At 60.4% G+C, this 57,671-nt stretch carries 47 protein-coding genes, 1 pseudogene and 1 riboswitch (1 of these 49 running past the window's edge); of the genes and pseudogenes, 9 read left to right on the top strand and 39 right to left on the bottom strand.

Annotated features, from left to right (window positions below; translation table 11 throughout):
* The 12 genes from AAAV44_RS07815 to AAAV44_RS07760 form a co-directional block, all read right to left on the bottom strand.
* On the bottom strand, positions 1-1,130 hold the 5' portion of the coding sequence (locus AAAV44_RS07815) for an aminotransferase class III-fold pyridoxal phosphate-dependent enzyme (RefSeq protein WP_349115262.1). It extends 154 nt beyond the left edge of the window; the window shows 1,130 of its 1,284 coding nt (coding positions 1-1,130); the start codon lies at positions 1,128-1,130; the stop codon falls past the left edge of the window.
* Between the two features lie 68 nt (positions 1,131-1,198).
* The gene (argB, locus tag AAAV44_RS07810) at positions 1,199-2,179 is read right to left on the bottom strand and encodes an acetylglutamate kinase (RefSeq protein WP_117583122.1); all 981 of its coding nucleotides are present in this window, start codon (positions 2,177-2,179) and stop codon (positions 1,199-1,201) included.
* A gap of 81 nt (positions 2,180-2,260) precedes the next feature.
* Positions 2,261-3,529 (bottom strand): bifunctional glutamate N-acetyltransferase/amino-acid acetyltransferase ArgJ, encoded by a 1,269-nt coding sequence (argJ, locus tag AAAV44_RS07805; RefSeq protein WP_349115261.1) that lies wholly within the window; start codon positions 3,527-3,529, stop codon positions 2,261-2,263.
* A 134-nt stretch (positions 3,530-3,663) separates the two neighbouring features.
* Positions 3,664-4,734, bottom strand: coding sequence for an N-acetyl-gamma-glutamyl-phosphate reductase (gene argC / locus AAAV44_RS07800; RefSeq protein WP_349115260.1), 1,071 nt, complete (start codon positions 4,732-4,734; stop codon positions 3,664-3,666).
* 240 nt (positions 4,735-4,974) lie between these two features.
* On the bottom strand, positions 4,975-5,403 hold the full coding sequence (locus tag AAAV44_RS07795; protein ID WP_349115259.1) for a pyridoxamine 5'-phosphate oxidase family protein: 429 nt from the start codon (positions 5,401-5,403) through the stop codon (positions 4,975-4,977).
* Between the two features lie 44 nt (positions 5,404-5,447).
* Positions 5,448-5,894 (bottom strand): pyridoxamine 5'-phosphate oxidase family protein, encoded by a 447-nt coding sequence (locus AAAV44_RS07790; protein ID WP_055309439.1) that lies wholly within the window; start codon positions 5,892-5,894, stop codon positions 5,448-5,450.
* 30 nt (positions 5,895-5,924) lie between these two features.
* A complete protein-coding gene (locus tag AAAV44_RS07785; RefSeq protein WP_349115258.1) occupies positions 5,925-6,725 on the bottom strand; it encodes an energy-coupling factor transporter transmembrane component T in 801 nt (266 codons plus the stop codon).
* On the bottom strand, positions 6,725-8,629 hold the full coding sequence (locus AAAV44_RS07780; RefSeq protein WP_349105773.1) for an energy-coupling factor transporter ATPase: 1,905 nt from the start codon (positions 8,627-8,629) through the stop codon (positions 6,725-6,727). Before AAAV44_RS07780 ends, AAAV44_RS07785 begins: the two co-directional genes overlap by 1 nt.
* The gene (locus AAAV44_RS07775; protein ID WP_349105772.1) at positions 8,626-9,216 is read right to left on the bottom strand and encodes an ECF transporter S component; all 591 of its coding nucleotides are present in this window, start codon (positions 9,214-9,216) and stop codon (positions 8,626-8,628) included. Before AAAV44_RS07775 ends, AAAV44_RS07780 begins: the two co-directional genes overlap by 4 nt.
* Before the next feature lie 5 nt (positions 9,217-9,221).
* A riboswitch (FMN riboswitch) is annotated at positions 9,222-9,414 on the bottom strand.
* 371 nt (positions 9,415-9,785) lie between these two features.
* Positions 9,786-11,423: a chaperonin GroEL gene (gene groL / locus AAAV44_RS07770; protein WP_022094352.1), complete on the bottom strand. Its 1,638-nt coding sequence runs from the start codon at positions 11,421-11,423 to the stop codon at positions 9,786-9,788.
* A gap of 96 nt (positions 11,424-11,519) precedes the next feature.
* On the bottom strand, positions 11,520-11,813 hold the full coding sequence (gene groES, locus AAAV44_RS07765; RefSeq protein ID WP_022094351.1) for a co-chaperone GroES: 294 nt from the start codon (positions 11,811-11,813) through the stop codon (positions 11,520-11,522).
* Positions 11,814-12,719: 906 nt separating this feature from the next.
* Positions 12,720-14,363: an amidohydrolase gene (locus AAAV44_RS07760; protein ID WP_349115257.1), complete on the bottom strand. Its 1,644-nt coding sequence runs from the start codon at positions 14,361-14,363 to the stop codon at positions 12,720-12,722.
* A gap of 162 nt (positions 14,364-14,525) precedes the next feature.
* Here AAAV44_RS07760 and AAAV44_RS07755 point away from each other — a divergent pair, with 162 nt between their 5' ends.
* Complete coding sequence (locus tag AAAV44_RS07755) at positions 14,526-15,989, top strand: M20 family metallopeptidase (RefSeq protein WP_006234935.1); 1,464 nt, start codon at positions 14,526-14,528, stop codon at positions 15,987-15,989.
* A 133-nt stretch (positions 15,990-16,122) separates the two neighbouring features.
* Here the strand turns inward: AAAV44_RS07755 and AAAV44_RS07750 are convergent, their stop codons facing one another.
* From AAAV44_RS07750 to AAAV44_RS07700, 11 genes are all read right to left on the bottom strand, one after another.
* Positions 16,123-17,418, bottom strand: a complete 1,296-nt coding sequence (locus AAAV44_RS07750; protein ID WP_349115256.1) for a zinc-ribbon domain-containing protein — start codon at positions 17,416-17,418, stop codon at positions 16,123-16,125.
* 150 nt (positions 17,419-17,568) lie between these two features.
* The gene (locus AAAV44_RS07745) at positions 17,569-18,591 is read right to left on the bottom strand and encodes a YitT family protein (protein ID WP_349115255.1); all 1,023 of its coding nucleotides are present in this window, start codon (positions 18,589-18,591) and stop codon (positions 17,569-17,571) included.
* A gap of 206 nt (positions 18,592-18,797) precedes the next feature.
* Positions 18,798-19,319, bottom strand: coding sequence for an Asp23/Gls24 family envelope stress response protein (locus tag AAAV44_RS07740; protein ID WP_349115254.1), 522 nt, complete (start codon positions 19,317-19,319; stop codon positions 18,798-18,800).
* 44 nt (positions 19,320-19,363) lie between these two features.
* A complete protein-coding gene (locus tag AAAV44_RS07735) occupies positions 19,364-19,741 on the bottom strand; it encodes a DUF2273 domain-containing protein (protein ID WP_055309447.1) in 378 nt (125 codons plus the stop codon).
* Positions 19,734-20,279 (bottom strand): hypothetical protein, encoded by a 546-nt coding sequence (locus tag AAAV44_RS07730; protein ID WP_349115253.1) that lies wholly within the window; start codon positions 20,277-20,279, stop codon positions 19,734-19,736. The genes AAAV44_RS07735 and AAAV44_RS07730 overlap by 8 nt, the downstream gene beginning before the upstream one ends.
* A 165-nt stretch (positions 20,280-20,444) precedes the next feature.
* Positions 20,445-21,251, bottom strand: coding sequence for a YebC/PmpR family DNA-binding transcriptional regulator (locus AAAV44_RS07725; protein ID WP_055309449.1), 807 nt, complete (start codon positions 21,249-21,251; stop codon positions 20,445-20,447).
* Between the two features lie 165 nt (positions 21,252-21,416).
* On the bottom strand, positions 21,417-23,600 hold the full coding sequence (locus AAAV44_RS07720; RefSeq protein WP_349115252.1) for a DUF6020 family protein: 2,184 nt from the start codon (positions 23,598-23,600) through the stop codon (positions 21,417-21,419).
* Between the two features lie 80 nt (positions 23,601-23,680).
* Positions 23,681-24,502, bottom strand: coding sequence for a prolipoprotein diacylglyceryl transferase (gene lgt, locus AAAV44_RS07715; protein WP_346964179.1), 822 nt, complete (start codon positions 24,500-24,502; stop codon positions 23,681-23,683).
* A gap of 109 nt (positions 24,503-24,611) precedes the next feature.
* A complete protein-coding gene (locus AAAV44_RS07710; protein ID WP_035137589.1) occupies positions 24,612-24,890 on the bottom strand; it encodes a NifU family protein in 279 nt (92 codons plus the stop codon).
* A gap of 171 nt (positions 24,891-25,061) precedes the next feature.
* The gene (locus tag AAAV44_RS07705; protein WP_089572276.1) at positions 25,062-25,586 is read right to left on the bottom strand and encodes a dCMP deaminase family protein; all 525 of its coding nucleotides are present in this window, start codon (positions 25,584-25,586) and stop codon (positions 25,062-25,064) included.
* 83 nt (positions 25,587-25,669) lie between these two features.
* On the bottom strand, positions 25,670-26,521 hold the full coding sequence (locus AAAV44_RS07700; protein WP_349115251.1) for a type III pantothenate kinase: 852 nt from the start codon (positions 26,519-26,521) through the stop codon (positions 25,670-25,672).
* Positions 26,522-26,713: 192 nt separating this feature from the next.
* Between AAAV44_RS07700 and AAAV44_RS07695 the strand changes: the two genes are divergently transcribed.
* Positions 26,714-28,417 (top strand): OPT/YSL family transporter, encoded by a 1,704-nt coding sequence (locus AAAV44_RS07695; RefSeq protein WP_349115250.1) that lies wholly within the window; start codon positions 26,714-26,716, stop codon positions 28,415-28,417.
* Positions 28,418-28,617: 200 nt separating this feature from the next.
* Here the strand turns inward: AAAV44_RS07695 and AAAV44_RS07690 are convergent, their stop codons facing one another.
* Both AAAV44_RS07690 and AAAV44_RS07685 read right to left on the bottom strand, forming a co-directional pair.
* The gene (locus AAAV44_RS07690) at positions 28,618-31,698 is read right to left on the bottom strand and encodes a CAP domain-containing protein (RefSeq protein WP_349115249.1); all 3,081 of its coding nucleotides are present in this window, start codon (positions 31,696-31,698) and stop codon (positions 28,618-28,620) included.
* A gap of 187 nt (positions 31,699-31,885) precedes the next feature.
* Positions 31,886-32,068 carry a hypothetical protein gene (locus tag AAAV44_RS07685; protein ID WP_316364962.1) on the bottom strand — a complete coding sequence of 61 codons (183 nt, stop codon included), beginning with the start codon at positions 32,066-32,068 and terminating at the stop codon, positions 31,886-31,888.
* A gap of 307 nt (positions 32,069-32,375) precedes the next feature.
* On the opposite strand from AAAV44_RS07685, the gene AAAV44_RS07680 reads away from it, so the two are divergent.
* The gene (locus AAAV44_RS07680) at positions 32,376-33,515 is read left to right on the top strand and encodes a DUF389 domain-containing protein (protein ID WP_349115248.1); all 1,140 of its coding nucleotides are present in this window, start codon (positions 32,376-32,378) and stop codon (positions 33,513-33,515) included.
* 69 nt (positions 33,516-33,584) lie between these two features.
* On the opposite strand, the pseudogene AAAV44_RS07675 reads toward AAAV44_RS07680, so the two are convergent.
* The 12 genes and pseudogenes from AAAV44_RS07675 to AAAV44_RS07620 form a co-directional block, all read right to left on the bottom strand.
* Positions 33,585-34,046: pseudogene (locus tag AAAV44_RS07675) on the bottom strand (aryl-sulfate sulfotransferase); the annotation flags it as partial.
* A 96-nt stretch (positions 34,047-34,142) separates the two neighbouring features.
* Positions 34,143-35,102 carry a 3-hydroxyacyl-CoA dehydrogenase gene (locus tag AAAV44_RS07670; RefSeq protein WP_349115247.1) on the bottom strand — a complete coding sequence of 320 codons (960 nt, stop codon included), beginning with the start codon at positions 35,100-35,102 and terminating at the stop codon, positions 34,143-34,145.
* Positions 35,103-35,517: 415 nt separating this feature from the next.
* Positions 35,518-40,299, bottom strand: coding sequence for an acyl-CoA dehydratase activase-related protein (locus AAAV44_RS07665; RefSeq protein ID WP_349115246.1), 4,782 nt, complete (start codon positions 40,297-40,299; stop codon positions 35,518-35,520).
* Positions 40,300-40,310: 11 nt separating this feature from the next.
* Positions 40,311-41,021: a TetR-like C-terminal domain-containing protein gene (locus AAAV44_RS07660; RefSeq protein WP_349115245.1), complete on the bottom strand. Its 711-nt coding sequence runs from the start codon at positions 41,019-41,021 to the stop codon at positions 40,311-40,313.
* 274 nt (positions 41,022-41,295) lie between these two features.
* Positions 41,296-41,421 carry a hypothetical protein gene (locus tag AAAV44_RS07655; RefSeq protein ID WP_260699404.1) on the bottom strand — a complete coding sequence of 42 codons (126 nt, stop codon included), beginning with the start codon at positions 41,419-41,421 and terminating at the stop codon, positions 41,296-41,298.
* Between the two features lie 156 nt (positions 41,422-41,577).
* Positions 41,578-42,435, bottom strand: coding sequence for an HAD family hydrolase (locus AAAV44_RS07650; protein WP_148331933.1), 858 nt, complete (start codon positions 42,433-42,435; stop codon positions 41,578-41,580).
* A 115-nt stretch (positions 42,436-42,550) separates the two neighbouring features.
* The gene (locus tag AAAV44_RS07645; RefSeq protein WP_349115244.1) at positions 42,551-43,783 is read right to left on the bottom strand and encodes an MFS transporter; all 1,233 of its coding nucleotides are present in this window, start codon (positions 43,781-43,783) and stop codon (positions 42,551-42,553) included.
* A 130-nt stretch (positions 43,784-43,913) separates the two neighbouring features.
* Positions 43,914-44,576: a helix-turn-helix domain-containing protein gene (locus AAAV44_RS07640; protein ID WP_349115243.1), complete on the bottom strand. Its 663-nt coding sequence runs from the start codon at positions 44,574-44,576 to the stop codon at positions 43,914-43,916.
* A 74-nt stretch (positions 44,577-44,650) separates the two neighbouring features.
* The gene (locus AAAV44_RS07635) at positions 44,651-44,989 is read right to left on the bottom strand and encodes a P-II family nitrogen regulator (RefSeq protein WP_099432138.1); all 339 of its coding nucleotides are present in this window, start codon (positions 44,987-44,989) and stop codon (positions 44,651-44,653) included.
* Positions 44,990-45,180: 191 nt separating this feature from the next.
* Positions 45,181-46,458 carry an ammonium transporter gene (locus AAAV44_RS07630; RefSeq protein WP_349115242.1) on the bottom strand — a complete coding sequence of 426 codons (1,278 nt, stop codon included), beginning with the start codon at positions 46,456-46,458 and terminating at the stop codon, positions 45,181-45,183.
* 198 nt (positions 46,459-46,656) lie between these two features.
* Positions 46,657-47,676: a putative ABC transporter permease gene (locus AAAV44_RS07625; protein WP_349115241.1), complete on the bottom strand. Its 1,020-nt coding sequence runs from the start codon at positions 47,674-47,676 to the stop codon at positions 46,657-46,659.
* Positions 47,677-47,679: 3 nt separating this feature from the next.
* A complete protein-coding gene (locus AAAV44_RS07620; protein ID WP_349115240.1) occupies positions 47,680-48,237 on the bottom strand; it encodes an HD domain-containing protein in 558 nt (185 codons plus the stop codon).
* A gap of 227 nt (positions 48,238-48,464) precedes the next feature.
* Here AAAV44_RS07620 and AAAV44_RS07615 point away from each other — a divergent pair, with 227 nt between their 5' ends.
* The 6 genes from AAAV44_RS07615 (at position 48,465) to AAAV44_RS07590 (ending at position 54,945) form a co-directional block, all read left to right on the top strand.
* Positions 48,465-50,246: a 1-deoxy-D-xylulose-5-phosphate synthase gene (locus AAAV44_RS07615; RefSeq protein ID WP_349115239.1), complete on the top strand. Its 1,782-nt coding sequence runs from the start codon at positions 48,465-48,467 to the stop codon at positions 50,244-50,246.
* Positions 50,247-50,623: 377 nt separating this feature from the next.
* Positions 50,624-51,619, top strand: coding sequence for a glutamate ABC transporter substrate-binding protein (locus AAAV44_RS07610; RefSeq protein WP_271749032.1), 996 nt, complete (start codon positions 50,624-50,626; stop codon positions 51,617-51,619).
* Positions 51,620-51,757: 138 nt separating this feature from the next.
* Entirely contained in the window at positions 51,758-52,417 is a 660-nt protein-coding gene (locus AAAV44_RS07605) for an amino acid ABC transporter permease (protein WP_006234894.1), read from the top strand.
* A complete protein-coding gene (locus AAAV44_RS07600) occupies positions 52,414-53,247 on the top strand; it encodes an amino acid ABC transporter permease (protein WP_349115238.1) in 834 nt (277 codons plus the stop codon). The genes AAAV44_RS07605 and AAAV44_RS07600 overlap by 4 nt, the downstream gene beginning before the upstream one ends.
* A gap of 36 nt (positions 53,248-53,283) precedes the next feature.
* Entirely contained in the window at positions 53,284-54,048 is a 765-nt protein-coding gene (locus tag AAAV44_RS07595) for an amino acid ABC transporter ATP-binding protein (protein ID WP_117802879.1), read from the top strand.
* An 87-nt stretch (positions 54,049-54,135) separates the two neighbouring features.
* On the top strand, positions 54,136-54,945 hold the full coding sequence (locus AAAV44_RS07590; protein ID WP_349115237.1) for a gamma-glutamyl-gamma-aminobutyrate hydrolase family protein: 810 nt from the start codon (positions 54,136-54,138) through the stop codon (positions 54,943-54,945).
* 916 nt (positions 54,946-55,861) lie between these two features.
* Here the strand turns inward: AAAV44_RS07590 and AAAV44_RS07585 are convergent.
* Both AAAV44_RS07585 and AAAV44_RS07580 read right to left on the bottom strand, forming a co-directional pair.
* Complete coding sequence (locus AAAV44_RS07585; protein WP_349115236.1) at positions 55,862-56,686, bottom strand: hypothetical protein; 825 nt, start codon at positions 56,684-56,686, stop codon at positions 55,862-55,864.
* On the bottom strand, positions 56,683-57,444 hold the full coding sequence (locus AAAV44_RS07580; protein ID WP_349115235.1) for an ABC transporter ATP-binding protein: 762 nt from the start codon (positions 57,442-57,444) through the stop codon (positions 56,683-56,685). Before AAAV44_RS07580 ends, AAAV44_RS07585 begins: the two co-directional genes overlap by 4 nt.
* Positions 57,445-57,671: the final 227 nt, after the last annotated feature.

Raw genomic sequence — 57,671 nt, 5'->3', positions numbered from 1 at the left:
GCGGCATCATCCAAATCGCAGCCGAGCATCAGGCCGCGACCACGCACCTCTACCACATGCGGAAGCTTAGCCAGCGCCTGCTCCATATAGGCGCCAACTTTGGCAGCATGCTCGGCATAATCGCCGTGCACAAGCGCGGAGAGCGTCGCGGCACACGCCGCGATGGCCAAGCAGCTGCCACCGAAGGTCGAACCATGATCGCCGGGCTTAAAGACGTCGGCGATTTCCTTCTTTGCCACCACGGCACCCATAGGCACACCGTCGGCAATGCCCTTGGCAAGGCTCATGATGTCGGGCTCCACGCCATAGGTCTGGAACGCAAACGGCTTACCCGTACGAAAGATTCCGCACTGGACCTCGTCGGCAATAAGCACGGCACCCACCTCGTGCGCCAAGTCGCGCGCCGTAGCCATAAACTCCTCGGTCATGGGGTGCACACCGCTCTCGCCCTGAATCGGCTCGAGCATCACGGCGCAAATTTCACTGCCCAACTGCTTAAAAATTGCACGCAGTTCATCTACATCGTTGGGTGCGCAGGCCACAAAGCCACCCGGCAGCGGGCGGAAACTGTCCTGCAGCCAATCCTGCATGGTCGCGGCAATGGTCTCGAGCGTACGACCGTGAAAGCCGCCACGCATGCACACGATGGTGTTGCCAGCGTTGCCGGCACGCTTGGCGTACAGACGCGCGAGCTTCATAGAGCCCTCGTTGGCCTCGGCACCGGAATTGGCAAAGAACGTCTCCCACACCTGCTCGCCCGCAGCCGGAGCGCCAAGCGCCGCCGCCGTGGTCTCGTCGCCGGCGGCAATCGCGTCGGCAAGCACGCGTGCACCGTCCGCATCATCGTTAGCGAGCTTGGACAGCAGCGCCGCAACCTGGCCGCGCTGCTCGATGTAGAAATAGTTGGAGACATGCAGGAGCCTCTTGGCCTGAGCCTCGAGCGCCGACAGCACTGCCGGATTGCCGTGGCCCAGGCTGCACACGCCGATACCGGCAAGAAAATCGAGGTATTCGCGACCATCGTCGCCGGTGAGTTTCATGCCGTGGCCTTCGACGAACTCGACCGGCGAGCGACCAAAGGTGTGCATGACGTAGTGGGATTCGAGCGATTGTTGTGCTGCAAGTGACATGAGATACCTTTCGTTAAGCGCCAGGTAGCGCGGACTGTGGGCGTAATGGCGTAGCAATTTCGAGCCGGCTAGACCGTCTGGAGCTTCTCGACCTCGTCGAGGTTCTCGGTCAGGCGCGCCGCAAAGGTCGAAAGCGGGTGCGGGTGCGTATCGAACTCGTAGGCCGTCTCGGTGGAATGGATCACGGTACCGACGCCGGCATCGGTCAGCAGCTCAAGCAGCAGCGAATGCGGCGTGGTACCGTTAATGATGTGGGCGCGAAATACGCCGCCGGCAAGCGCATCGACGGCCGCGCGCAGCTTGGGAATCATGCCCTTATCGACCTCCCCGCCATAGAGCATCTCGTTAACCTCGTCGAGCGTTAGGTTGGAGATAAGCGAGTCCTTGTCGCTAAAGTCCTTGTACAGACCGTCGACGTCAGTCAAAAAGATCGCCTTATGCGCGTGGAGCGCCGCGGCAACGGCACCGGCGGCGGTGTCGGCGTTGATGTTGAAGAAGCCGCCGTCCTCCCCTGCCGCGACGGTAGCGATGACGGGGATGTACTCGCTATCGAGCAAGCGCTCGATATAGTCGGTGTTGACGTGCGTCACTTTGCCCACGCGACCGAGCTCGGGGTCGAGCGGCTCGGCGATGAGCGTGCCGGCATCGCTGCCCGACACGCCTACGGCCAGGTTGCCGTGGTGGTTGATGGCAGCAACCAGCTCCTGGTTAACCTTGCCGCCCAGCACCTCGCGCACGATATCCATAGTCGCCGGCGTGGTCACGCGCTGGCCGTTCTTAAACTCGACGGGAATATCGTAATGGCTCAGCGCCTCGTTGATAGCCTTGCCGCCGCCGTGCACGATGACGGGGCGCATACCGATGATCTTGAGCAAAACGATGTCGCTCATCACGTCGCGGCGCAGCTGCTCATCAACCATGGCGGCTCCGCCATATTTGATAACAACCGTCTTGCCGGTCAGGTTCTTAATCCACGGCAGTGCTTCGAACAGCAGCTGCGCGGTTGCTTCGTTGGATTCGCTCGAACGACAATCGCGTGCGAATTTCATAATCTGCCTCGTCTTTCGTATCGTTATCGCGCCGTGCTCCGCTGTCCGCAATCGCGGCAAGATGCGCAGCGTGCCCGGAATCTAGGAACGGTAGTCGCCGTTGATGGAGATGTACTCATGCGTGAGGTCGCAGGTCCACACGGTCGTTGCCGCGTCGCCTGCGCCCAGGTCGGCCGAGATCACGATCTCGGGCGCCTCGAAACGTCGTAGAGCCTCGTCCTCGTCAAAGGGAACAGTCAGACCGTCGCGACAGACAGGCATGCCCATCATGTCGATGGAAACGTCTTCCTGATTAAACTTCACGCCGCACTTGCCAAGCGCCATAGCAACACGGCCCCAGTTGCAGTCGTGACCGGCGATGCAGGTCTTAACGAGCGGCGAGTTGGCAACGGCACGGGCGGCGATATCGGCCTCCTCGTCGTTCACGGCGCCGGTAACGTTGACCGTAACAAGCTTGGATGAGCCCTCACCATCGGCGGCGATATTGCGCGCCAGGCTCTCGCACACCTCGTGCACGGCAAATGCCAACTCGTCGAAGGCATCGGAGCCCTCGACGATAGGCTCGGCATCTGCGGCAGCGACGCCGGAAGCAAGCATGATGCAGGTGTCGTTGGTCGAGGTGTCGGAATCGACCGTTACCTTGTTAAAGGTCTGCTTGACGGTCAAGAGCAGCAGGGCATGAAGTGCCGCAGGCTCGACGGGGGCATCGGTGGTGATAACTGCAATCATGGTGGCCATGTTGGGCATGATCATGCCCGAGCCCTTGCACATTCCGCCTACCGTATAGACATTGCTCGCATGACCCGCAGCCTCACTGACGTAGGACACGGCGTACTCCTTGGAGTGCGTGTCGGTCGTCATGATGGCGCGAGCGGCATCGGCGCCACCGTGGGCAGAGAGCGCCTCGTAGGCAGCAGGAATGGCAGTCTCAAACGTGTCGATCGGCAGAATCTGGCCAATCACACCCGTGGAGGCAACCAGAATCTGCTGGGGCTCGCAGCCGATGACCTGCGATGCGATGTTGCACGTCTCGCGCGCGCATGCAAGGCCGGTCTCACCCGTGGCGGCGTTGGCATTGCCAGAGTTGACCGAAACGCCGGCGATGATACCGTAGCCCTTGTCGGCACCGCCCAGGTTGGCGCGGCTCACCTGCACGGGCGCCGCGCAAAAGCGATTGGTGGTAAACACTCCAGCGCCGGGACAGGGTTTATCGGGCACGACGAGCGCGTAATCCAGACGCTCGGGGTTCTTGCGGAACCCAGCGTGGATGCCTGCAGCTTTAAAACCAGCCGCAGCCGTAACGCCACCCTCAACGGCGCGAATCTTGATATCAAACAGCTCGGTATTCATCGTCTTTATGACTCCTTATGTCAAACAAAAAACGGACATCGGTTGGTGCGCCATGCCAGTCGTGATCATGAGACCAGCTTAAGAGTGGCGCCCCACTCGATGCCCGACTACCAAATCGTTAACAATCGAATGTGCTACACCGGGCACGCCACTGTGGGCAAGCCTCGTCGCTCGTCAAAGCCAAAGACGATATTGGCGCACTGGACCGCTTGGCCCGCAGCGCCCTTGCACAGATTGTCGATGGCGCCCGTCGCCACCAGCACGCTCGCGCGCTTGTTGAACGCAAGGCCAATCTGGGCGGCGTTGGTGCCGACGACCGAAGCCGTCTTGGGCTGCTGGCCGGCATCGAGCACGCGCACAAAGGTGCGTCCAGCGTAAAACTGCTTGTAATAGTCGACGACATCCTCAAGAGCCAGGGAGTCGATGGCCTGCGGCGTGAGCGGCAGCGTCACCGTGGAGAGCAGGCCGCGCTTGAGCGGTGCCAGATGCGGGGTGAAGACGACGCGATCGGTCAGGCCAAGGATTTGCTCAATCTCGGGCGTGTGGCGATGCTTGCCCACGCCGTAGGCCTCCAAGTTCTCGTCAGCGCTGCAAAAATGCGTACGAGCGTTGCAGGACTTGCCGGCACCCGTCACACCGCTGATGGCATCAACGATCACGGGGCCGCTCTGGGCAACCCAGCCAGCGCGCACGGCGGGCGCGGCGGCAAGGCTCGTTGCGGTGGGATAGCAACCGGCGCAGGCGACCAGCACGGGTTTGCCGTCGGCATGGTCGGATGCGGCGGTCTCCAAGTCCCGGCAGAATAGCTCGGGCAGGCCAAAGGCACGGGTCTTGAGCAGCTCGGGGCTCGTATGCTCGGCGGCATACCACGTCTCAAAGACGGACGCGTCGTTCAGGCGGTAGTCGGCCGAAAGATCAAAGCAGGAGACGCCCGATGCAAGCAGCGCGGGCACCTGTGCCATGGCAGCCGTGTGCGGCACGGCAAGAAAAACCGCATCGCAGCTCTTAAGCTCGGGGGCGTCATGCGTGGTGAAAACCAGATCGCTCACGCCAGCAAAGCTCGGATACACCGCGGACAGCGGCTGGCCGGCATCGGCGTTGGACGTAATGGCAACAAGTTCAAACTCGGGATGGCCGAGCACGAGGCGAATGAGCTCGGCTCCGGCATATCCAGCCGCGCCGACGATTCCAACCTTCAATGACATATCAGACTCCTTGTCTGCGATTTATGCACCGATGCGCATTTCGCAGTGGTCGTTATGAAGTGGGTTGAAACTTTAGCACCAAAAGATGCATGAACACGTAAATGGCTTGCATATTCATGCATTGAAACAATCCCGACACATTCGCTTGAAGGAATTGACAAAATGGAGCGGGCCCCGTATTGACCGGCGCTCCTAACGGCACCGGGCAATACGGGGCCCGCCCATGCGAAAACCAAGTTGTTAGGATGAGCCAGCCGGCTGGAGCTCGACCGGCACCCATTCGTCGTGATTGCAGATAAAAGCCTCGGGATCCTCGACGCTAAAGAAGACGAGCGTGGGGTCGTTAGGCCCCTCATAGTGCTCGCCCAGGTGCTCTAGATGCTTCCACCCGGCTTCGCGCATTTCGTCTAAAGCCCGGTCATCCAAGCCGGCACGCCCGCGCAAGATGAGCCAGCCATGGCCCGGCCACCAACTCGTGGCCTCAAAGCGCTGGTTTTGCAGCAGCTCTTGCCACACATCTTTGGTGCGCGCTGTTACAAACCACAGCTTGCCATCCTGGATCTGCGCAAACGAGAACGGACGCACATGAGGCTGTCCGTCAACGCTCGTCGCCAAATACCATGCCGGCACCGACGTCAGATACTCCAACACCGTATTCAATCCGTCCACGTTTCCTCCTGTACTAGTTAGTTTGGGAACCTGGTTTGTGCGAGCTAGAGCTCCAGGCGCTCCTCGCTGCCGTCGATATCACAGAAGCGCGCGGCAATATTGCGGACCGAAAAGAAAGCAAGGCGGCCGTCGTTGGCACTCTCGTGTTCCTCGCCAATGCCCACCATGTGCTTAAAGCCCGCTTGACGCACCTTGTCGCTCGCAACTGCGTCGTCCTCAAGTGCGGCTTCGCCGGTCAATACGATCCAACATTCCCCCGGCTTCCAGCCCGATACCTCAAACTTGGGATTCGCACTCAGCTCCGCCCACACGTCCTTGTCGCGCGACGTGCAAAACCACAACTTACCGTCATCGACCATGGCAAACGAAAACGGCCTCACGCGAGGCTGATGCCCGTCACTTGCATCGGTCGTGGCCAGATACCACGCCGGAATGCGCCTGAGATACGAACAGGCGCGCTCAAGCTGAGCCGTGCGGTCGTTGTCGGTCATAGGGACCCCTTTCTTGCGCTCGAATCGCGCCTAAACAAGTTGAAGATTGATGACGATGACGCAGATGAGCAGCAACGCCGTCACCACCGCCGCCAACGCATCGCCACGGCCAAATGCAAGCGCATGCAGACGTGTGCGGCCCTGCTCGCCATGATAGCAACGGGCATCCATGGCGGCAGACAGCGTCTCGGCATGGCGGAACACGCCCGTGAACAGCGGAATCGCCACACTGCCGAGCATACGCACGCCGCCGAGCGGGCCTCCCGTCACGCGCGCGCCGCGGCTTGCCTGTGCATCGGCCGTCTGTTTCATCTCAGTGGCAAACTGCGGCATAAAGCGTAGCGCGATACCCATGATCATGCCGAGCTCGTGCGCAGGAAGTCCCACACGCGCAAACGGTGCGAGCAGGCGCTCAAAGCCCGCGGTGAGGTCGAGCGTCGGCGTGGTGAGCGTGATAGCGCTCATACCGGCCATCATCAAGGTCAGGCGGCACGCCATAAAGGCGGCGGAATGCAGCGAGCCCTCGCTTATCTGCAAAAAGCCGAGCTGCCACAGAATGCGCCCGCTCTGGTCGGTAAACAAGTTGAGCACCGCGACCACGACGACGATTGCCAGCAGCGGCGCCATCGACGACAGAACGCGACGAACCGGCACCTGAGACACGGCATAGATCAGCACAACGAAAATTGCGACCGGGGCCAGTCCGCGGAAGCTGCTGACTGTGAGCGTCGTGATCAGAAACACAAAGCCCAAGAGCAACTTAGTTCGCGGGTCCAGGCGGTGGATCGCACTATCGCCGGGATAGTAGCTGCCAAACGAAAACGCCTCCATTAGCAGCCCTCCTCTCGCGCGACCGTCTTGGAATTAGCAGTGTCCGCGACGTTAGAAGGACCGCCCGAGCGACCGATTAGCAGGTCCATCAACTCGTCTGCCAGCGACTCAACCGTATAGAGGCCGTCAAAGCGCAGCGGCACGCCCGCCTCCGTAAGCGCCAGCGCCATACGCTGGGCGGCGGGAACGCCCAGGCCGATCGACTTGAGCTCATCGGCTTGCGCAAACACCTGCACGGGGGCTCCCTCGGCAAACACCGCGCCTTCGTTCATTACGACGATGCGGTCACAGCAATTGGCCAGGTCATCCATACTATGCGAAACCATGACAACGGTCAGGCCATCGCGGTGAAGTCGACCGATGAGCCCTAGGAAATCCTTGCGCGCAGCCGGATCGAGCCCCGCCATGGGCTCATCGAGCACCAGGACCTCGGGCTCCATGGCGAGCACGCCGGCGAATGCCACGCGCCGTTGCTGACCGCCCGAAAGCTCAAAGGGGCTCTTGTCGCCGACCGTGGAAAGGTCGAGGCCCACGCGTGAGAGCGATGACTCGACACGACGGTCGACTTCATCTTGCGGCAAGCCAAGGTTATGCGGACCAAACGCCACGTCCTGCGCCACGGTTTCGGCAAACAGCTGACGCTCAGGATATTGAAACACCACGCCGACCTTGGCCTTAACCGCAGCGGCGTCTTTCTTGTTTGACAGATCGAGCTCCAGCGCGCGAACGGATCCCTCCTGGGGGCGAATCAAACCGTTGAGATGCTGGACCAGCGTCGACTTACCCGAACCGGTATGACCTGCCAAGCCCAGGAACTCGCCGCGACGCACCGTCAGCGATACATCGCGCAGCGCCCACGGGCTGCTGGGGTCGTTTCCCCAGAGAGCCTGTTTGCTCGATTTGCCCGCAGTGGCCGAGCGCTTATGCCAGCGGCGGCGCTCGCGCGGACTGAGCGAATAACTGTACGAAACATGGGATAGTTCGATGACGGGCTCCGACGCGTTGCCCTCGTTGTCTACCGGAACAGTGCCGTCAGCGATTTCCAACTGGGATACGAAAGACTGCCCCGCGATGCCTGCTCCACTTCGCTCGGCATAAGCCTGCACAATCTCAGCGACCATATCCACCTCGCGCACCTGCGCATGAACAGGCACGCCCTTCGCACGAAGCGCCATGCCCAAACGGCACGACTCTGGCATGTCAAGGTTGAGCTGAGCGAGTTCATTCGCCCGCGTCAGAATCTCCTCGGGCGTGCCCAGCATGGCAACTCGTCCCGTCTGAAACACGGCGACACGATCGGCCTCGGCGGCCTCCTCCATAAAGTGCGTAATCATCACGATAGTCATGCCGCGATCGTGAAGCGCATGACAGGCCTTCATAAGGCCCTTGCGTCCGCGCGGATCGAGCATCGAGGAGGCCTCGTCCAAGATAAGCACGCGCGGCTCCATGGCAAGTACGCCGGCAAGCGCCACGCGCTGCTTTTGTCCGCCCGAGAGCGCATGGGTCTCGTGGCGCTCAAAGCCCACCAGGCCCACGCCCTTCAGCGCCTCGCGTACGCGCTGCGCAATTTGCGCCGATGGCACGCCAAGGTTTTCGGGACCGAACGCAACGTCATCTTCGACAAGCGTTGCCACCAGCTGGTCGTCGGGATTCTGGAACACCATGCCCGCGGTCGAACGAATGTCGTAGACCAGCTCGGGGTCGGACGTATCCATGCCGTTGATACGTACCGTGCCCGCATCGGGTTGCAACAGCGCATTCAGATGCTTGGCAAACGTCGACTTGCCCGACCCATTACCACCGAGGATGCAGAAAAACTCGCCGTCCTCGATGTTTAGATCGACGCCGTCGAGCGCCGGTACGGCACCGTCATAGCTAAAGGAAACGCCCCGACACTCAATCATGCGCAGCCTTTGACCTGGTCCTTTTTAGGCGTGATGAGGTTGGAGACCGCCTTGTACACCGCAAGCGTCAATACCGAATTAAGCACGGTCTTGATAAGGTTGAACGGCAGCACGGCAGGAATCATGAGCGGGGCGATCACATCGACCGAGCCATACCAGAACCAAACGCCAATGGTAAGGTTCGCGACCATGGACAGCACCGTAGCGGCAATGACGCCGAGCACCAGACCAATCACGGCACCCTTATAGGTGTGCATCTTCTGGTAGACGATAGCCGCGGGCAGAATGTAGCCCAGCGTGGCAACCAGGTTCATAAGCGCGCCGACCCAGTCACCCGTGGTGAGCGCATGGATAACGATTGCCATAGCGGCAACAGCAGTGCCGGCGCCAGGACCATACGCAAACCCGCACACCATCGCCGGCACCAGCGACGGGTCATACGTCAAAAACGGCGCCGAAGGAAGGATAGGCAGCTGCACGTACATAAACAGGGCACCCAAGGCACACATCAGCGCCATGGTAACGAGCTGTTTGGTGCTCCACCTATTCGTGTTCTCAAAATGGATATGCTGCGACTGTTCAGACATAAGATCACCTGCCTCTTTCATCCGGACTCTAACCGTTGGTACTGGGATCTCACCAGTTCAGCCGGCATGCGAACCAACGCACACACGGGTCGCGGACTCATCGGCTCGGTCGCAGACGCCTCGCCTGCTCCGCGGCACCCCTTTGGCACCGCCCGATTTACCGCCAGTGGGGAATTCCACCCCGCCCTGAAACAGCAATTGCAAGTGTAGCACGAGCAATCGCTCGCGCAAGTATGCCGAGGGTAATTTGTGGCGGGGATCAGCTGCCGCAACAACCACGTTCCCCACCCATCCCAAAGTAACGCGCTTTTCGCGGCAAAGCCGCGAAACAGCGAAAGGGACACGTATCCCCATCAACCACATTCTCCGCCCACGCCGACCTCAAGGCCGTAAACGCAGGGGATCCGGGGGCGTGACGGGGGTTTCTCTCCGGAACATTCCGCAGGACGCAAAGAGGCTCCGCAGCGCGAAGCGCGATGCGGAGCCTCTTTGCATGTCCGAGGACGTTCCGGAGAGAAACCCCCGTCACGCCCCCGGATTCCCGGTGGGAGTTCTAGACCTTGTCGGCCTTAGTACATACCGCCGCCCTGCTGACCAGCGGTGGCAGCAGCGATAGCGTCCTCAAGCTGAGTGTTTTTGGGCACATCGGAGACGGTGGCCTCGGTGATGAGGATCAGGCTGGCGACGGAAGCAGCGTTCTGCAGGGTGACGCGGCTGACCTTGACGGGGTCGAGGACGCCCATCTCGATCATGTCGCCCCACTCGCCGTTGGCAGAGTTGAGACCCTGGCCGGCAGGCAGCTCGGCAACCTTGTCGACCACGACAGCGCCCTCAAAACCAGCGTTCTTGGCGATGGTAGCGACCGGAGCGGTCAGAGCCTTCTTGACGATGTCGACACCGATCTTCTCCTCGGGGTCGTCGAGTTCAACGGCGTCGAGCGCAGGAGCAGCGTCCATGAAGGCGACGCCGCCACCGGCGACAATGCCCTCCTCAACAGCAGCGCGGGTTGCCTGCAGGGCGTCCTCGACGCGGTGCTTGATCTCCTTGAGCTCAGACTCGGTAGCAGCGCCGACCTTGATGACGGCAACGCCACCGGAGAGCTTGGCCAGGCGCTCCTGGAGCTTCTCACGGTCGAAGTCAGAGGTGGTGTTCTCCATCTCACCCTTGATCTGAGCGATACGAGCGTCGATGGCCTCCTTGGAGCCAGCGCCGCCGACGACGACGGTGTTGTCCTTGGAGATGGTGACGGACTTAGCGGTACCGAGCATATCGGCGGTGATGTCAGCGACCTTCACGCCCAGCTCGTCCAGAGCGGCCTGGCCACCGGTGAGGACGGCGATGTCTTCGAGGATGCGCTTGCGGCGATCGCCGTAGCCCGGAGCCTTGACGGCGCAGACGTTGAGGGCGCCACGGATCTTGTTGAGGACCAGGGTAGGCAGAGCCTCACCGTCGATGTCCTCAGCGATGATGAGCAGGCCACGGCCAGCGCGCTGGACAGCCTCGAGAACGGGCATGATGTCCTGAACGCTGGAGATCTTCTGGTCGGTGATGAGGATGTACGGATCCTTCATCACGGCCTCCATACGGTCGTTGTCCGTGACGAAGTAAGCGGAGACATAGCCCTTGTCGAACTGCATGCCCTCGACGGTGTCGATGGTGATGTCGAACGTCTGGGAATCCTCGACGGTGATGACGCCGTCCTTGCCCACGACCTCCATGGCCTCGGCGATCTTCTCGCCGACCTCGGGGTCACCGGCGGAGATGGTACCGACGGAAGCGATCTGCTCCTTGGTCTCGACCGGCTTGGCCTGCTTCTTCATCTCGGCGACGGCGGCGTTGACGGCCTTGTCGATGCCGCGACGGATGGCCAGCGGGTTGGCGCCAGCGGCGACATTGCGCAGACCGTCGTTGACGATGGCCTGGGCGAGCAGGGTTGCGGTGGTGGTGCCGTCACCCACGGTGTCGTTGGTCTTGGTGGCGACCTCCTTCACCAGCTGAGCGCCCATGTTCTCGATGTTGTCCTCGAGCTCGATCTCCTTGGCGACGGAAACGCCGTCGTTGGTGATGGTCGGAGCACCGAACGTGCGCTGCAGCGCAACGTAGCGGCCCTTGGGGCCCATGGTGACGGTAACGGCGTCGGCCAGAGTGTTGACGCCCTTGGCAAGCTTAGCGCGGGCATCGGTGTTGAACGTAATGTTCTTTGCCATGGTAGGTAATCCTCCAAAAGAAACGTGACTCGCGTCGCCGCTTCCGAGTCCTATGCGGCGGGCGCGTTCAAAGACGAATCAGAGATTCCGACGAGACTAGGCCTCGACGACGGCGTAGATGTCGTCGGCGCGCATCAGCAGATACTTCTCGCCGTCGACCTTGACCTCGTTGCCACCGAACTTACCGTAGATGACAACGTCGCCAACCTTGACGTCCATGGGGATGCGCTCACCCTTGTCGTTGACCTTGCCGGCGCCCACGGCAACGATGGTGCCACGCTGCGGCTTCTCCTGAGCGTTGCTGGCAATATACAGACCAGAAGCGGTCTTCTGCTCGGCCTCGTCGGGCTTGACCAGAACACGATCTGCAAGCGGCTTCAAAGACGACATGCTTGTCTCCTCCTTTTTGGGCCGCGCGGTTATACCACGCGAATTAACCCTTTTTTGTTTGCGTACGCGTTGAATGGTACCCACGAATGGCGGGTTATACAACACGGAGTCAAAAAATCTTATTTTTTGGCACTTAGATTTTCTGAATGCCGGGGGATAACTTAGCAGTGGCTCCCGGGGCGGACCGGATGGCATGAAGTTTGCTGCTCTACAGTCCTGCGCAAGACGGAAAGCACATTAAGTGCTTTCCTTTGCGTGCGGAACTCGCGACAAACTTCATGCCCTCCGGTCCGCCCCGGGAGCCAGGTTGACTAACTAGGGCCCGGCATTCAGAAAAGTCAGTGCAGCAAAATGGCGATGCGGATAGCGACATGGGCATGATTTTCGCTGCGAGCACGGGTCCCCTAGGGAGCATCGTGCATTTTTGGGAGTTTTCAGCAGACCAGGACGGCTGCATACGCGCCAGACACACCATATTGGTCCCAAGGACGCCTTCGACCGGCGATTTGAGTCGGCAGGCGAACCCCGTCAAGACAAAAAGGCATGCCTCGCGCCGCACCGGACCCCAAATGACGTCGATCTCCGCAATGCCGCCCGACTGCAGCGGCACCGGCAGAGCTCGCGGTGCTGAATACTCCGTTTTTTGCACGGCACGGGCGGGGGTACATCAGGATCAGGAAGGACATCCCAGCCTTTTTATGCAATCTGTAATGGGAAGTATGCAAAACACCAAGAGATAGCATTGCTGGTGTCCAAATTGAGCGCGGGGCAGCAGCACCTCCGCCCCGCACCCAAATCCAACAGAGCAGGGACGCTCATGGCGGATCCCCACCAAAACGCAAACGCGGCTCGAGCGCTATCCCAAAAAGGCTGCCCGAGCCGCGCTTAACGGTACGGCATGAATACTTAGCGCTCGTAAATCAAGTTACCTGCCAGGTAGGTGGCTTGGACTTTGGTGGCTTGGAGTTCTTGGGGGTCGATGGTGAGCGGGTTTTGGTCCAGGACTACCAGGTCGGCATACTTGCCGGGCTCCAAGCTGCCGAGGTTTTGCTCGTCGCCAGCTGCGTACGCGCTGCCAAGCGTGTAGTTGCGCAGGGCCGTTGCCGCATCGATGCGCTCGCTCGGTAACCAGCCGTCCTCGGGCCAGTGGCTTTTGGGGTCCTGGCGCGTAATAGCCGTGTAGAGCACGTTCATGCTGGTAACGGGCGTGATAGGGCTGTCGGTACCGAAGGCTTGGCGGATGCCGCGCTGCTTATAGGTCGCAAACGGCCACATGATGCGGCTGCGTTCCAGGCCCAGATCGCGCTCGGGGCCGCCCGGGTCGAGTGTAATGTGACAGGGCTGGCTCGAGGCAACGACGTTAAGCTTGCGTAGACGATCGATGTCCTCGGGCAAGAGGTTCTCCAGGTGCTCGAGCGTGTTATGGCCGTGCTGGGGCAGGCCGTACAGGTCGGCGGCCTCCTCGAAGATATCCAGCGCGGCATGAATCGCACCGTCACCAATGACGTGGATGCGCACGGTGTGACCGCGCTCCGCGGCCGCCAGAACCAGTTTGCGCATGCGCTCAGCCGGAACCGTCAGACGGCCCTGATCGCCCGGGAAGCGCGGGTTGGTATAGGGCTCGGTGAGATAGGCCGTGTGTTCGCTCGACACGCCGTCGAAAAACTGCTTAAAACCAGGCGCCGAGAGCAGCGCGTTGTTCGCGTAGCGGGTCTGCAGCTCTTCCAAGCGCGACTGGTCATCCAGCAGCGTGGGGAACAGATGGGCTCGGATGCCCAGCTTGCCGGCTGCCTGCAGTTTGTCGTAGACGTCGTCGCGGATAAAATCGCAGCCCGGCATGGGCATGAGCGACATATCGCAGATCGAGGTGATGCCCTGCTCGGCCATACGCCTCATTTGATCGGCGTAAGCGCTTGCGATGCGATCCTCCCCCAGCCACTCAAGGCAGCGCGGTAGCAGCTGCATGGCAGCCGCCTCGTGAGCGATACCCGTGAGTTCGCCGTTTGCATCCTTGTCGTAACTGCCGCCCGCTGGCGGCTCGCTGTCGCGCGTGACGCCGAGCGCCTCGAGTGCGCGGCTGTTGAGCCAAAGCGTGTGCCCGTCGCCCGAATACATAACGCAGGGACGATCGGGGAATGCCGCATCGAGCGACGCCTTGGTAGGATGCTCGGGCGGATCCCAACGGTAATCGCGCCAGCCCTGCGTCACAACCCAAGCGTCACTAGGCAGATCCTGGGAAAACTCGAGCGCATGTTGCACCAGCGCCGCCTCGGACGTGCCCATATCCATGAGCATGTACGGCGAGGAACCGACCGAGGTATGGAAGAAGTGCAGATGAGCGTCATGGAAACCGGGGCAGACAAACTGCTCGCCGTAGTCGATAACCGGCGTGGCGGCAGGCGCGGCGGCAATCACGTCATCCGGCGCACCGACTGCGACGATACGGTCGCCTGCGATGGCAATCGCCAGCTCGCGGGCGGTATCGATGCCGTCTTGCGCGGTAAAGACGTTCTTGGAGCGGATAATCCGATCGATATGTTGCATGGGCATCCCCATCTCTGGCAGGAAATTCAACACCCCCGAGTGTACTCCCCCGCCCTTGTAACAAAACCCCAAGCGGCAAACGGCAACTTTACCAGCCCTAGCGGCAGGTGGCATACTGGAGAGAGCCTGTACGATTTTGCGATCAACCCAGCAAGGAGCAAATCGACCATGACGAAGACCAAGGCACAGCAGATTATGGCGGCGACCGAGGCTCGCGCGGCTGACGACGTCACCGCAGCCATCAAAGATATCGCTACCGAGTTTGAACCATATATCATCAAACAGCGCCGGCACTTCCATAAGCACCCGGAGCTGAGCCTTGCCGAGGAGCGCACGACCTCCGACATCGCCAACCAGCTCGACGCCATGAATATCCCCTACGAGCGTCCGCTCAAGACCGGCTTGGTGGCAACGCTTCGCGGTACCGCGCCGGATGCCTACCGCGAGGACGGCACGCCACGCCGCCGCATCCTGCTGCGCGCCGACATCGACGCCCTGCCCGTCACCGAGCAGACCGGCGAGGAGTTCGCCAGCGTCAACGAGGGCTGCATGCACGCCTGCGGCCACGACTGCCATATCGCCATGATGCTCGGAACGCTGCAAATCCTGCGCCATATGACCGACGACATCCACGGCGAAATCCGCATCGTCTTCCAGCCCAGCGAGGAAAACGGCCAGGGCGCTAAGCTCATGATCGGCACGGGTGTGCTCGACGGCGTCGATGGCGCCTACGCCGCGCATATCTGGAGCGAGGTTGACGCCGGCACCGTGAGCTGCGAGCCCGGACCGCGCATGGCCAATACCGACTGGTTCCGTATCGACGTACGCGGCACCTCGTGCCACGGCGCCATGCCCCAGCGAGGTCACGACGCCGTTATGGTGGCCGCCGAGATCGTCAACGCCCTGCAGACCATCGTCTCGCGCGAGATCAGCCCCTACGAGCCGGCTGTCATCACCGTCGGCGAGCTGCACGGCGGCACCGCGCGCAACGTTATCGCCGGCACGGCCTACCTCGCCGGCACAGTGCGTACCTACGGCGATTCGACCCACGAGGAAATGCCGGAGCTCATGCGCCGCATCGTGGAGCATACCGCGGCAGCTCTGGGCGCCGAGGCAGAGCTCACCGACTACACCATCGCCAACTACAAGGTCGAAAACGACGCCGCCTCGAGCGAGCGCTGCCGTCAGGCTGTAATCAAGTGCCTGGGCCCCACCGGCCAAGGCCATTATCGCGGCACGCTTTCGGGCGAGGATTTTTCGGAGTACCTGCGTCGCGTACCGGGCGTGCTCGCCTTTGTAGGTACGCGCAACCCCAAGATTGGCGCCACGTACGCCCAACATTCCTGCTTCTACAAGATCGACGAGACCGTGCTGGCAAAGGGCTCCATGGTGGCCGCCCAGTATGCTATCGACTTTTTGGCCGAGCCCACGCAAGAGGAGCTCGACGGCCCCGCGATTACCGCGGTCGCCGAAACCAACCCCGATCTGGCCGCCAAGTTGCGCTCTGCCAAGGCGACGACCGCCGAGGCTCGCGACGCCATCCATGATGCCCGAACGGCTCGCCATGCCGCGATCAAGGGCATCCACGACGCACGCGCTGCTGCACGCCGCGAGGAGAAGCACGACGAGTAGTCGTCACACCCATCCATAACAGCCTGGCTAAAGCAGAGCGGGGGGCGGACGTATCGAAACGTCCGCCCCCCGCTCATTCTTCAAGCGCTATTTCTACCATTTCTACCCCGTCCCCAAATAGCAGGCGGCGTGGCTACTCGTCCTGAGGCTCCTCGTCGGAGCTTGGCTCGGACGCCGGCTCAGGTGCAGGTGCCGGCTCAGGCTCGGGCGCCGGTTCAGACTCAGATGCCGTCTCAGGCTCGGGCGCCGGTTCAGACTCGGGCGCCGGCTCAGGCTCGGTCGCGGGAGCGGGTGCAGGTGCCGGCGAAGCATCCGGAGCACTGTAACCCGAGGGAGCGGACTTCTTCTCGAAGGGCAACACAAAAGTCAGGACGTCGTCCTTATCCTCATCGGCCCACTCGCTTGCATAACGTGCAACCCAATAGCCAACGGCACGGTGCTTGAGCATCTTGCCAAAGACCGTAAGAAATACGGTGACAAAAGCGACCAGCACCAGGAACAGCACGAGCGTGACGCCACCGCCGGTAACAATTGCCTCAATACCCGTAGGACGATAGTAGTAGCTATACATACCGACAGAGGCAATGGCGCCAAAGACGACCGTCAAGATCCATGTGACAACGTTGGCGACCAGGCCCGTCAAAAACTCGGGAAGGAACGAAGCACAGAACAGCTTGGTCTTGTTGTGCTTAAACGCCGCCCAGACCTTATCGAGCGAAAACGCGCTCTCGACGCGACCGGTCACCGCAAAGTGCATCACGGCGATGTCGGCGAACATCTTAAAGAAGACACCCAGAATCGCCGAGGCAATTAGCGCCAGGACAAGCAGGCCGAGCGAACCGAACAGCGCAGCCTCGAGTGCATAAGAGCCGTAATAAGAATACGAGCCCGCGGCGCCAATTACCACGCCCTCCACCAGCGAAAGCACTACACCGATCACGGGAATGGCAGCGATAACCTCGAGTACGACCGAGATAACGCTCGAAAAGACTCCGAGGCCAAACGACGTGGAACGCATGAGTGGACGATCCATGCCGTCATCGATCTTAAGCGACAGATCGCGACCCCACTCGATGCCAAAGCCGGAACCGCACACGCTCGCAATGCAAGCTGCCAAAAAGCCGATGGCAGCCGCAATGCCGCCAATAACGGGAATAAACAACACGAGCACCGACACAACGCAAATCAGTGCAGGCAAAAACGCGATTTGGCATACACGCTGAAGCACACCCGGAGTCTTGGTCATATCTTGGAACGCCTGAGCCACACAGCCCTTTGGCGCATTCGCCACGGGCGGTTGCGGAACAAACTGCTGGGGCTGAGGCTGTCCCTGGGGAGCGGGGCCAGCGGCACCGGCATTAGGAGCACCACACACGCCGCAGAACTTGTCGTTATCGCCCATAGGAGCGCCACACTGCGAACAGAACATCGAAATCATCCCTTCGTATCTAGAGCGAATCACCTGGATCGCAAACGATGTCTTTGGCATCATTATCACCCAAGGTGAGGACAAATACTCTTAGATGACGTATTTGCAACGCGCGAGGCGCTTTTCGATTGTTTGATGAGTGTGCCCGCGCTAGTTCGTGCCGCGGAAACCCTTGCCGACGATCTCGGAGCTGTCGACGATCGTGATAAAGGCGCCCGGATCGACTTCGCGCGCATAGCGGCGCAGCTGCACGGCCTCGCGACGGCTTAGCACGCTCATGATCACCGTCACGCACTTGCCCGAGAAGGCACCGTAGCCGCGACTGACGGTCGCTGTGCGGTTGAGATGCTTGACGATAAACTCCTCGACCTTAAGGGGTTCGGAGCAAATGACCGTGCAGACCTTACGAAGATGGATGCTCTCGATGGCTTTGTCGACCACGAGTGTCTTGGCAAACAGGCCAAGCACGCAATACAGACCGACACGCGGGCCATACAAAAAGGCCGCGATGGCCACGATGCCGATATCGACCAACAGCAGTGCGCGACCAATCTCGAGCGTGGTGCGGCGTTTGAGGATCATAGCGAGAATGTCCGTGCCGCCCGTCGAGGCGCCGATGTCAAAGACAATAGCGCTGCCGAGCGCCGGCAGAATCACGGCAAAGCACAGGTCGAGCCACATATCGCCCGTCATCGAGACGTCAGTCGGGATAAAGAGCTCAAAAAGCGAAACATAGGCGGACAGCGCAAACGAGGCGAAGACGCTCCACAGGATTGCCTTGCGCTCCAAAAAGATAAAGCCCAAAACGACGAGAACCGCGTTGATAATCCACATAAAGACGCCGACGGGCAGGGTCGGGAACAGCGTGGACAGAATGACCGACACGCCCGAGGTGCCGCCAAAAGCAAAGTGATTAGGGGTTTTAAACGCAACGATGGCGAAGGCCGTAAGAATCAGGCCCAGATTGAGCTCGAAAAAAAAGCGCGGGAAGCCCGGCTCCTGGCTGCGCTTTTGACCGGCACGCTCGCCGCGCTCGATATCGGTGCGATCGACCACGCGCTCCATCGGCACTACGGGAGGACGATGTACCTCCTCGGCAGCACGCGATGCCGCCTCTGCCGCGGCGGCCTCAATTGCCCATGCCTTGCTTTCTGTCTCGTGCTCGTCGGCCATTACGGCAACTCCTCGTTAACAATTTGGAAACAATGCGCTCATTAGGGTAACGCGGAACGTGGGGATTGCAACCCTTAGTTAGACGAGCGGTATGACTATATCGGGAGCGTACAGAAACGGCCGGCCACGCTTTTGCTTGCGCGGTCGGCCGTTTAACGTTTTCGCAGATAAAACCTGCCAAAACAAACCTGTCCCTTTTTGGAAGGTTATTCGTGCTGGCTGGTGCGGTGCTCGTACTCCTCAGGGGTGATGACGTCCTCGATGCGCAGGTTGACGCCCGCCACCTCAAGGCCGGTCATCGCGGCAAGGCGCTCAGTGACGCGTGCCTTGACATCGTCGAAGATCGCGGGCGCATAGGCGCCGTACTCGATAATGACGGAGATGTTGACGACCACGCGATTGTCATCGGTGACCTCGACCGTCACGCCCTTGGTCAGATTCTCGGCACCAAACTGCTCCTGCACAAAGTGCATGAGGTTACCCTTCATGCCCAGGACGTGCGGAACCTCGCGGGTGGCCATGGCAACGATCTTCTCGATCACACCGTTGGAATAGGTCAGCGAGTCCTCGGACTCGTCTGTTTCCTCATCATCCTCGTCCGCGTCATCGGCGGACTCGGCCTCGACGAGCGCCTCATCCTCGAGCGTTACGTCCTCGGCCTCGGCGGTGACGGTCTCGTCTGCCCCGAGCTCGGTATCGGCCACATCGACCTTCGTATTAAAAGCCATGGTTCCTCCTTATGCCTGCCGCGGATGCGACAGTCGAATACATATTAGCGGCCGCTAAACAGACGGCCGAAAAAGTTGACGATCCCGTTCTCGCCGTCGCGAATTTGGCCAATTACAGCGCCGATTAGCACGAAGAATGCAATGACGAGCGTGTCCCACAGGCCGAGCGTGAGCACCAACACGGCGAGGATAAAGCCAGCGACGGCACCGAGCGTGGTGTTGGGATGACGCACAGCATAGCTCCAGATGGCAGCGCCCGTACCCTTGATGAGACCCATAGCCTCGTCAAAATCCGCGGCTGCCGCATCTTGCAACTCGGTTGCCTCTGCTTTGGAATCAACAGGTTCACTCGCCGGTGTGGCGCTCTGGTCGATCGTCAGGCGCGGCGTGCGGGCGGGCTTGTCTTGGTTGGTATCACTCACCGGAAACCTCCACGGTCTGGACGGTAGTCTTGGACGGCAAAAAACGGACGCGCGCGGTCGTGCCCGGCGTGCCGAGCATGGTGTCGCAGGCCTTCTCGATGCGCTGCTGCATCGAGGTGGCAAGGAAGGCGACGTCCTTATCATCGAGCGCGATGGCCTCGACCTTAAAACGAACGCGGGACTCGTCGGAGCCTTGAACGCGCGCCTCGATATGCTCAACCATCACACGATCATCGCACTCCGCCGCAGCACGGGCGCACGAGGAAAGCGCTGCGAGCGTGACCTCGATATTGCGCTCCCCCGCCGGATGCACGCAGGACGGCTCGCGACGCGCGAACATCAGGCGGAAAAAACCGATGAGCACGCCAAGTGCCACGATGGCGGCACACACCGTAACGACGACGCGAGGCATGGTGTCACGCAACAGCAGCATAAAGCGATACGTATACGGTCCCCAGAACTGGCAGACAAGCGTGCCCAGCGCCACGATGGCGGTGGCAAGATACACGATCGCTAGGGCTCGTTTGAGTACGCGCACGCGCGCTCCCTTCAGGTTTCGGTCCACAGAATGCAAAACGATTCGCATCATTATAAAAGAGCCGGGTCCGGTGCTGTACGCACGCGGATCCGGCTCATCTATTCCACGAGGCTTGCATGCTCGTTTCATTATGCCCAGATATGCACGGCTTAACCCGTGCAGGCGCTACTCCTCCTCGAGGGCAGCGATGACCTCGTCGGTCATATCCATGGTGCTGTAAACATCCTGGACGTCGTCGAGCTCCTCGAGACGGTCGATGAGGCGCTGGACCTTCTTGGCGTCGGTACCGGAGACCTCGGTCGGGGTGGTCGGAACCATAGTGGTCTCGGAGCCCTTGACCTGAATGCCCTGCTCCTCGAGCGCCTTGGAAACAGCCATGACGTCGTTGGCGGCGGTCCAGACAATCCACTCCTCGCCGGCGTCCTCGTAGTCCTCGCCACCGGCCTCGGCGATAGCCATCATGAACTCATCCTCGTCACCGGCAGCACCGTTGGCGATCATGGTCTCCTTCTTGGCGTTCTCGTCCAGGATCTCCTTGGCGACGACGATCTGGCCCTTACGCTCAAACTGGAAGGCGACGGAGCCAGAGGTGCCCAGGTTGCCGCCAGCGTGGGAGAAGGCGGAACGGACATCGGCGGCGGTACGGTTGCGGTTGTCGGTCAGGCAGTCAACGTAAACGGCAACGCCGGCGGGACCATAGCCCTCGTACACGATGTTCTCGTAGACGGCGGCGTCGGCACCCGAACCAAAGGCCTTGTCGATAGCGGACTTGATCTTGTCCTTAGGCATGGACTGAGCCTTGGCCTTGGCAACAGCAGCGGCGAGGCTGGCGTTGTTCTCAGGCAGCGGGTCGCCGCCGAGACGGGCAGCAACGGTGATGTTGCGGCTCAGCTTGGAGAAGAGGGCGGAACGCTTGGCGTCCTGCGCGCCCTTACGATGCTTGGTTGTGGCCCACTTAGAGTGTCCGGACATACGTGTCTCCTATCGGTTTCGACCTAAAGCCCAGCGCAGATGCTCGGGCAATATAAACAAACGTCGTTATGATATACCTACTGGCCTGCGAGATAAACCCCAAAATGAAGGCGTCGTGATGATACAGCCCCTTGGTGCAAAGCAACCTGCCCCCTTTGCACCAAATTAGGACCAGAGGAGGTCGCTGCGGGTGATGGTGGCGCCGATGGCAAAGGGCATGCAGGCGATAACCGGGTACAGGTAGCGCATGTAGGTCGAGCCGTTGCAGGGACCGATCAGGCACACGGCGAGCACGCCCAGCAGCGGCACCCAAATGGCCAGCCCGCGCCACGAATGACGACGTAGCAGATAGACCACCACGGCGATCATGATCCACACATAGGTGGCCGAGCTCATGGCGAGCGAGATAAACGGGATGCGTTGTACTGCCACGCGGTACAGGTTGATCAGGTGGTCGCACCAGCGCACAACCTTGCTATCGACCGGATGGAAGTCAAAGTACTTGAGGTTATCGGGCTTCGCCATGATCTCGGCACTGCGCGCCGTGCTGTAGACCCACGCATCGCGGGCACTCGGATAAAAGTAGCCGTAGTAGTTATTGATGAGCGCCGAGATATAGCACTCGGGATCCTTTTTGGACATCTGAGCCCACACCTCAAAATAGGCCTTGATGTCCTCCTGCGAGGCGTACTCGTTAAAGCAATTTTTGACGGCGTCCGACTTATCCGGGTTATAACGGCGGCCCAGATTCTCGTACTTGAGCACACGGTCGATCACGGCACGCTCTTCGTCGGTCACCAAGCCGTCGCAAGGAGCCTCCACGATGGTGCCGTCCTCCTTAACCGTGGGGTTGACGCCCGAGTTGAGGCCGTCGTGCTTTTGGACGAAACGAGCCGTCTGCTGGAACGGAATCGAGAGGATTTCGCGCTTGGAACCAGGCGTGATGTCGTGCTCCGGCATAAAGACCTTGGTGAAGTACATATTAGAGGCAAGGCAGAGTGCAAGCACCGCAAGAACTCCCACCCAGCGGAAACGCGGGATGGCGCCCGAAGGCGCAGCACCAGCCTGCTTGGCTGCACGACGAGCCACATGCGCATCCCATGCGCAAAACGCCGCCGCGATTACGCATGCCGCCAGGGGAAACACCAGGCCGCCGTTGCGCAGAAACGTGGAACCCATGGCGCCCAGAGCGAGCAGCAGCCAATCATGACGCGCAAAGAGCACGGGCCTCTGTTCGCCCGCACGCTCGGCATTGGCATCGCGACGGGGCAGGCCGCATGCCACGAGCTTCACGGTCTGCACCAACAGCACCAAAAACGCGTCGGCAAACAGCACATCTTTGGTAAGCAGGGCCGCGTAGTTGGAGAACATGGGCATAAACACAAAGAACAGCAAGATTACGCCGCGGACCGGCAGGCTCACGTCCAGCTTGCGCAGCGACGAGATGGAATAGGCCATGCAGGCGGCCGTAATGACGAACTGAGCGCAGGTGTAGATGGCAAGACCTGCGTTGGCGCTGTTAAACAGTGAAAGCCCCAACTGGACGCACGAACCGATGATAGCCGTATGCACCACGGGGTGATGTCCGTTGAGCAACACATTGGGATTGAGCAGACGCAAGTAGTCACTCGTGCCGTTGGGGTAGTTGAACCACTGGCGAATCTGCGCACCCGTATCTCCCATAAAAAGGCCGGGCAGCGAAGCGATGAGCGTGGGCGCCCAGGCGATCATAAGCACCAGGAAGGGCCCGGCAAAGGGATGGACCGAGAGCACGGCGTGAGCCACACGCCATACGCGGCCAAAGTGCGCTTCGGAAAACGGTATGCGCCGAGAGCTCAGCCAATCTAGACACTCAAAGGTAAGGTAGAGGGCAACGACCGCCAAGAGCATCCAGCCCACACCGCCTATCCAGGCGCAGATGATGCGGGCCTTGTCGCCGAGCACGATCTCGGCCGAATCGGTGAGGTCGTAGCTGCGGCCAAACACCATGCAGACGGCAAAGAACAGCGACGGAAGGATCACCGAGGGACGCCAAGCGTCGCCGCGGCCAAAGAATACGTAGCGAAACGGCAGCGTGAGCAGGCAGGCAAGCGCAAGCAGCATGACCGCGTCGGTATGGCCGGCAAACGAGAGGAGCACCTCGTAGCACACGTACAGCATGCCCGAGGCTTTGGGGTCAATCGCCAAGACCGCGTTGCTCGACACCGGGGCGGGATCGATGGAAAACGCCGTGGTCGCCAACAGCGCGAGCAAAAATGCAATGAGCGTCTGCTTGGCGGGGTAGCGCTTAAACCAGACGATGCGGGCAGCGTCGCGCGCAGCCGTTGTGGAGAGGTCGGAATCCTTCACAGTCCGAAAGCCTTTCTAGAAACCTATCAAACTCGGCAAGACCACCACAAAGGTGCCTGTCCCCTTTGTGGTGGCCTTGGTTAGGCGTCGAGGTAGATGCGCTGGGGGCGATTGCGGTGTCGGGCGAAGATGATGAGCGCCAGACCGGCGATCACGAGCGGCAAACTCAGCAGCTGGCCCATGGTGATGACGCCGCCCAACAGATAACCCAGCTGGGCATCGGGCACGCGCACGAACTCAACGAGAAAGCGGACGATGCCGTACCCCATCACGAACACGCCCATAAACGTACCCTGGGGCAGTAGCGGCTTTTTGCGGCTGAGCACCTGCAAAATACAGAAGAGTACGACGCCCTCAAGAAACGCCTCGTAGAGCTGGGAGGGATGGCGCGGCATATCGCCCGCAGTGCCGCCAAAGACCACGCCCCAGGGCAGATCGGTCGGCTTACCCCACAGCTCGCCGTTGACGAAATTGGCGCAACGTCCCAGGCACAGCGCCAGCGGAGCACCGATCACAGCAAGGTCGGCGATGGTCCAGGCGTCGAGCTTATACATGCGGCATACAATGATGCCGCCCAAGATGCCGCCCACCAGGCCACCGTGGAAGCTCATGCCGCCCTCGTTGGTGGCAAAGATCTCGAGCGGGTGGGCCAAATAGTAGCCATCACCGTAAAAGACGACGTAAAACAGGCGCGCGCCGATAATAAGGCCAAAGACCGCACCGACCACGACGCTCGTCAGGTCATCGATCGTGATGTCGAAGCCCCAACGACGCTGCGTGCGGTACATAACGACCGCCGTGAGCAGGGCGCCGACCACATAGGCCAGACCGTACCAGTAGATCGTGATGGGACCCGCCGAGATCGCAACGGGGTCAAGCATATGGTAGAGGTCGTTGAGCATATCGATCCCCCTGCTCCCTACATACAAATGCGCCCGCGGGCCTTGCGCTCGCAGCCGCATATTTGGACGTAACGTCTATGCGGAGCGTACCGTCCGCAGCTTTCGCATCTTAGAACGGCGCGTACTCGTCGTACAGGTCCTCGGCCTCGCCGGAAGCATTGACCTGCTCGACGCGGGTAACGCCGGGCACGTGCTCCTTCAGGATGCGCTCGATACCCATGGAAAGGGTCAGCGAGCTCATGGGACAGCCGGCGCAAGCGCCCTGCAGTTCCAGCTTAACGACGCCCTCGTCGTCGACGCCCACATACTCCATATCGCCGCCGTCGGCCTGCAGGTTGGGGCGAATCTCTTCAAGAACCTTCTTAAGCAGCTCTTCGTTAACAGCCACAGGGGCTCCTTTCTCACAATAACGCGGGCACGCCCGCGGACAGAAGCTATGTTACTACAGCCATGTACCCGCTCACGAGCCGTCCATGCGCGCAGACGCGACTTTCACGAGTAGTCAATTTGGGACGGGGCTCTTTGAGCTGCGTTCGTCGCCAGATAGCGACAACGCATATTACTGCTGAGCTTGTCCCCCGGTACCAATCTGGACATCGACGATGACCTGGCGGTAGCTGATGCCGCAGGAGTCGAGAATGCGGCGGCTGATACGGCCGTCATCGGTGTCGGCATACTTATTGTCCAGGTAGACGACCTCGCCCACACCCACCTGTGCCAGGATCTTGGCGCAGTCGTGGCACGGGAACAGCGTGACGTAGACCGTGGAACCCTCAAGGTCTTTGAGCGAGCCGCGATAGTTGAGCACGGCGTTGGCCTCGGCATGGACTACGTAGTTATGCTTGTCCTGCAGCGGGTCATCGCTCGTGCCCCACGGGAAAAAGTCGTCGTTGAGCGCCGAGGGCGTACCGTTGTAGCCCACCGAAAGGATGCGGTGGTTGGTGCTGGCGATGCACGCGCCCACCTGCGTGTTGGGGTCCTTACTGCGGCGCTGCGCGGCGATGGCCACGCTCATAAAGAACTCATCCCAGCTAATAACGTCGCGGCGCTTGCCCGACGCGGTTTGATGAAGATCGTCCGACATGGCAGACACCTCCGAAATCGCAATAGTTTGACCCATTGTAGCAGGTGGAAGGTGGAGACGTTTTTGTCCCATTGCCCCCATCGCTACGCGCGGCGGGGCTTTTGGTTGATGTGGTAGAGCTCGGCGAGGCCCCGCAGCGTCAGCGCATCGTCGACCGTCAGGCTATGGCCGACCAGCGCCGCAAGCGCCTCGGCATCGTCGCCGGTAATGACGATGGGCACATCGCCCTCCCCCGCGGCCTTGGTCGCACGCATCTCGGCGAGCACCATGTCGAGCATGCCGTCGATGCGTGCCACCTCGCCCAGAACCACGCCCGAGCGCATGGCCTCACGCGTGTTACGGCCGATGACGTGTGTCGGCGCCGAGGGCTCAACTTGAGGCAGGCGCGCCGCAGCGGCCGAGAGCGAACGGGCGCCGAGCGCCAGCCCCGGCGCGATAACGCCGCCGACAAAGGTGCCGTGTGCGTCGATGACCTCGATATTGGTCGTCGTGCCCAGGTCGATCACAATGCACGGCGAGCCGTAGACGGCGCGGGCAGCCACGGCGTCGGCGATGCGGTCGGGACCGATCTCGGCCGGATCATCGTAGTGCACGGGCATGCCGGTCTTAAGTCCCGGCCCCACCGTGAGCACGCGCCCCGTGCAGGTACGGGAAAGTGCCGCCTTCCACGGGCGCTCGAGCGCCGGCACCACGCAACTCAGCACTGCGGCTGCGGGAACGAGCGCGCCCGGCATGCCTGCATCGGCTGCCAGTGCGCCCATAACCTGCACAAGTCGCATGCGCGCTTCGTCGGCCGTGATGCTCGACGGCGTCGTGATCTCGCACGTCGCAAGCGGGCATTCCTGCGCCGCGGCCGAATCCTCGGCAAACAGGCCAAAGCGAATGAACGTGTTGCCCACGTCGACCGTCAATATGTATGCGCACCCATTAAGCATCGTCGGCGCTCCTTTCGTCTGCCCAGCAGTATATCGCCTACCTAAACCAGTCATCCCAAAATGACTAGCTTGCGGCTATACTGGTGCGCGGTCGTTTGCGAGCTCACGCGGCGGCCCTTGGTAACCCGACTTCCCGCGCCGTATCCGTAACGGCGCTCCCGGGGGAAGCGGATATACGCAAAGGAGTTTTATATGAGCAATCCCTCGAACCGCGCTTCGATGCGCGGGCAACTCACGCTGCGCGGCGTCGTCATCGGCGTCCTTGGCTGCGTGATCATCACGGCAAGCTCGGCCTACACCGCCCTCAAGATGGGCGCCCTCCCCTGGCCGATCATTTTCGCTGCCGTCATTTCGCTGTTCTTCCTGAAGCTCATGGGCAACGCCAGCCTCAACGAGGCCAACGTCACCCACACCATCATGTCCGCAGGCGCCATGGTCGCTGGCGGTCTGGCGTTTACCATCCCGGGCGCCTGGATGCTGGGCTATGCCGACCAGATCAGTTGGCTCGACATGTTTATCGTGGCACTCGCCGGCACTATCCTAGGCCTGCTGGCCACGGCACTCATCCACCGTCACTTTATCGTGGACGCCGCGCTTGAGTTCCCCACCGGCAACGCCGCAGCTCAGACCCTGCGCGCGACCGAGGCCGGCGGCAAGACCGGCAAGCAGCTCTTTGGCTCCATGGCCATCGCCGGCATCTACAGCGTGCTGCGCGACGCTCTGGGCATTGTGCCCAGCATGCTGTGCACGCTCAATATCCCCGGCGTGACCTTTGCCATCTACAACTCGCCCATGTTGCTGTCCATCGGCTTTTTGGTGGGCTTCGCCCCCGTCGCGTTCTGGTTTGCCGGCGCGCTGCTGGGCAATTTTGGCATCATCGTCGGCGGCACCGCTGCCGGTCTGTTTGACGTTATGACCGCACAGGGCATCGTCAAGTCCCTGGGTATGGGCCTCATGATGGGCTTTGGCGTCGCCGTCGTCCTCAAGGACATCCTTCCGCAGGTCGCCGGTATCGTCCGCGGCCTCGCCGCCGACAGCTCCACCGACACCGACGAGCAGTCGCTCATCTCGGGCTCCCTTAAACTCGACGCCGGTATCATCGGCCTGGGCGCTGCCGCCATCGCCGTGATCATCGCCATCGTGCTCGACCTTGGCCCCGTTCCGGCCGTCATCGTCACGCTGTTCACCTTTGTCACCACCATCATGAGCGCGCAGAGCTGCGGCCAGACGGGCATCGACCCCATGGAGATCTTCGGCCTCATCGTCATGCTCATCGTTGCCGCCTTCGCGCAGCTCGCTCAGGTCAAGCTGTTCTTTATCGCCGGCATCGTGGCCGTGGCGTGCGGCCTTGCGGGCGACGTCATGAACGACTTTAAGGCCGGCGCCGTGCTGGGCACCAACCCGCGCGCGCAGTGGGTCGGCCAGGCCATTGGCGGCATCGTGGGCGCCCTGGTCGCCGCCGCCGTCATGGTCGCGCTCGTCACCGCCTATGGTCCGGACGCCTTTGGCCCCGACAAGAGTTTTGTGGCCGCACAGGCAAGCGTGGTCGCCACCATGGTCTCGGGCATCCCGAGCGTGCCGTGGTTTGCGGGCGGCTTTATCGCCGGCATCGTCATGTACTGGCTCGGCATTCCGGCCATGATGATCGGCCTGGGCGTGTACCTGCCGTTCTACATGTCGCTCACGGCCTTCCTGGGCTCCTGCGTCAAGCTCGCCTACGACAAGTGGGCAGCCCACCGCGATGCCAACGCCGGTCTTTCGGACGAGGAGAAGACCGCCAAGGATGCCGCCTTCCAGGAGCAGGGCCTGGTTGTCGCCAGCGGCCTGCTCGGTGGCGAGTCCATCGTCGGCGTTATCCTGGCGTTTGTCTCCGTCGGTCTGAGTCTGCTGGGATAAGCTGAGCAGCTGCTCGACAGCAACCATATTGCCTACGATTTGCCCGGTCGGTAGCTTTCGCGGCTACCGACCGGGCTTTTTGATACCAACGCAAAGAAAGGCCGACGTGCTGCGTATGACAGCGCGCCGGCCTTATCGTTTGGGTATCGAGACGGTCCCGCTATGAATTGAAGTTCACTGCAGAGCCGACGCCCGAATCACTACATGTGCTTGCGACGACGATCGCCCAGCGTCACGCCCGCGGCCACGAGCGTAATACCGCCGATAACGAAGACCTCGCCCGCAAGCGCGGAGGTATCACCGGTCTGGGCGAGCGCAGCGTCCGCAGCCTTCTTCTTGGCGACAGGAGCCTTTGCAGCAGCCTGCGCAACCTGAGCCTTGGCCTGCGGCTCAGCCTTGGGATGATACTTGTCGTACTCGGTCTGCGCGGCAGCCAGGGCATCCTTGGCATCGCCAAGCTCGGCAAGCGCGGCGGCATAGGCGTCGTTGGCATCGGACAGCTTGGCATCGGCATCGCTCAGAGCAGCCTTGAGACCAGCGGCGGCATCGACGGCAGCCTTATAGCGAGCGTAAGCAGCGTTCAGCTTGACCAGCTTCTCGTTGCCCGTCGTGCCCACGGCAAGGGATGCCTTGTGGTCGACAGCCTCAAGATCGGCCTTGAGTGCCTCATCGCTGGCAAGCTCGGCCTTGGCCTTGACGATCTCGAAGTTCGCATCGACGACGGCTTCGTTGGCGGCCTCGAGCTGCTTCTGGGCATCGGCGACACCGGCGACGGCGGCGTCATAGGCGACCTTGGCGTCGTCGACCGCTTTCTGGGCTCCAGCGAAGCGCTCGAAGGCCTTGTTCGCGGTGGCAAGCTCGTCCTCGGCGGCCTTGGCCTTCGCCTGTGCGTCGGACAGGGTCTGCGTCTTGGCGGCAACTGCCTGCTTGGCGCCCGAAAGAGCGGTCGCGGCGTGCACATCTGCGGCCTGAGCCTTGTCAACGCCAGCCTGGGCAGTGTCGTCGGCCTTCTTGGCATCGTCAAGCGTGCCCTGCTTGTTCGCAAGATCCGTCTTGGCGGCATCGCACTTGGCGGCAAGGTCCTTGACCGAAGCGGTAGCGTTGTCATACGCCTCTTTGGCCTGATCGGACTTTACCTTGGCAGCATCGCGGGCGCTGCGAGCCTTCGCCTTTTGAGCAGCGGCATCGGTTGCCTTTGCCTTGCCGTCAGCAAGCGTGACGTTTGCCTTATCGAGAGCTGCCTGGGCAGTAGCGGCCTCGCCCTTGGCGGCGTTGAGCTTGGTCTTGGGCGTCTTGACGTCGATACCCTTGAGTTTGGCTTCGGCGGCGGTGTAGGCGGACTTGGCGGCAGCAGTAGCGGACTGAGCCTTCTCGTACTCGCCCTTGGCGGTGTTCATGTTCACATCGGCTGCGGTGAAAGCGTCCTGGGCGGCATCCTGCCCGTTTACAGCTGCGAAGTAAGCTTCCCTAGTAGTTCCAAAGTTCTTCTGCGCCTCGGCGAGCTTGCCCTGAAGCTCCTTGAGTTGCGCCTTCTGCGCCTGCGTGCCGCCAGCGTTATAGGCGGAATCGATGTAGTCGTTCAGGAGCTTCTTGAACTCGGAGACAGTGAAATCAGCCTCACTGTCAAAAGAGCTGTAATCGAAGATTGTTACCTCGGAATCGGTGTTCTTACCGCTACCGGTCGCGATGCCGATAGCCTTCGTGCCGGCATCGATGATGTTGAGATAGTGCCCGCACTCATGGTAGATGCTGCTGTAGTGCTGGTAGATATAGTAGGAATCATATCGATGGTTTCCAAGGTCACTATTCTTCTCGACGTACTTATCGAATGCCTCTTTTTCCTGAGTGTAGAGACCGGTATATGGCCAGCCAAGCGTATCCTCGGTCTCGCCGCCGGTATATGCGCCGCCGCCGCCGGCAAGATTTTCTCCATTGTCCCAGTAGCAGCCCGAGTGCCCCCAGATGTTCGATGAATATGATACATTAAGGGCGGCTGCCGCAGTCATGCGGAGGCTGACGCTGAGCGCCGACTGACCGTTCGCCTTGCGGAGGTTGTTCTGGGTGTCGAGATATGTCAAGGCGTTGCGCATCTGCTCCAGGGAGAGCGGGTTGGTGTCGCGAGACATGTCATGATCGACGTACTGGTCATACCATTCGGCCTTGTCAGCGGCACCGGTCAGCATCGATACGGCTTCCTGGGCGTTCTTTTTCTGTGTGGCTGTGAACTGGCTGCCGCCGATGATGTAATTCATGAAGCCGAATATGCCCTGGCTGATGACTTCCTGGTCAACGGTCATGTTCGACTTGAGGTCGGCAATCTGCTGCTCAAGAGCCTCAACCTGGGCATTAGCAGCATCATAAGCCTTTTCCGCGGCGGCTACTTCAGCACGGGCTTGATCGAACTCGTCGCGCTTCTGCTGGCGAACCTCGACGAGTCGGTCGTACTCCGCCTTCTTGTCGGCCTCGGTCTGCTGAGCCTGCTCGTATGCCGTCTTCGCAGCGTCACGCTTACTGGCCGCGTCCTTGTACTCCTTGTTTGCAGCATCGTATGCAGACTGGGCAGATGTCACGGCAGCGTTGGCGGCGTTGGCCTTCTCCTGCGCGGCGGTGACGGTAGTCTGCGCAGCCTGCAGGTTCGCCTGTGCGGTGGCGTCTGCAGTCGTCGCGGCTTCGAGCGCGTCCTGCGCGGTCTTGAGCTCACCGGCAGCAGCGATCTTGGCGGCCTCAAGCGCGCTCAGGTCAACACCCGTACCCGAGACGGCAGCATCGAGCGCGGCCTGCGCCTGGTTGAACTTCTGCTGGGCGTTATCGCGCGCGGTGGTTGCGACTGCGAGAGCAGCGGCAGTCTCCTGCTTCTTGGCCTGGGCAGTCGTCAAAGCTGCCTCGGTATTCTGCTTTTCCTGCTGGGCGCTGGCCTCGGCAGCCTTGGCCTGGTCCAGATTGTCCTGTGCAGTAGTAACGGCCTTATTGGCGTCATCGAGCTTTGCCTGCGCGTCCTCGACGGCCTTCTTGGCGGCCTCGTACTCGTCCATACCCATGGCCTCGAGCTTGGCCTGGGCATCATCGAGGGCCTTCTTGGCCTCATCCTGCTTTGCCTTGGCGTCCTTGAGCGCCTGGGTCTTATCCTCGACACTCTTGTTGGCCTGTTCGAGCTGATCGTTCAGGTCGCCCAGCTTCTTCTGCTGCTGCTCGGTCTTTTCGACGGCCGCTTTAAGCTCGTCAATCTTCTCCTGAAGCGCGGCTACCTCGGCCTCGTTCTGCTCGGCGGCGTTATCGGTCACGGCCTGCGAGGCCTGATTCTTTTGCTGCTGCGCCTGCTTTTGAGACTGGCCCGCCGCGTCGGCCTTCTTCTGGGCGGCATCGTAGGCGGCCTGAGCGTCCTTGAGCTGCTTTGCCGACTCCTCGGCCAGCTGGGCAGCCGTCTTTACGACCGCTTGGTCACCGGCGGCAACGGTGTTCTCTACAGAACTACCCCCCCTGAACAGAATCGCCGTTATCGGTTGACGGTGCGGCGATTGCCGCCAGCGGCGACATGAGCGGCTGAGCGATGAGGCCCGCCGTCAAAACGGTTGCGACGGCGCGGTTAGCAACGCCCTTGACGTTGACGGCCTTGGCCCGAGGCTCAAAGTGTTGTGGACTGTAGTTTGCCATGGCTTTCTCCCTTTGACACGGATGTATCCATACGTATCAAACGGTAGCTGTCGATTTTTGAATTCTGTTGCGCAACATTGACGACCAGCGTATTTTTTGAAATTCACGCTCTCGTGCTTCACAGTTTCGTCACATTTGAAGGAGCTGGTGCATCATATTCTCGCGGGATGGAATTGAGCCTGTGATTTGCATTTGCTCCCGCGTCATTCGCCCTATCGGATTCCGCATCCAACAGACACCCCGCCCGCCACGGTGTAGAGTTAGGACAACGGGCGCGTTGCGCGGACCGCGCTGGAACGAGGTGGACATGGAACTCGACAAACAACAGATCAAGCGACTACGCGAACGCCATCACCGGCGCCACGGCATCCGCCCTGCCCATAGTAAGGCTGCCGAGCAGACTGGTCGCTTTTTAAAGCGCGCGTTCAACATTCGCGAGGGACGCGCGCCCTATCACGTGATCCGCAAGCGTTTTGTAAACGGGGCGCGTCTGACTGGCTCTCACCTGTGTATCCTCATCATCGCCATGCTCATCGCAAGCATCGGCCTCGATATCGATTCGGACATCGCCATCGTGGGCGCCATGCTCATCTGCCCGCTTATGGGATCGGTCCTTGCCATGGCATACGGCATCGCCACGCTCGACCGCGAGATTACCGTCGAAGCCGTCGCCAGCCTTGCGCTGCAGATGGCCTTTTGCCTGGTCACGTCCACGTTGTACTTTAAGCTCTCGCCCCTTGGCACCACCACAGCTGCCATCATCGACAATTCGACGCCGACTGTGTGGGACCTTGCCGTCGCGCTCGCGGGCGGCTTTGCGGGTGGCCTGGGCAACTCGCGCGACCAGGAACCCGCCACGCTCATCGCCGGCGTGGCCGTGGCGACCGCGCTCATGCCGCCCCTGTGCGCGGCGGGCTATGGCATCGCCATCGCAAGCGGGTCGCTGTTTCTCTCGGCACTCTACGAGTTTGGCATCAACGTGGTCTTTATCGCACTGGCTGCCGAAGCCGTGCTGCTTCTTCTGCGCGTGCCGCTCAAGCGCGACCTGAACGGCGACGGTATTGTGACCGCTGAGGAAGACACCGAGGTCGACGAGCTGTCACGCAAAGTGCGCCGCCGCATCATTGTGGGAACGGCCATCTTTGCCATCCCCTGCATCGTTATGACGGCGGGGTCCATTGGCTCGGCGCAGACCGGCGTGCAGGACGGCTACGGTGTCACCGAAACTACGCGCGAACTTGCCGCGGTGCTGCCGGGCTTTAAGGATTACACCGTCGCCGTCGAGACCTCAGCTGCCGAGGGCGAGGAAGAGGGCATCGTCGAGCGCGAGATTGTCGCCCATGTGACGACAGGCGAGACGCTTGGGGCACACGACCGTCACGTCGCCCGGAAGCTCATCGACCTCAACGTGCCCGAACTCGATCGCGTTGAGTTCGATGTGAAGTGATGCGGGACGCGAGGCGGGCCCGGCGCGAGCGCGCGCAGCCACGGGGCACAGACGCAGCCAAGCGCAGCGCTACAGCTCGTACTTGTACACGCGGTAGATGTATTTCTCGGCTTCCATCTCGTAGGTGGCGATGGGCAGTCCATAGCGATCGTACTCGGCAAAAGTCTTGGCCATGCCCGATGCCACGAGCATGCTATTCGAATCGCCGACGCGCTGCGCACTGCTCGCATAGCCCGAGAACGGCACGGCGATCTGGTCCACAAGCTCGTAGGTGCGCACGGTCTCGTCCACCGTAAAGATGCGCCCAAACGAATGCGTTCCCTTGCTGTAGTCGGTCACCACCGCGGCGCCCAGCTGGCCCCAGTCGAACTTGGGATAGCGCTCGGTCGCACCAAAGTTGTTGTCGTATAGCAGCACCTGGTAGCGACCAGTCGCTGCCGTGTCAGAACTCGGCAGATACGTCACGCTGTGCTGGCCTGCATTGAGCGAGAAATCGCCCTGGGCCTGCAATAACTTGTCTTCAAAGCCCGAGCCAGCCCATTGCCACTCCTTTCTATTTCTGGGTCCATCTTCTCACTGCTGGCGGCCGAAAATGATCCGTTTTCCTCCGACCCCGAGGGATCGTTCTTAGTACTTGAAGAAGCCCTCGCCCGAGCTTTCGCCCAGCTTGCCTTCGTCGAGCATTTTCTTGAGAACGGAGGCCATGGCCTTAAAGTTGTAGGGCATCATCATCTTCTTGAGCAGCGGGCTCACCAGACCCGGGACCTTCTGATACTGCATAACAATGTTGTAGGCCGTCTGGATGCCCACCGTGTCGAACACGCGGAACGGACCTTTGGGCGCGCCAGTGCCGCGCGTCCATGCGAGGTCGATGCTCTTGGGGTCGCTGATGCCCGAGACATACAGGTCGAGGCCCGAAAGCAGCCACGGCACCAACATGGAGTTGAGCAGGTAGCCGTTCTTTTCCTTGTTGACGGGAAGCGCCAGCATGCGAATGTCGTTGGCAAAGTCGACGAGCTCGTCAAAATAGCGCTTGTCGGTTTGGCTCTGGGCCATGACCTCGGTCATGTTGTTCTTCCAGATGGAGTTGGCAAAGTGCAGCGACAGGTACTTCTCGGGACGGCCGGTGTACTTGGCAAAGGTACTTGGCAGCAGCGTGGAAGAGTTGGTGACGATGACGGTCTTTTGTGGGAGAACCGGGGCAAGCTTCTTGTAGAAGTCGATCTTTGCCTGGGTGTCCTCGGCCATAGACTCGATGACCAGGTCAGCGTCGGCCACTGCCTTGGCAAGATCGAGCTCCAGCTTGAGTGTGGAGTAGGCACGCTCGACGGCGGCGAGTGCCACCTCTTTGTCGAAGGGCTTGCCGCTATCGGCGATACCGGCACACCACTCGCCCGTGCCGTCCGCCATGCCTTCGATAGCAGCGATGTACTCCTTGCGCACGTGATCAATCTTGGGTTGGGTGCGGCCGATGCTGCCCTCGCTGCGCAGCCAGATCGTCACATCAAAGCCGCAGTAGGCAGCCTGAAAGGCAATCTGGCTTCCCAACACGCCGCCGCCAGCAACGCAAACGGTCTTGTAGCTCATGGAACGGTCCTCTCTTGCGTAATTCCATAGATGTGTATTTATTCAACCGTAAGAGGGCTGCACGTCGGGCATGGGTTCTATAAACGGACGGTATTTCGCGGCGAACGGCTACATTTGTTCATTAACTCTCGATTTTGAGGCCATTTTTTGGCGCTGCTGAACCGCTGTTTTCGGAAGTGCGGGGAAAAATCGGGTTTCGCCGACCAGATCGGCTTTTTTGACAACAAAACCGCAGGTCGCGGGAGTCTAAAAAGGCGGTGTGCTCGGGAGGTTCGCGTTTTTCACCGCACTTCTGAAATACGAGCCCACGGAAGGCTGCAGCGAGATCATTTGCGCAACATATGTCCAGCAAAAACGGGTGGTAGCCGGTACGACTACCACCCGTTTGTCTTATATCCGGCTCGAAGTAGGCCAACTACTTCTTAATACCGCGCCCCAGACGCTTGGCGGCCGATGCAACGGCCTCCTCACTGGCCGGTCCACAGCTCACGCAGCCATCATGGGCACGCATCTGGCCGGTGACCTCGTCCATCGCGAGCGGCGCCACCTTCTCGAGCTTAAAGCCTTTACCGGCGCGCATGTTTTCCTTGGCCACGCTAATCATGAGCTTAATGCGGTTGAGCTGGTTGACCTCGGATGCACCGGGGTCGTAGTCCACCGCGACGATGTTGCTCTCGGGATGTTGGCGGCGCAGCTCCTTGATCACGGCCTTGCCCACCACGTGGTTGGGCAGGCACGCGAAGGGCTGCGTGCAGATGATGTTTGGTGCGCCATGATCAATCAGATCGAGCATCTCGGCCGTGAGCAGCCAGCCTTCGCCCATGTTGTTGCACACCGAAAGCACCGTGCGGGCCTTGTCGGCCATGGTGCCGATGCGCTCGGGTGCCTCGAAGCGGCGGGACTTTTCGAGCATCTCCTCCACCGGCGTACGCATCCAGTCCACGAGCTTGATGAGCGCCTGCATACCAGCGCGCGTAGTGGCAGAGCTTCCCAGCTCGTCCTTCTGCAGCTCGGCGTTGCTCATGGAGTACAGGAAGAAGTCGAGCAGGCCCGGCACCACGGCCTCACAGCCCTCGCGCTCGATAACGTCGACCACGTGGTTGTTGGCCGTGGGATGGAACTTGACCAGGATCTCGCCGACCACGCCTACGCGCGGCTTGGTGCCCTCGCCCGCAAGCGGCATGGTGTCGAACGCGCGGATGGCCTCGCGGCACAGCTTGGTGTAGTTGTGGCGGTTGAACTTGGGCGCCAGTTTGCGGGCGCGCGCCATGTACTCCTCGTAGAGCGCGTTGGCGGCGCCGGGCGTGGCCTCGTACGGGCGGCAGCGGTAGAGCATCTGCATCATCACGTCGCCAAAGAGCACCGCGTAGACCGCCTGCTTGAGCAGCGCCGGCGTAATCTTAAAGCCAGGGTTGTCCTCGCCGAGCGCCACGGCCGAAAGCGAGATCACCGGGATCTCGGGGTGGCCGCTCTCGCGCAGGGCCTTGCGAATGAGCGCGATGTAGTTGGTGGCACGGCAGCCACCGCCGGTCTGGCTGATAACCACGGCCGTCTTAGACAGGTCGTACCGACCGCTCTCGATGGCCTCCATGATCTGGCCCGTCACCAGGATCGACGGATAGCAGATGTCATTGTTCACATAGCGCAGACCGGCCTCGACGGCATCGTGATCAGTCGAGGGCAGCAGCTCCAGGTTGTAGCCGGCACCACGGAACACCTCTTTGACCAGATCAAAGTGGATCGGCGCCATCTGCGGGCACAGGATGGTGTAGCCCTCGTCGCGCATCTGCTCGGTGAAGGGTACCTTGGGCCACGCGGTCGACGCGCTCTCACGCTGGGCCTCAAACGTGTACTTGCGGCTCGCGAACGCGGGGGCATCCGTGGAGGGCGCCACCGGCGCGGCGTCACCCTGCTCGTAGGCCTCGCCCGCGGCCGTGGCCTCGGCCAAGCGCTCGGCCTCCTGGTCCTTGAGCGCTGCCATGAGCGAGCGGATGCGGATGCGCGCGGCGCCCAGGTTGGACACCTCGTCGATCTTGAGCACGGTGTAGATCTTGCCGCTGGCCTCCAGAATCTCCTGCACCTGGTCGGTGGTCAGAGCGTCCAGGCCGCAGCCGAAAGAGTTGAGCTGGATCAGGTCTAGGTCGTTGCGCATCGTCACAAAACGGGCGACGGCATACAGGCGGCTGTGGTACATCCACTGGTCGACGACGCGAATCGGACGCTCGGGCTTTACCAGATGCGCGAGCGAATCCTCGGTAAAGACCGCAAAGCCAAAGCTCGAGATAAGCTCAGGCAGGGCGTGGTTGATCTCGGGGTCATTGTGGTAAGGACGGCCGGCGAGCACAATGCCGTGGCCGCCGTGGTCCTCGACCCACTTAAGGGCCTCCTCGCCCATGGTCTGGATATCCTCGTGGAAGCGCGCATCGGCCTCAAAGGCAGCGTTGACGGCGGCATCGACCTCGGAGCGCGTGATCTTGGGTCCGCGCACGCGACCGCGACCGGCTTGCGCATCGGCCACACGGTCGACGGCGAGCACCTGGTACAGACGGCGCTTGAGCTCGGTCTTGTCGTGATAGGGCACAAACGGATACAGGAACTCGATGTTCTGCTCGCGGATCTCGTCGATGTTGAGCGCCAGCGCCGTGGGGTAGCTCATGACGATGGGGCAGTTATAGCAGTTACCGGCAGTCGGGTCCTCCTTGCGCTCCCAGCGCACGCACGGCATCCAGATAAAGTCGACGTCGCGGTCGATAAGGTTCATCACATGGCCGTGGCTCATCTTTGCCGGGTAGCACACGCTCTCGGACGGCATGGACTCGATGCCCGCCTGGTAGGTCTTCTTGCTCGACTGGTCGGACAGCTGCACGCTAAAGCCCAGGCGCGTAAAGAACGCGTGCCAGAAGGGGTAGTTCTCGTACATGTTGAGTGCGCGCGGGATGCCGACGGTGCCGCGCGGGGCCTCGTCGGGGCTCAGCACCTCACGGTTAAAGAGCAGCTCGTTTTTCTTTTTGAAGAGGTTGGGGGCCTCGGTCTTCTGCTTTTTGTGGCCGGCGCCCTTCTCGCAGCGGTTGCCGGTAATGAAGCGCCTGCCACCGCCAAAGTCGTTGACGGTAAGCTGGCAGTTGTTGGAGCAACGGCCGCAGCGGACATGCTTTTGCGTCACGGTGAGGTGCGCGATGTCCTCAGCCGAAAGAATGGTCGAGGTGCCGTCGGCGCCGGCGCGATCGCGGGCGAGCAGGGCCGCACCGTAGGCGCCCATGCAGCCGGCGATGTCGGGACGCACGGCATGAACGCCGGTGAGCTGCTCAAACGCGCGCAGCGTGGCATCGGACATAAAGGTGCCGCCCTGGACGATTACCTGGCTGCCGATCTCCTTGGGATCGCGCAGCTTAATGACCTTGAACAGGGCATTCTTGATGACGGAATAGGACAGACCTGCCGCGATATCGCCCACCGTGGCGCCTTCCTTTTGCGCCTGCTTGACGCGCGAGTTCATAAAGACCGTGCAGCGACTTCCCAGGTCGACCGGGGCTTTGGCATGGATGGCGGCGTTGGCGAACGCGCGCACGTCCATGTTCATAGAGACGGCGAAGCTCTCGATAAAGCTACCGCAACCCGACGAGCAGGCCTCGTTGAGCATGATGTGCTCGATGACGCCGTCCTTGACGCGCAGGCACTTCATGTCCTGGCCGCCAATGTCCAGAATGAACTCGACGCCGGGCAGGAACGCCTTGGCGCCGCGCAGGTGCGCGACGGTCTCGATCTCGCCGGAATCGGCCTTGAGGGCCTCGATGAGCAGCGCCTCGCCGTAGCCCGTGGTGGTCACGTGGCCTATGGTGCAGCCGGCGGGGATGTGGTTGTAGAAATCGGCCATGATGACCTTGGCCGTGCCCAGGATGTCGCCGTTGTTGTTGCCGTACCAGGTGTGCAACAGCTGGCCGTCCTCGCCCACAAGCGCAGCCTTCATGGTGGTGGAACCGGCGTCGATGCCGATGAACACGCGGCCGGTGTAGCCTTCGAGTTTGCCCTTGGGGACGACTTCCTGGTCGTGGCGGGTCTTGAACTCGGCAAAGTCCTCGTCGGTGGCAAAGAGCGGATCCAGGCGCTCGACCTCGGCACCCTGTGTGTCACCCAGGGCATCGATGGCCTCGATGAGCTGCGGGAACGTGCTGAGCTTGTTGGACTCGTGCGCCATGGCGGCGCCGCTCGCCACAAACAGGTGGGCGTTTTGGGGCACAATGCGGTGCTCCTCGTCCAGGTTGAGCGTGAGGTAGAAGCGGTGGCGCAGCTCGGAGAGGTACTGCAGCGGGCCGCCCAGGAAGGCAACGTTGCCGCGGATGGGACGGCCACACGCCAGGCCCGAAATGGTCTGGGTCACGACAGCCTGGAAGATGGAGGCGGCCACGTCCTCGGGGCGGGCGCCCTCGTTGAGCAGCGGCTGCACGTCGGTCTTGGCAAAAACGCCGCAGCGGCTGGCGATGGGATAGATGGTGGTGGCGTTGGCCGCGAGCTCGTTGAGGCCGCTGGCGTCGGTGTGGAGCAGGGTTGCCATCTGGTCGATGAACGCACCCGTGCCGCCGGCGCAGGTGCCGTTCATGCGCTGCTCGATGCCGTTATCGAAGTAGATGATCTTGGCGTCCTCGCCGCCCAGCTCGATAGCGACATCGGTGGCCGGGATGAGGGTCTCGACGGCACGCTTACTGGCGATGACCTCCTGGACAAACTCCAGGTCGAGCCACTGGGACAGCAGAAGGCCGCCCGAGCCGGTGATGGCGCAGGTCATCTGGGCCGTCGGCAGCACGGTCGCAGCGCCCTCGAACAGGTCGCGGGCGCAGGCACGGACGTCGGTGTGGTGGCGCTGGTACTTGGCGTAGACGATCTGGTTGTCGTCGTTGAGCACGGCAAGTTTAACGGTGGTGGAGCCCACGTCGATGCCCAGGTGCAGGTTGCCGCGAGCGTTCTCGGGGTTGAAGATCGCGCCTTCGGGGGCGTGGGCGGCGGCTACGGGCTCAGCGGCAGTGGCGAGCTCGCTAGCGACGGACGTCTCCCCTGCCGCGTTCTTGGCATCGGCAACTGCCTCGGCAACTTTCTCGGCAGCTGCGGTCGCGGCCTTCTGCGCGGCGTCCACCACGGCGGGCGCGGCCTCGCGTGCGGCAGCGACCATGCGGTCCTTGATGCCCTCGACGAGTTTGCTCATTGTCTCTCCTCTTAGTTGTTGGACTCGACGGTTGCGATGGTGTCGACCGCGTCCTCGAGTTGCAGATTCAATAGCTTCATGCCGTATTCCGGCACGTTGATATCGATGGGTTGGCCATACAGGTCGCCGGGGCGCACAAAGGCGATAACCGTCATAATGCGCGCCATGGTCTCGGGCGATTCGGTGAGCCCACGCTCAAACCAGCGCTGAATCAGGCCGACCTCGGCACTCACGACATAGGTAACGTAGTAGTCAAAGAAGGTGCCCAGTGCCAGGCCCAAGATGCCCGTCTGTGCACGCGGCACCACGGCCTCGCGTGCGGTATCGATGATCTTTTTAATAAAGGCGGAGTCGCCGCCCGGGCCCAGTAGGGCCCCGATAAGGTCGCGATTAGCCGCAAGATAGCGAAGCAGCTCAACCGAACCGGGTGCCGGCTCGAGCTCGTCGATGTTGCGGTAAAGATCGGGTAATTGAGCTGCGGTGATAAGCTCCACCCGCTCGCGAATCTCGGCAAGCAGGCCGTCCTCGATCTGACTGATAAAGTCGGGGATATCGCGGTAGTGCGAATAGAACGTTCGACGCGTAAGACCGGCGCGCTCGGTGAGCGACGCGACGTTAATGCGCGAAAGGTCGCCGCTTTCGGCAAGCTCGCTGGCAAGCGCCTGGCGAAGGGCGCGCTGCGAGCGAAGGGACCGGCGATCACATTTCTCGAGCTGGGACAAGCGTCCTCCTTGTTACTCAGACTGTACGCTATTGCACAGTGCGAGTATTATTGCACACCGTGTGTATCAACACGTAAAGGCAATATTTGGAATGTGACAAAGGGCAGTCCCTTTGTCACATTCAGCGACCGCCTAGGTTGTGCCAGTTGTGCCTGGCTTTTGGAGCGGCATTGCCGATTGTTCAAAATGTCATTCGTGGGTAGAATAGTGTCGACGGCAGTCCAAGTTCTGGAAAGCTGGGCAGCGCCGTTGCTTGGATTAAGGGGTCAACGCCTTAGCGGCGGCGACCCCTTTTACGTTGCTTCGAACGTTGCTTGAGTGCCTCGGAAAGCCCGACGAGCGCCGTGGAGAACGAGACCAAAGCGGTCAGAAGTCTCACGAAATCAATCAGATCGGTCATGGGCATCACCTCCCATCAGATGGAGGGCGTTGCCCGGCACATGGAACTGCCGCCAACAGTATCAATTCTATCAAAGCGCAGTTAGATATGCGAATGTTTGTTCGTATTTCAAGAGACCAGCGTCACCTGTGACAAAGGGGCTGTCCCTTTGTCACATTATTCGATTACGGTGCAGGAATTCTGCTTGTGCATGGTGGCAAGCATGTGTTTGGGAACGGCGTGGACCATGCAACTGCCGATAGTTGCGCTCGCGGCGTCCTTGGCTGCCTCGCTTGCGTTTTTGGTCGCGTAGCTGTGGCGGAAGCGTTTGAGCATGGCAATGTCGTTGCCGCCGTCGCCGTAGACCGCGACCTCGTCCTCGGCAATGCCGTAGTAGCCCGCCAGCCAGGCCACGCTCTCGCCCTTGTTGCATGCCACATCCGTGATCTCAAACATCACCGGGTCAAACGGCGCGTTGACCACGCGGTCCGAGCGCTCGGCCAAATACGCCTTAAGGTCGCGCTCCAGCTCGGGCGAGATCACACGGCAGTTGATCTTGCACACATCGTGGCGCAGAATGTCACCGATCGACTGGTCGAAATACTGTTCCTCGTGATACCCGCCACGTGCACGCATGCCGCGCATCACGATGCGCTTGATAGGACTGTCCTTTTTAAAGCCCGCCTGATGCATCTCGAACGAGCCGCTCGAGAACATGCCATCGGGCGTGGAGCAATCAAAGCAAATGTCCGGGAACTCCTTGAGCAGCTCCTCGGTGATCTGCGGATCGATGGTCCAGGTCTTGAGCACCTCGCCATGACTGTCGCGCACAATGGAGCCGTTAGAGCAGCAGGCATCGAGCGCCAGGCCCGTAAAGCCATGCTCGCCGACCGGCAGCGTCGAGCGCCCGGTCGCGGGAACCACATGCAGGCCAGCCTCGGTCAGCTCGCGAATGGCACGGCGGATGGTCCCATCCGCTTCGTGCAGGGCGTTCAGCAGCGTTCCGTCTAAATCACTCGCGAACATCTTGATCATGGGCATGCCTCTCCTTCGTCTGCACGATATTGTAGACGAAGGAGAGGCATGCCCAAACAATGCCGTCACGGCGCGACGCGCCACTGCCTTCACAAATTCACGGTGCCCCAGCGCCTTAAGACATTCGCCATAAGCGACTTTTCAGCCGATAAAACAGCGCCGTCGTCAACGTCAGCACCGCAAACATGCCTGCGAATACAATCGCCGGTGTCCATCGATCATATGCGAGCCCGTAAACCAATTGGCCAATAGGCGTTGCACAGGAAGGCATCATATAAACGAGTGCCAGCACTTTTCCGCAGAGTTCCTTTGGCGCTGACCGCTGAACAAATGAAACAATTTCGACCGATGCAATGCTTGCCCACGCCATGACCCATGCCGAGCCGGCCGCAAGCGCGGCAAACGCTAATTCATCAGGACCGCTCAGTAGCGTGACAATAATCGGTACGACTCCAAAACAAATCATCGCAACATATCGACATATGCCCTTGAAGGAAAAACGATGCGGCCAAATACCGACCAAACCACTGCCGACAAGACCGCCTAAGCCCATAGCCACCTCAATAATCCCAACAAAGGATGATTGCATTCCGAGATGCTTTGCAACAATAACGGGAGCACCAATCGTTAACCCAACTAACGCAAGGTTCAAAATAGCCGCAAGCAAAAACACAACGAGCAATGATGCGTTTTGAAACAGGTACCGAATCGACTCCCGAAAATCGCTTCGGCATGTCGAGCAAGTCGTACTGTCCCCTGTCATTCCAGATGAGGCATTTTGCTTGAGTGCGCCCCCGAACAGTAGGGCTGACATCGCAAACGTCAACGCCGCGGTTTCGCATAGAGCATCGATACCAAAGCACCCATAGACTGCCGTCCCGACTACAGGCCCCAAGATATTGCTCGCCATGGTTATCTGCGAGACCAACGCAGTGGCACGCTCAACCTTTTCTGGGCCCGTCATGCGCACCGTCTCAATTTGAAGCATCGGTTTCAGCAGCGATTGGATGCCATATTGGACGCAAAGCATTGCTACCACGACAACGGCAAGAGGCAGCGAACGCTTCATGGGGATAAACAACAGTGATGCAGCCATCAGAACAATGCCGAGCACCACAAGGGCCCCGCGATGACTTCCGCGATCCGCCAAGATTCCGCCAGCCGGAGTCGCAAGCACGCCCGGCACGAACGCTATCGCCGCGACGGCACCATATAACGTTGATGAGCCGCTGCAGTCGAACAAGTAAAGCGGGCACGCAAAGCACAGTGCCGACAACATCGAATACGCGCACAGCTGTGCAACAAGAAGACCGAAAAGCCTGATAGATTGCACTGTTTTTTGCGTCAACGAGACGCTACTCCTCCGCATTCCAGCCATAAGCCTGCCCCCTATACATACCATTAGTATGTATTTAATGACTTGAAAAGGGCAGCCGTGGCTACCCTTACAAATCAATTACATACCGTCAGTATCTATATTACCACCCAGCACGGTTCCATACGTCCCATATCTGAGCCGTTGTCTGGAGCACTTCATTACCCAAATCGAGCCCCACCGCGGCCGCCATCTGCGCCAAACATTGCGCGCGAGCGAGCATTCGACCCTTGTTCTCAAGCGGACGGAACAGCGGCAACAGCCAAAGATTCGCCAACAACGATACCGCCTCCGCCGCTTCGCGTGGGCATGCACACGCAATGGAGCCGTCGGCGATGCCCTCCTCGATCACTGGCAGGAGATAGCCATCGGCCGACTCGTCAAACGAACCTTGGTACTGCATCGCCAGCAGCCGCGAGCTTTTCACCGGATCTGCCGCAGGATGCATGCGAGCCCATAGATCGATTTGCGGAACGACGGACTCGGGCGCATAAAGTCGTTTGAGCTTTTGGGCTCCCGTCATATTGCCAGCACCGAGTGTCGCGCGGCGGCGCTCAACAATCGGAGCCATTGCCCGATCAAATGCGGCGTTGAAAATCTCTTCTTTGCTCTTAAAGTGATGATAGATAGCACCCTTGGTCATGCCATCGAGGCGGTCGACGATATCTTGAATGCTCGTCCCCTCATAACCCTGTGCGCAGAATAGCTCCAGCGCCGCGTCGAGAATCTTCGCGACCGTCTCCTCGGGATATTTATTACGACCCATAATCCGTCCATCCGCAACGCAAGTCTTGTGCCTCATTGCAGCATTTTAACGTTGCGAATGACAGGTGGTCGATCCTACACCGCGGCGGGGCCGTGCTCGCCGGTACGGATGCGGATGACTTCTTCGACCGGCTCGACCCAAATCTTGCCGTCACCGACGGCACCGGTGCGGGCGGCGTTGCAGATGATGTCGACAATGCCGTCAACATGCTCATCGGCACAAATGAGCGTGAACTGCACCTTAGGGATCGTGTTGACAAGCAACTCGTTGCCGCGCACGTATTCCTTCCAGCCATGCTGCGCGCCGCAGCCCTGCACTTGGTTGATAGTCATGCCACGAACATCGGCAGCAAACAGCGCGTCTTTAAGAACCTCAAGCTTCTCCTGGCGCACGATAGCCGTGATCTTTTTCATAATGAATTCCTCTCTTTATCAAATAAATGAATTGCCATTCAATGACGCGGGTTTCCCAGGTGCCGCAGATTGGGTTGAAAGAGGGGCGCCGCGTACTTTTGTACGCAAGCGACGGTTTGAAACCCAAGGTGCGGTGCCTGGGGAAGCCGCGCGACGGTTTGAAGGGCAAGGTGCGGAGCCTGGGGAAGCCGCTAGTCAAGTCCCGAGAAGGAGGGATACGCACTTTCGCCGTGTTGACTCGCATCCATGCCCAGCGCCTCGTCGGCCTCGTCCACGCGCAGGCTGCCGTGGAACAGCGCCTTGACCACCGCGGCGATCACCAAGTCGAGCACCAGTACAATAGCGACCGTCACCACAATGCCCAAAATCTGCGAGATGAGCAGCGAGACATCGCCCGTGTAGAACAGGCCGCCCTTACCGGTCCACGAGAGCTCCGGCACGCAGAACAGCCCCGTGAGCACGCCGCCCAGGATGCCACCGATGCCGTGGCAGCCAAACGCGTCGAGCGCATCGTCGTAGCCAAATTTGGTCTTAAGATGGCTGATGGCCAGGTAGCAGACGGGAGATACGATCAGGCCCATGACCAGCGCCGCCCACGGCTCGACAAAGCCCGCACCCGGCGTGACCACCACAAGGCCCGCAACCAGACCGGTGCTGGCGCCCACCAGCGTGGGGCGACCGGTGTGCGCGCGCTCGACGGCAAGCCACGAGACCATGCCCGCCGCGCTAGCCGTCACGGTGTTGAGGATGGCGAGCGCCGCCACGGCGTCGGCCTTAAACTCGCTGCCGCCGTTAAAGCCAAACCAGCCAAACCAAAGCAAGCCGGCGCCCAGCGCCACAAACGGCACGTTATGCGGGCGATAGCTCACCATGCCAAAACCGCGACGACGGCCGAGCATCAAGCAAAGAATCAGACCCGTCAGACCGGACGAGATGTGCACCACGTCGCCGCCGGCAAAGTCGAGCGCGCCGATGATGTCGCCGATAAAGGAGCCCTCGCCGCCCCAAACCATGTGGGCAAGCGGCGCATAGACCACGAGCAGCCAAATGCCCAGGAAGGCCGCCATGGCACCAAACTTAACGCGGCCGGCCAGGCTGCCCGTGACGATAGCGGCGGTGATCATGGCAAACGCCATCTGGAAGGCGATGTTGATGATCTGAGGGTAGACGGCACCGTCCGCGGCATTGCCCTCGGCCGCCTGCAGCATCTGGTTGAGTACCGGCAGGCACAGCAGCTGTTCAAGGCCTCCAATAAACGGGCTGGAACCGTCGCCGCCATAGGCCAGAGACCAGCCGGCAACAATCCACAGCACACCAACCAGGCCAATGGCGCCAAAGCACATGAGCATGGTGTTGATGACATTTTTGCGCCTGGACAGGCCGCCATAGAAAAACGCCAAGCCCGGTGTCATTAAAAACACGAGCATGGTGCAGACGAGCATAAACGTTGTCGATCCCGTATCGTACATTCGCTCCCCCTTGATCGCATGAACGTTGTCGGCGCCCATAATGCGGCCGAGGGGCAACTGGTGTAGACCAGATACGGCGTTGTTAAACGCGGCGTTGTCGAATGGAAACGGTGCCGCAATCTTGGAAACGGCGCGGCAACGGACGCGAAACGAAGGGGAAATACGCGAGCAAGGCGGCCGCGAGCACACCCGTCCCGGCTAGCGCCGAAACAGCTCGTGGGCGCGGTCGCGGAGATTAGTTGCTCGAATGACACCTTCGTAGCGATTGATGCGCAGGCGCGGGAAGGCATTGAAAAAGCGCAGGTCGCGGCGGCTGAGTGACACGCTCGGCACCGGACGGCCCATGCGCTTGCCGGCAAGGCGACGACTGAGCGACGGACGCGACATACTCGGCGCGGCATCGGCCACGCGGCGGGCGGCAAGCGCCAAGCCGCGAGCACCATCCGCGATAAACGTCGGCATCGAAGCCTTCTCGCGCAGGGCATCGAGCGCGGCGTCACCCAGCTCGGCCAGCCACGCGTTAACGGCACGGCTACGGATGTGCGTCTGTGCTACCGAGTCAATCGTAGAATCGGGAATACGTTCGAGCACTGAGTCCGAGGCATCGGCAAGCGACTCATTGATGCGGTCGGCAAGGTCGGCCCGGACCCGCTCCAGCTGATCAGACAGACGCCGCCAGCTCGCCAACGAGCACACCGCGTCGACCATCATCGCGACCGCGGCGATAAAGGCGGACAGCCGCACAATCAGCACCGGCAGATGGCCAAGCAGCCCCAGCAATGCCGGCTCCACTAAACGGCAAATACACAACGCACCCAAGCCAAACGCGCAGGCCCAGTACAGACAGATGCGTCCGTGCAAGTTAAACGGCAGGTGCGAGTAATCCCAAAAGCGAGCGCCCGTTGTTTTTTCCAACAGCACGCCTACGCTGTACTCAATCACGCTGCATACGAGCGCTGCAGCGACAAACTGGCTCGAGGCATCCGGAATCCCACGCAACAGCAGCCAGCAGGCAATGCCGCCCGCACCATAGATGGGGCAGCACGGCCCCAGCAAAAAGCCACTGTTGGCAAATCGTCCGTGATTGAGCATGGCGCATACTGTCGACTCCCATGCCCAACCGCAAAACCCGTAAAAGGCAAACGAGAGCACCAGTGCCGAGAGTGGGCAGGCGGCAAGCGTCACGCCGCCAAATGCCATGTCGATCGCGGTCCCCACCGTCTACCCTCTCCTCTTCTCGCTCGAATCTTTGCTCGAGCCGTCACTCGAGCCCTCGTTCGAATCGTTCGCGCCGCCTTTGCGCGGCAGGCGGCCGGCGACCGTCTCACGCAGAGCACACCATTTATCCGCCAGGCAAACAATCCACGCCTCGCGACACGTCGGCGGCACGGGCACCAGCGGAAACATATGCCGCCCGATGATATTCCGCTCGCGCAACGTCAGCTCAAAATCTTCCTCGGCACGCGCCAGGGCAAAAAACGGATGCCGAAATCCGTGCAGGCGATGGCTCGGATCGGGATCGTGCCAGTCATAGAGAAAGTAATCGTGTAACAAGGCTCCGCGCAGCAGCGAGGCGCGGTCGATCGAAATGCCAGCACGGCCCAAGTGCTCGGCAAAGGACAGACTTGCCCGTGCCACCGAGGTCACATGTGCATAGACCGTCACGTCGCCATGCTGGATAAACTCGCGTGTCAGGTCCAAGCGGCCCGCCTGGGCGAGCTGGCGGGCGGCATCGTCGACCTCGTGCGCGATTTTCTCGGCACGAACGGCATCGGACATGCTGCCTCCTTCCAGCGGCTCACGGCGGCAAGCCACGGCCTGCACGTATTGAAAAAATCATCATCGAATCTATCAGTATGGCATCGGACAAAACGTTTTGCCCCACCAGTTGTCGAATTACCGCGCCGCCGTCACATATCAAACGCCAAAATGTGCGAGACTGTCTTGTGCAATTGTGTCGGCCGAGGGAGCGCCGGCGCTCGATTCGCATGGAGTAACCCACAACGATGCTGCTTACGCAAACGACAACGCCCGAGGACGTCAAGGCTCTCGACCGCGCCGAGCTTCCGCTGCTCTGCGGCGAGATTCGCCACGCCATCCTCGAAAGCTCAGCCGCTGTCGGCGGACACGTTGCCCCCAACCTGGGCGTCGTTGAGCTTACGGTTGCGCTTCATCGCGTGTTTAACTCCCCTATCGACAAGATTGTCTTTGACGTTTCGCACCAGACCTACGCCCACAAGGCGCTGACCGGGCGCGCGTATACCTATATCGATCCGGAACGTTTTGGCGAGGCTTCTGGCTTTGCCAATCCCGACGAGTCCGAGCACGACCTGTTCGCCATGGGCCACACCTCCACATCGGTGAGCCTGGGCTGCGGCTTGGCACACGCCCGCGATCTGGCGGGCGACAGCTACAACGTCATCACCATCATTGGCGACGGCTCGCTTTCGGGCGGCTTAGCGTTTGAGGGCTTCAACAATGCCGCCGAGCTCGACAGCAACCTGATCATCATCGTCAACGATAACGACCAGTCCATCGCCGAGAACCACGGTGGCCTCTATCGCAATCTGGCCGAGCTGCGCACCAGCAACGGCACCTGTGAGCGCAACGTTTTCCGCGCGATGGGACTCGACTACCGTTATTTGGACGCCGGCAACGACGTGTTGGCCCTGGTCGACGCGCTGCAGGAACTGCGCAATATCGATCATCCCATCGTGCTGCACGTCTCCACCGCCAAGGGCAAGGGCTTTGAGCCGGCCCAGAGCGACCCCGAACGCTGGCACCACGTGGGTCCGTTTGACATGGCGACCGGCCGCAAGCTCTGCCCGGGCCATCCAAGCGAGCCTGCGCCGCGCACCTATGCTGACATTACGGGCGAGGCGCTCAGCGCCGCCATCGAGCGCGATCCACAGGTCGTTGGCATCACGGCCGCCACGCCCTACATCATGGGCTTTACACCCGAGCTTCGCGCTGCCGCCGGCAAACAGTTCGTCGATGTGGGCATTGCCGAGGAGCACGCCGTGACCTTTGCCACCGCGCTTGCGCGCTCGGGCGCCAAGCCAGTCTTTGGTGTGTACGGTACGTTTTTGCAGCGCGCCTACGACGAGCTGTGGCACGACCTATGCCTCAACGACGCCCCCGCAACCATTTTGGTGTTTGGTGCGTCAATCTTTGGCACCACGTCCGAGACGCACCTCTCGTTCTTTGATATTTCCATGCTGGGCGGTCTTCCCAACATGCACTACTTGGCGCCGGCCTGCATGGAGGAATATCTGTCCATGCTGAGCTGGTCGCTCGACCACCGCGAGCATCCCGTGGCGATTCGTGTACCGGGCATCGGCCTGGTAAGCCGTCCCGATCTGGCGCCCGCCGAGGGCGCCGATTACAGCGTCGTGCGCTACAACGTCGCGCGTCAGGGCCGCGATGTGGCCGTGCTCGCGCTTGGCGACTTCTTTGAACTGGGCGAGCGCGTGGCAAACCGCTTGGCTGCCGAGTACGGCATCGAGGCCACGCTCGTCAACCCGCGCTTTGCAACCGAGCTTGACCGCGAGTTCCTCGACAGCCTTGCCGCCGAGCATCGCGTTGTCGTCACCCTCGAGGACGGCATCTTGGACGGCGGCTGGGGCGAGCGTGTCGCGTGCTACTTGGCCTGCACGCCAATGCGCACGCGCACCTTTGGCATCGCCAAGGGCTTCCCCGACCGCTACGACCCCAACGAACTGCTCGCGCAGAACGGCATGACGGTCGAGAACATGGCTGCCGAAGCCGCAAGACTACTCAACGAGTAAGAAAACCTCCGCAAGGAAAGCACCCCTGCGGAGGTTTTTATTTTCCCAACTCAATTATCTCGATCTGTAACATCTAGGGCCCGAATTCCCGTCTAACTGTTACAGATCTAGACAAGACGTCTTAGTCCCTGACCTTTGTCTCAATCTGTAACAGATAGAGACCTTTTGGCCCTCCAGATGTTACAGATTGAGACAAAGCAGCGAGGCAGGCCGTCACATCTGCAAGAACCACCACAAAGGTGCCTGTCCCTTTTTGGTAGGTAGAATTACCCATAAGGTAAGTATGTTTCTGAGTTATTTCGTGTTGACCCATTTGAGCGCGATAGGGTATAACTCTACTCAACCGCTAGGGATTTTATTGAGAAAGGTGTTCTACCATGAGCAAGAACCTCTCCCAGCAGGTCGTTCTCGACCGCCGCGGCTTTGTCGCCGCTACCTTCGCAACCGTCGCCGGCCTTGGTCTTGCCGGCTGCTCCGACACCAGCGCCGAGGCCGACAAGGGTTCCGCCGCCGGCTCCTCCAAGGGCTCCGAGGATACCGAGGTTTCCGCTACGCTCGATGCCAAGGCATTCGACAAGCTCGTCGACAACGGCCCCAAGGCCGATGACGACGCCATCGCCGCCAGCACCTGGGCCACGGCCGTCAAGGACGCCGGCGTCTTTAAGATCGGTGGCGTTCAGACCTCCACGCTCTTCTCCCTCCTCAACGAGAAAGACGGTCAGACCCGCGGCTTCGATGCCGGTATCGCGCAGCTCCTGTCCAACTACATTCTGGGCGAGAACAAGGTCGAGATCACCCAGGTGACCTCGGACACGCGCGAGTCCGTCCTGCAGAACGGCCAGGTCGACGCCGTCTTTGCCACCTACACCATCACTGACGAGCGCAAGAAGCTCGTCTCCTTCGCCGGCCCCTACTACTACACGCAGCAGGCCATCCTGGTGCTCGCCGATAACGACGACATCAAGAGCGTCGACGACCTGGCCGACAAGAACGTCGCCGTCCAGTCCGGCTCCAACGGCCCCGCCATCCTGGAGGAGTTCGCCCCCAAGGCCAGCCAGCAGGAGTTCAAGACCGACGAGGAGGCCCGCCAGGCACTCCAGCAGGGCCGCGTTGACGCCTACGTCATCGATAACAACATGCAGCAGAGCGCCCTGGTCCGCGAGCCCGGCAAGTACAAGATCGCCGGCAAGCCCTTCGGCAGCAAGGAGCCCTACGGCATCGGCCTGCCGCTCGATTCCGACGGCGTCGCCTTTGTCAACGACTTCCTTAAGAAGATCGAGGACGATGGCACCTGGACCGAGCTGTGGCAGATCTGCATCGGCGACCGTACGGGCGACACCAATGTTCCCGAGCTGCCCGAGATCGGCGCCTAGTCAGCGAGCCTGGTAACGGCCGCAACGAAACCATATGGAAACGCACGATCCGCTTTATTGCGGTAAACTGTTTCCTCACTGAGTTGTCGGGGCTTCCGTACACACGGGAGCCTCTTTCCTTATCGGCGGGAGGTCCGCATGAGTCTCTCCGAACTCTGGTCGCTCTATGGCCAGAACTATATCGACGCGCTGCTAGCAACCTGGGGCATGACGCTTGAGTCGTTTGCCATCGCCATGGTGCTGGCCGTCGCCGTCACCGTGATGCGCGTGTCGCCGCTCAAGCCGCTGCGCGTCTTTGGCGACCTGTATGTCCAGGTCTTCCGTAATATCCCCGGCATCGCGCTGCTCATCATCGTCGTCTATGCGCTGCCGCCGCTCAAGGTCGTTCTGCCCTACCGCACCTGCGTTATCGTCGCCACGGTCCTTTTGGGCTCGGCCTTTGGCTCCGAGAACTTTATGAGCGGCATCAACACCGTCGGCGTCGGCCAGGTGGAAGCCGCCCGCTCGCTGGGCATGAGCTTTAACCGTATCCTCGCCAAGATCGTGATTCCGCAGGCGTTGCGCTCGAGCGTACTGCCCATGACCAACCTCTTTATCGCCGTCATGCTCACCACCGCGCTCGGCAGTCAGGTGCCGCTTAAACCGCAGGAGCTCACCGGCGTGGTGAGTTACATCAACACGCGCTCGCTCGGCGGCGTCGCCGCGTTCTTTATCTCGGCGCTCGGCTACCTGGGCACGGCCTTTGTGGTGAGCCACATTGGCAACTACATCGATAAGAAGGTGAGGATCCTCCGATGAGCAAGAACTCCTCCCCTGCGCTTACCATGCGCGATGCGCTCTACGAGGCTCCCGGCCCCAAGATGCTCGCCAAGATTCGCATCGGCACCGCCATCTCGCTTGTTGCCGTCGCCGCACTCGTCGTCCTGGTACTGCAGCGCTTTTATGTGACCGGCCAGCTTTCGGTCCACTATTGGTATTTCTTTACGCACCTCACCACCTGGAAGTTCCTGCTTGCCGGCTTTGAGGGCACCGTTAAAGTCGCACTCACCGCCGGCGCCATCGCGCTGGTGCTGGGCTTAGCCCTTATGCTCGGCCGTACCAGCGACATTAAGCCGCTGCAGCTGGTCTGCCGCGTGCTCACCGATTTCTTCCGCGGCGTACCGAGCCTGCTGTTTATCTACTTCTTCTTTTTGGTGCTGCCCCAGTACAAGATCGCGCTGCCGTCGTTTTGGATGCTCACGCTTCCCGTCGCGCTCGCTGCCGCCGGCGTGCTGGCCGAGATTTTCCGCGCCGGCGTCAACGCCGTACCGCGCGGGCAGGTCGAGGCGGCCCAGGCGCTCGGTCTCTCCAAAGCTAAAATCACCTTTAAAATCGTGTTGCCGCAGGCGATTCGGTTTATTATCCCGTCGTTGATTTCGCAGCTTGTGGTCGTAGTCAAAGACACCACCGTCGCCTACGTGGTGAGCTACCCCGACCTCATGCAAAATGCCCGCGTGCTCATCACCAACTACGACGCCCTTGTGTCGGTCTACCTGGTGATCGCGGTCATCTATATCCTCATCAACGTCGCGATTAACAAGGCCGCTGTCTACGTTTCGCACAAGACCGGCGTGACCATCATCCGCTAACGCTTTACCATTTCGAGTCATAAGGAGCCGAGCACCATGGCACAGAGCACTTCTTCTACCGGCAATCAGCCGCTGATCAAGCTCAGGCACGTCGATAAGCACTACGGCGACTTGCACGTCCTCAACGACATCAATCTGTCGGTCGACCGCGGCGAGGTCGTCGTGGTGATTGGCCCCTCGGGCTCGGGCAAGTCGACCATGTGCCGCACCATCAACCGCCTGGAAACCATCGACTCGGGCGAGATCCTCATCGAGGGCGAGCCCCTGCCGCAGGAAGGCAAGGATCTTGCCCGCATGCGTGCCGAACTGGGCATGGTGTTCCAACAGTTCAACCTGTTTGCACATATGACGGTGCTGCAGAACGTCATGCTGGGACCGGTCGATGTGCTGGGTGTCTCCAAAGATGAGGCCCGCGAGCGCGCCATGGACCTGCTGAGCCGCGTGGGCGTTGCCGAGCAGGCCGACAAGGTGCCCGCACAGCTTTCGGGCGGCCAGCAGCAGCGCGTGGCCATCGCCCGTTCACTCGCCATGCAGCCCAAGGCCATGCTCTTTGACGAGCCCACGAGCGCCCTTGACCCCGAGATGATCAACGAGGTGCTCGAGGTCATGGTCCGTCTGGCGCAGCAGGGCATGACGATGATCGTTATTACGCACGAGATGAACTTTGCCCGCCGCGTAGCCGACCGCGTCGTCTTTATGGCCGACGGCCAGATCGTGGAAACCGGCACGCCCGACGAGTTCTTCGACCATCCCCAGACCAAGCGCGCCCAGGACTTCCTCAACTCCATCAAGGGCCACTAACCCAATTGCCGCGCGGGGCAAATTCATCACCAGCGTTTGCCCCGCGCACCCCTGTGCCATGTCCACCCGGATTCGAAAGCAACACCTATGATCGGAACACGTACTTCCTCGTCCTATACCCCGCACGTCGACGTCGCCCCCGCCGACCGTCCGCTCATCCTCGTCGCGCCGCGCTGGGAAGATGCAAAGCCGTTTTTAAGCGAGACGCTCTCTCCCAACGAGGAAATCGCAAGCGTCTTTGTCGATGCCATCCTTGCCGCCGGCGGCCTGCCACTGCAGATGTCCATCACCGAGGACATTGAGGTCATCCGTCATTACGCGGAAATCGCCGATGGTGTCGCTATTCCCGGCGGCCCGGACGTCAACCCCAAACGTTGGGGCGACGAGCGTCCTTACGATCCCACGCTGTGCTGCGAGATTCGCGACCGTTTTGAGTTTAAGCTGGTTAACGAGGTGCTTCGCGCCAAGAAGCCGCTCTTTACCACCTGCCGCGGCACGCAGCTGCTCAACGTCGCCACTGGCGGCACCCTGTGCATGGACGTGCCGAGCCTGGGCGCTCGCGAGGGCCGCACGCAGTGGCGCCATACCCACGTGCTCAACGACCCCGTGCATCCCGTCGAGGTCGTGCCGGGCTCACTTCTGGAGCGCGCGGTTGGCGGGCACAGGCTGATCCAGACCAACTCGGCACATCACTGCTGTGTCGATCGCCTGGGTAAAAGCACGCGTCTGGTCGCCAAGGCAACCGATGGCGTGCCCGAGTGCATCGAAGTCGAAGGCCAGCCATTCTGTCTAGGCGTGCAATGGCACCCTGAGTACACGTGGAAGACGCTCGAGACCGACTTTACCCTGTGGAAGTCGTTTGTCGAGGCAGCGGCAAAGGTTAAGCAGGCTCGCTAGCTCGCGAATCACACAGGCTTAAACCTTCCATGCCAGGGGGGGGGCGGACACCAGCCACGGTGCCCGCCCCCCCCTGTATTTGGTATGCTCGGTATGATCATCCCTCACAAACAATCAAAGAAATCTCGACCGTAATCGGTCTACGGTAAAGCAAATGGTAAAAACGCTTGCTACGTTTATTAGGCAGTCAATTAGAATCGAAATGCATTGACTATTCCCCAACGGGGTCACGCCGCAAATCCACATGAGCATCGAGGCTGGAAGCGGAAGCATGGAATTGGCCCCGAGCTGTATGTAGATCGCTACAACGTTGACAAGCAACAGCATGCCAATCGGACCGAAGCCGGACCCAAAATAGGAAACAGCGATCACGCAAGAGACCACGTATGCAAGGCAGACGACACTCGCCAGAAGAAGTCGATAGCAAAATATATTCAGGTTGAAATACTGCTGAGCATCCAAAACGATTACGCAGTTAAGACAGTACAAAACGACACTCGACAAGATAAACGCGCCCAAAAGGGCAAAAGAAGACAGCGCCACTCGCGCAACGATAGCGCACACACGCTTCCCTCCCCGAGCCTCCGACAATCCCCAGGGTTCCTCAATAAAGCCCGAACTGACAAAGCGAGGCACAATGCAAGCCGCGATGAACGGAAAGAACAATGCATGAGCCAACGGGGCTACGTTGAACAGCAGACCGCGAAAAACCTCTGCATTACCAAATAGAAGGACATCCTCTGCCGATAGCCGAAGCGTCGGGTCTGGGAAAAAGCCCAAGAAACTGTTCTCACGGAGGCTACAGAACCACATCGGGAAAGAATTAAGCTGCAATACCACCATGCACGCATAAATTACCAGGATTAAGGCGTACGTCCATTTGCTCACATGCTTCAATTCTGAATGAAGGAATCTTCTAGTCTGACGAGCCATTGAGCACACCCCCAGCACGAAAGCTCACGAGAGCGTAAATCAATACCGATAGACAGCTGGCTGCCACGCCATATCCCAGAAGTGTCAGCTGACCCATATCGCTATACCCAAAGGCACATCCGACTCCAAGGTACGGCCCCGGAAGAAAGAAGATCCATCGCAAGGACGGTATGGGCGTCTGAAGGTAAGTTCCGTAGAGCGTCAAGCTCATGACAAATCCAATAATTATCGCAGCCCCGCTCAATACAGCGCTGCCTGTAATCCGATAGATGGTCACCGTCTCCAGCGCAACCGATATCACCAATACAGCGTTGACTATCATTGCAGGCAAAAATGCAGCCAGCATGTCGTGCGAGAGGTTATGCCCTCCACGTATTATGGCTATTGCAAAAAGAAGAAGGCAAAGCGCGCTATATGCTACGCCAATTATTAAAGCAAACGAAAGCACATGTGCTAGGACCCCATTAAAGCGGGTAAGACCTCTTGCTGAAGAAATTCGGTGTCCCTCTTCATAGCCGCGCTCCTGTAAAATCGCCAGGCAAACGATGAGCGGAACGAACAGAGACGTGCCGGCAAAAGCACTGCGCACAAGGGACTCATCGGGTGCAGAAGGATCGATTACATTCCAGCAGAAACCAATATCCTCCCCAAAAACGCTATTGCCAAAGGCGAGCAACGTTGTTCCGTTTTTTAGAAAGACACCGAAGAGAAGGCCGAACGCCAGAATAAGCGCAAGACCAAACTTCGCCGGAAACATCCTGTGCAAACGCATCATATCTGCCTTTATGGGGTGGATCGCCCGCTTCATAGCGAGACCGCCTTCATCAAGCGCCTGTAATACTCTTTTAGGGATGGCGCCTCGTCCCTTATGGCATCCATCGATTCCTTTTTCAGCAGTTCGCCGTCATGAAGAAACAGGCAGCTTGTTGCAACCGATGCCAGCTCATCCAAGTCGTGGCTAGAGATAAGCATGGTTTTGCCCTGCTCCCGATTCAATCGACCGATAAGGGTCCATATACTCTCGATTCCCAACGGATCCAATCCATTTGCCGGCTCATCGAAAATTAGTACGTCGGTGTCGCCCAACAAAGCCGTAGCTATATCCAGTCGCCGTTTCATTCCCAGAGAAAAACTGCTCACACTCTTTTTCTCATCGGCATCCAGCCCGACTAGGCCCAAAACGCGAGGAACCTCACGTTTCTCATCAAGCCCCCATTCCGCACATCGGATCCGAAGATTCTCAGCCGCACTGAGGGATTGGTATGCTCCGCTGGAATCTGGCACATAGCCGACACGCGTCCGCATCAGGCTCAGCTCTTTTTTCGACTTGCCTCCAAAGAGCTCCACGCTCCCCGACGATGGTTTACAGAGGCCCAGCACTATTTTAATAAGCGTGCTTTTGCCAGCCCCGTTTGCACCAACAAGGGCGCAGAGCTCAGACTGGTGCACCTCGAAGGAAACATCATGCAACACACGCCGTTTCCCATAGCGCTTTGACACCTTTGATAGCTTTATCGCTGATGCGTTCATTGGACCCCCGTTCTGCTTGATAGAAAAACCGCTCATATCGTTCCTTCTATCCTTTATCGTTTTCCATGGTTGTTATTGTTTTTCGATAACTCATATTTGTCAAGATAATCTAAAAGAAGGGACCCGTGTTAGACACGTGAACTGCCTCCCATTTCTTGGACATCGGGAAATGGGAGGTTTTCCATGAGTATAGACCTCAGGGTGAAGCACGACCTGGAGTCCAGGAGGCGGGCCGTCGAGCTCTTCGACGCCGGCGTCGGCTG

The sequence above is a fragment of the Collinsella sp. CLA-AP-H1 genome (genome assembly GCF_040092945.1).
Taxonomy (GTDB): Bacteria; Actinomycetota; Coriobacteriia; order Coriobacteriales; family Coriobacteriaceae; genus Collinsella.
Note: the sequence above shows the minus strand (reverse complement) of the source record. Positions and strands in the feature narration are given on the sequence as shown.

What these genes read in the sequence shown, in the direction of transcription:
- AAAV44_RS07745 (WP_349115255.1), bottom strand. Translation starts at nt 18,591, where the DNA reads ATGGCCGACGAGCACGAGACAGAAAGCAAGGCATGGGCAATTGAGGCC.
- AAAV44_RS07585 (WP_349115236.1), bottom strand. Translation starts at nt 56,686, where the DNA reads ATGAAGCGGGCGATCCACCCCATAAAGGCAGATATGATGCGTTTGCAC.
- AAAV44_RS07595 (WP_117802879.1), top strand. Translation starts at nt 53,284, where the DNA reads ATGGCACAGAGCACTTCTTCTACCGGCAATCAGCCGCTGATCAAGCTC.
- AAAV44_RS07695 (WP_349115250.1), top strand. Translation starts at nt 26,714, where the DNA reads ATGAGCAATCCCTCGAACCGCGCTTCGATGCGCGGGCAACTCACGCTG.
- AAAV44_RS07680 (WP_349115248.1), top strand. Translation starts at nt 32,376, where the DNA reads ATGGAACTCGACAAACAACAGATCAAGCGACTACGCGAACGCCATCAC.
- AAAV44_RS07635 (WP_099432138.1), bottom strand. Translation starts at nt 44,989, where the DNA reads ATGAAAAAGATCACGGCTATCGTGCGCCAGGAGAAGCTTGAGGTTCTT.
- AAAV44_RS07630 (WP_349115242.1), bottom strand. Translation starts at nt 46,458, where the DNA reads ATGTACGATACGGGATCGACAACGTTTATGCTCGTCTGCACCATGCTC.
- argC (WP_349115260.1), bottom strand. Translation starts at nt 4,734, where the DNA reads ATGTCATTGAAGGTTGGAATCGTCGGCGCGGCTGGATATGCCGGAGCC.
- groL (WP_022094352.1), bottom strand. Translation starts at nt 11,423, where the DNA reads ATGGCAAAGAACATTACGTTCAACACCGATGCCCGCGCTAAGCTTGCC.
- AAAV44_RS07740 (WP_349115254.1), bottom strand. Translation starts at nt 19,319, where the DNA reads ATGGCTTTTAATACGAAGGTCGATGTGGCCGATACCGAGCTCGGGGCA.
- AAAV44_RS07620 (WP_349115240.1), bottom strand. Translation starts at nt 48,237, where the DNA reads ATGTCCGATGCCGTTCGTGCCGAGAAAATCGCGCACGAGGTCGACGAT.
- AAAV44_RS07580 (WP_349115235.1), bottom strand. Translation starts at nt 57,444, where the DNA reads ATGAGCGGTTTTTCTATCAAGCAGAACGGGGGTCCAATGAACGCATCA.
- AAAV44_RS07725 (WP_055309449.1), bottom strand. Translation starts at nt 21,251, where the DNA reads ATGTCCGGACACTCTAAGTGGGCCACAACCAAGCATCGTAAGGGCGCG.
- AAAV44_RS07785 (WP_349115258.1), bottom strand. Translation starts at nt 6,725, where the DNA reads ATGGAGGCGTTTTCGTTTGGCAGCTACTATCCCGGCGATAGTGCGATC.
- AAAV44_RS07780 (WP_349105773.1), bottom strand. Translation starts at nt 8,629, where the DNA reads ATGATTGAGTGTCGGGGCGTTTCCTTTAGCTATGACGGTGCCGTACCG.
- AAAV44_RS07610 (WP_271749032.1), top strand. Translation starts at nt 50,624, where the DNA reads ATGAGCAAGAACCTCTCCCAGCAGGTCGTTCTCGACCGCCGCGGCTTT.
- AAAV44_RS07655 (WP_260699404.1), bottom strand. Translation starts at nt 41,421, where the DNA reads ATGACCGATCTGATTGATTTCGTGAGACTTCTGACCGCTTTGGTCTCG.
- AAAV44_RS07670 (WP_349115247.1), bottom strand. Translation starts at nt 35,102, where the DNA reads ATGAGCTACAAGACCGTTTGCGTTGCTGGCGGCGGCGTGTTGGGAAGC.
- AAAV44_RS07665 (WP_349115246.1), bottom strand. Translation starts at nt 40,299, where the DNA reads ATGAGCAAACTCGTCGAGGGCATCAAGGACCGCATGGTCGCTGCCGCA.
- AAAV44_RS07605 (WP_006234894.1), top strand. Translation starts at nt 51,758, where the DNA reads ATGAGTCTCTCCGAACTCTGGTCGCTCTATGGCCAGAACTATATCGAC.
- AAAV44_RS07790 (WP_055309439.1), bottom strand. Translation starts at nt 5,894, where the DNA reads ATGACCGACAACGACCGCACGGCTCAGCTTGAGCGCGCCTGTTCGTAT.
- AAAV44_RS07640 (WP_349115243.1), bottom strand. Translation starts at nt 44,576, where the DNA reads ATGGGTCGTAATAAATATCCCGAGGAGACGGTCGCGAAGATTCTCGAC.
- AAAV44_RS07750 (WP_349115256.1), bottom strand. Translation starts at nt 17,418, where the DNA reads ATGTTCTGTTCGCAGTGTGGCGCTCCTATGGGCGATAACGACAAGTTC.
- AAAV44_RS07600 (WP_349115238.1), top strand. Translation starts at nt 52,414, where the DNA reads ATGAGCAAGAACTCCTCCCCTGCGCTTACCATGCGCGATGCGCTCTAC.
- AAAV44_RS07615 (WP_349115239.1), top strand. Translation starts at nt 48,465, where the DNA reads ATGCTGCTTACGCAAACGACAACGCCCGAGGACGTCAAGGCTCTCGAC.
- AAAV44_RS07700 (WP_349115251.1), bottom strand. Translation starts at nt 26,521, where the DNA reads ATGCTTAATGGGTGCGCATACATATTGACGGTCGACGTGGGCAACACG.
- AAAV44_RS07760 (WP_349115257.1), bottom strand. Translation starts at nt 14,363, where the DNA reads ATGCCCATGCAACATATCGATCGGATTATCCGCTCCAAGAACGTCTTT.
- lgt (WP_346964179.1), bottom strand. Translation starts at nt 24,502, where the DNA reads ATGCTCAACGACCTCTACCATATGCTTGACCCCGTTGCGATCTCGGCG.
- AAAV44_RS07590 (WP_349115237.1), top strand. Translation starts at nt 54,136, where the DNA reads ATGATCGGAACACGTACTTCCTCGTCCTATACCCCGCACGTCGACGTC.
- AAAV44_RS07775 (WP_349105772.1), bottom strand. Translation starts at nt 9,216, where the DNA reads ATGTCTGAACAGTCGCAGCATATCCATTTTGAGAACACGAATAGGTGG.
- argJ (WP_349115261.1), bottom strand. Translation starts at nt 3,529, where the DNA reads ATGAATACCGAGCTGTTTGATATCAAGATTCGCGCCGTTGAGGGTGGC.
- AAAV44_RS07705 (WP_089572276.1), bottom strand. Translation starts at nt 25,586, where the DNA reads ATGTCGGACGATCTTCATCAAACCGCGTCGGGCAAGCGCCGCGACGTT.
- AAAV44_RS07650 (WP_148331933.1), bottom strand. Translation starts at nt 42,435, where the DNA reads ATGATCAAGATGTTCGCGAGTGATTTAGACGGAACGCTGCTGAACGCC.
- AAAV44_RS07685 (WP_316364962.1), bottom strand. Translation starts at nt 32,068, where the DNA reads ATGGCAAACTACAGTCCACAACACTTTGAGCCTCGGGCCAAGGCCGTC.
- AAAV44_RS07755 (WP_006234935.1), top strand. Translation starts at nt 14,526, where the DNA reads ATGACGAAGACCAAGGCACAGCAGATTATGGCGGCGACCGAGGCTCGC.
- argB (WP_117583122.1), bottom strand. Translation starts at nt 2,179, where the DNA reads ATGAAATTCGCACGCGATTGTCGTTCGAGCGAATCCAACGAAGCAACC.
- groES (WP_022094351.1), bottom strand. Translation starts at nt 11,813, where the DNA reads ATGTCGTCTTTGAAGCCGCTTGCAGATCGTGTTCTGGTCAAGCCCGAC.